Annotated in this window: 47 protein-coding genes, 1 tRNA gene and 2 pseudogenes (1 of these 50 only partly in view); 25 read left to right on the top strand and 25 right to left on the bottom strand. The window is 70.4% G+C overall.

Annotated elements, in window-relative coordinates; all coding sequences use genetic code 11:
• The 3 genes and pseudogenes from QFW77_RS07660 to QFW77_RS07650 form a co-directional block, all read left to right on the top strand.
• A pseudogene (locus tag QFW77_RS07660) lies at nt 1-913 on the top strand (DEAD/DEAH box helicase) (its annotated part extends 1,442 nt beyond the left edge of the window); the annotation flags it as partial.
• Nucleotides 910-1,959, top strand: coding sequence for a ribonuclease H-like domain-containing protein (locus QFW77_RS07655; protein ID WP_280573865.1), 1,050 nt, complete (start codon nt 910-912; stop codon nt 1,957-1,959). The pseudogene QFW77_RS07660 and the gene QFW77_RS07655, both read left to right, overlap by 4 nt.
• Before the next feature lie 29 nt (nt 1,960-1,988).
• Entirely contained in the window at nt 1,989-2,774 is a 786-nt protein-coding gene (locus QFW77_RS07650; RefSeq protein ID WP_280573864.1) for an EAL domain-containing protein, read from the top strand.
• On the opposite strand, the gene QFW77_RS07645 is transcribed toward QFW77_RS07650, so the two are convergent.
• From QFW77_RS07645 to QFW77_RS07620, 6 genes and pseudogenes are all read right to left on the bottom strand, one after another.
• The gene (locus QFW77_RS07645; RefSeq protein ID WP_280574172.1) at nt 2,771-3,124 is read right to left on the bottom strand and encodes a response regulator; all 354 of its coding nucleotides are present in this window, start codon (nt 3,122-3,124) and stop codon (nt 2,771-2,773) included. The genes QFW77_RS07650 and QFW77_RS07645 overlap by 4 nt on opposite strands.
• A gap of 36 nt (nt 3,125-3,160) precedes the next feature.
• A pseudogene (locus QFW77_RS07640) lies at nt 3,161-4,312 on the bottom strand (two-component system sensor histidine kinase NtrB); the annotation flags it as partial.
• 229 nt (nt 4,313-4,541) lie between these two features.
• On the bottom strand, nt 4,542-5,018 hold the full coding sequence (locus QFW77_RS07635) for an Hsp20/alpha crystallin family protein (RefSeq protein WP_280573862.1): 477 nt from the start codon (nt 5,016-5,018) through the stop codon (nt 4,542-4,544).
• 243 nt (nt 5,019-5,261) lie between these two features.
• On the bottom strand, nt 5,262-8,153 hold the full coding sequence (locus QFW77_RS07630; protein ID WP_280573861.1) for a type 2 lanthipeptide synthetase LanM family protein: 2,892 nt from the start codon (nt 8,151-8,153) through the stop codon (nt 5,262-5,264).
• 16 nt (nt 8,154-8,169) lie between these two features.
• A complete protein-coding gene (locus QFW77_RS07625; protein ID WP_280573860.1) occupies nt 8,170-8,370 on the bottom strand; it encodes a DUF6229 family protein in 201 nt (66 codons plus the stop codon).
• Between the two features lie 228 nt (nt 8,371-8,598).
• Entirely contained in the window at nt 8,599-9,066 is a 468-nt protein-coding gene (locus QFW77_RS07620; protein WP_280573859.1) for a GNAT family N-acetyltransferase, read from the bottom strand.
• A gap of 171 nt (nt 9,067-9,237) precedes the next feature.
• Between QFW77_RS07620 and QFW77_RS07615 the strand changes: the two genes are divergently transcribed.
• From QFW77_RS07615 to htpG, 4 genes are all read left to right on the top strand, one after another.
• Nucleotides 9,238-10,551, top strand: coding sequence for a diguanylate cyclase (locus QFW77_RS07615; RefSeq protein WP_425603291.1), 1,314 nt, complete (start codon nt 9,238-9,240; stop codon nt 10,549-10,551).
• Between the two features lie 251 nt (nt 10,552-10,802).
• Complete coding sequence (locus QFW77_RS07610) at nt 10,803-12,290, top strand: amino acid permease (RefSeq protein WP_280573858.1); 1,488 nt, start codon at nt 10,803-10,805, stop codon at nt 12,288-12,290.
• A gap of 183 nt (nt 12,291-12,473) precedes the next feature.
• Nucleotides 12,474-14,495, top strand: coding sequence for an SLC13 family permease (locus tag QFW77_RS07605; protein ID WP_280573857.1), 2,022 nt, complete (start codon nt 12,474-12,476; stop codon nt 14,493-14,495).
• Between the two features lie 85 nt (nt 14,496-14,580).
• Nucleotides 14,581-16,464 carry a molecular chaperone HtpG gene (htpG, locus tag QFW77_RS07600; protein WP_280573856.1) on the top strand — a complete coding sequence of 628 codons (1,884 nt, stop codon included), beginning with the start codon at nt 14,581-14,583 and terminating at the stop codon, nt 16,462-16,464.
• Nucleotides 16,465-16,498: 34 nt separating this feature from the next.
• On the opposite strand, the gene QFW77_RS07595 is transcribed toward htpG, so the two are convergent.
• Both QFW77_RS07595 and QFW77_RS07590 read right to left on the bottom strand, forming a co-directional pair.
• The gene (locus QFW77_RS07595) at nt 16,499-17,293 is read right to left on the bottom strand and encodes an MOSC domain-containing protein (protein ID WP_280573855.1); all 795 of its coding nucleotides are present in this window, start codon (nt 17,291-17,293) and stop codon (nt 16,499-16,501) included.
• A gap of 80 nt (nt 17,294-17,373) precedes the next feature.
• Nucleotides 17,374-18,480: a prephenate dehydrogenase gene (locus tag QFW77_RS07590; protein WP_280573854.1), complete on the bottom strand. Its 1,107-nt coding sequence runs from the start codon at nt 18,478-18,480 to the stop codon at nt 17,374-17,376.
• 179 nt (nt 18,481-18,659) lie between these two features.
• Between QFW77_RS07590 and QFW77_RS07585 the strand changes: the two genes are divergently transcribed.
• Entirely contained in the window at nt 18,660-19,223 is a 564-nt protein-coding gene (locus tag QFW77_RS07585; RefSeq protein WP_331487888.1) for a DNA-3-methyladenine glycosylase, read from the top strand.
• Between the two features lie 145 nt (nt 19,224-19,368).
• Nucleotides 19,369-20,748, top strand: a complete 1,380-nt coding sequence (locus tag QFW77_RS07580; RefSeq protein ID WP_280573853.1) for a DHA2 family efflux MFS transporter permease subunit — start codon at nt 19,369-19,371, stop codon at nt 20,746-20,748.
• Between the two features lie 11 nt (nt 20,749-20,759).
• Here the strand turns inward: QFW77_RS07580 and QFW77_RS07575 are convergent, their stop codons facing one another.
• A complete protein-coding gene (locus tag QFW77_RS07575; RefSeq protein ID WP_280573852.1) occupies nt 20,760-21,506 on the bottom strand; it encodes a TolB family protein in 747 nt (248 codons plus the stop codon).
• Nucleotides 21,507-21,667: 161 nt separating this feature from the next.
• Nucleotides 21,668-22,036, bottom strand: a complete 369-nt coding sequence (locus QFW77_RS07570; protein ID WP_280573851.1) for a RidA family protein — start codon at nt 22,034-22,036, stop codon at nt 21,668-21,670.
• Nucleotides 22,037-22,217: 181 nt separating this feature from the next.
• Here QFW77_RS07570 and QFW77_RS07565 point away from each other — a divergent pair, with 181 nt between their 5' ends.
• The 3 genes from QFW77_RS07565 (at nt 22,218) to QFW77_RS07555 (ending at nt 24,102) form a co-directional block, all read left to right on the top strand.
• Nucleotides 22,218-22,649 (top strand): Lrp/AsnC family transcriptional regulator, encoded by a 432-nt coding sequence (locus QFW77_RS07565; RefSeq protein WP_280573850.1) that lies wholly within the window; start codon nt 22,218-22,220, stop codon nt 22,647-22,649.
• A 270-nt stretch (nt 22,650-22,919) separates the two neighbouring features.
• Nucleotides 22,920-23,297: an RcnB family protein gene (locus QFW77_RS07560; RefSeq protein ID WP_280573848.1), complete on the top strand. Its 378-nt coding sequence runs from the start codon at nt 22,920-22,922 to the stop codon at nt 23,295-23,297.
• Nucleotides 23,298-23,547: 250 nt separating this feature from the next.
• Entirely contained in the window at nt 23,548-24,102 is a 555-nt protein-coding gene (locus QFW77_RS07555) for a hypothetical protein (RefSeq protein ID WP_280573847.1), read from the top strand.
• A 30-nt stretch (nt 24,103-24,132) separates the two neighbouring features.
• Here the strand turns inward: QFW77_RS07555 and QFW77_RS07550 are convergent, their stop codons facing one another.
• Together QFW77_RS07550 and QFW77_RS07545 are read right to left on the bottom strand one after the other, a co-directional pair.
• Nucleotides 24,133-24,642 (bottom strand): nuclear transport factor 2 family protein, encoded by a 510-nt coding sequence (locus tag QFW77_RS07550; protein WP_280573846.1) that lies wholly within the window; start codon nt 24,640-24,642, stop codon nt 24,133-24,135.
• Nucleotides 24,639-25,016 carry a serine hydrolase gene (locus tag QFW77_RS07545; protein WP_280573845.1) on the bottom strand — a complete coding sequence of 126 codons (378 nt, stop codon included), beginning with the start codon at nt 25,014-25,016 and terminating at the stop codon, nt 24,639-24,641. Before QFW77_RS07545 ends, QFW77_RS07550 begins: the two co-directional genes overlap by 4 nt.
• A 375-nt stretch (nt 25,017-25,391) precedes the next feature.
• Between QFW77_RS07545 and QFW77_RS07540 the strand changes: the two genes are divergently transcribed.
• A complete protein-coding gene (locus tag QFW77_RS07540; RefSeq protein WP_280573844.1) occupies nt 25,392-25,922 on the top strand; it encodes an Lrp/AsnC family transcriptional regulator in 531 nt (176 codons plus the stop codon).
• Nucleotides 25,923-25,956: 34 nt separating this feature from the next.
• On the opposite strand, the gene QFW77_RS07535 is transcribed toward QFW77_RS07540, so the two are convergent.
• Nucleotides 25,957-27,393 (bottom strand): MATE family efflux transporter, encoded by a 1,437-nt coding sequence (locus tag QFW77_RS07535; RefSeq protein ID WP_280573843.1) that lies wholly within the window; start codon nt 27,391-27,393, stop codon nt 25,957-25,959.
• 340 nt (nt 27,394-27,733) lie between these two features.
• Here QFW77_RS07535 and QFW77_RS07530 point away from each other — a divergent pair, with 340 nt between their 5' ends.
• Complete coding sequence (locus QFW77_RS07530) at nt 27,734-28,357, top strand: dihydrofolate reductase family protein (protein ID WP_280573842.1); 624 nt, start codon at nt 27,734-27,736, stop codon at nt 28,355-28,357.
• Nucleotides 28,358-28,451: 94 nt separating this feature from the next.
• Nucleotides 28,452-28,856 carry a GFA family protein gene (locus tag QFW77_RS07525; RefSeq protein WP_280573841.1) on the top strand — a complete coding sequence of 135 codons (405 nt, stop codon included), beginning with the start codon at nt 28,452-28,454 and terminating at the stop codon, nt 28,854-28,856.
• Nucleotides 28,857-28,887: 31 nt separating this feature from the next.
• Here the strand turns inward: QFW77_RS07525 and QFW77_RS07520 are convergent, their stop codons facing one another.
• From QFW77_RS07520 to thiS, 7 genes are all read right to left on the bottom strand, one after another.
• Nucleotides 28,888-29,199 (bottom strand): hypothetical protein, encoded by a 312-nt coding sequence (locus QFW77_RS07520; protein ID WP_280573840.1) that lies wholly within the window; start codon nt 29,197-29,199, stop codon nt 28,888-28,890.
• Between the two features lie 49 nt (nt 29,200-29,248).
• Nucleotides 29,249-30,409, bottom strand: a complete 1,161-nt coding sequence (locus QFW77_RS07515; RefSeq protein WP_280573838.1) for an AAA family ATPase — start codon at nt 30,407-30,409, stop codon at nt 29,249-29,251.
• 107 nt (nt 30,410-30,516) lie between these two features.
• Nucleotides 30,517-32,184, bottom strand: a complete 1,668-nt coding sequence (gene hutU / locus QFW77_RS07510; RefSeq protein WP_280573837.1) for a urocanate hydratase — start codon at nt 32,182-32,184, stop codon at nt 30,517-30,519.
• A gap of 107 nt (nt 32,185-32,291) precedes the next feature.
• A complete protein-coding gene (locus QFW77_RS07505) occupies nt 32,292-34,133 on the bottom strand; it encodes an SLC13 family permease (RefSeq protein ID WP_280573836.1) in 1,842 nt (613 codons plus the stop codon).
• A gap of 219 nt (nt 34,134-34,352) precedes the next feature.
• Nucleotides 34,353-35,090, bottom strand: coding sequence for a tRNA (guanosine(46)-N7)-methyltransferase TrmB (gene trmB / locus QFW77_RS07500; RefSeq protein WP_280573835.1), 738 nt, complete (start codon nt 35,088-35,090; stop codon nt 34,353-34,355).
• 85 nt (nt 35,091-35,175) lie between these two features.
• Nucleotides 35,176-35,988 (bottom strand): thiazole synthase, encoded by an 813-nt coding sequence (locus QFW77_RS07495; RefSeq protein WP_280573834.1) that lies wholly within the window; start codon nt 35,986-35,988, stop codon nt 35,176-35,178.
• Nucleotides 35,989-36,196: 208 nt separating this feature from the next.
• Nucleotides 36,197-36,397, bottom strand: a complete 201-nt coding sequence (thiS, locus tag QFW77_RS07490) for a sulfur carrier protein ThiS (RefSeq protein WP_280573833.1) — start codon at nt 36,395-36,397, stop codon at nt 36,197-36,199.
• A gap of 160 nt (nt 36,398-36,557) precedes the next feature.
• Between thiS and QFW77_RS07485 the strand changes: the two genes are divergently transcribed.
• Complete coding sequence (locus QFW77_RS07485; RefSeq protein ID WP_507185094.1) at nt 36,558-38,387, top strand: autotransporter domain-containing protein; 1,830 nt, start codon at nt 36,558-36,560, stop codon at nt 38,385-38,387.
• 290 nt (nt 38,388-38,677) lie between these two features.
• Nucleotides 38,678-38,751 (top strand) — tRNA-Gly (locus QFW77_RS07480).
• Nucleotides 38,752-38,875: 124 nt separating this feature from the next.
• On the opposite strand, the gene QFW77_RS07475 is transcribed toward QFW77_RS07480, so the two are convergent.
• Nucleotides 38,876-40,492, bottom strand: a complete 1,617-nt coding sequence (locus QFW77_RS07475; protein ID WP_280573832.1) for a GMC family oxidoreductase — start codon at nt 40,490-40,492, stop codon at nt 38,876-38,878.
• 31 nt (nt 40,493-40,523) lie between these two features.
• Between QFW77_RS07475 and QFW77_RS07470 the strand changes: the two genes are divergently transcribed.
• On the top strand, nt 40,524-40,865 hold the full coding sequence (locus QFW77_RS07470; protein ID WP_280573831.1) for a hypothetical protein: 342 nt from the start codon (nt 40,524-40,526) through the stop codon (nt 40,863-40,865).
• 36 nt (nt 40,866-40,901) lie between these two features.
• The gene (locus QFW77_RS07465; RefSeq protein WP_280573829.1) at nt 40,902-42,251 is read left to right on the top strand and encodes an NTP/NDP exchange transporter; all 1,350 of its coding nucleotides are present in this window, start codon (nt 40,902-40,904) and stop codon (nt 42,249-42,251) included.
• A 202-nt stretch (nt 42,252-42,453) separates the two neighbouring features.
• Here the strand turns inward: QFW77_RS07465 and QFW77_RS07460 are convergent, their stop codons facing one another.
• Together QFW77_RS07460 and QFW77_RS07455 are read right to left on the bottom strand one after the other, a co-directional pair.
• Nucleotides 42,454-42,813, bottom strand: coding sequence for a hypothetical protein (locus QFW77_RS07460; RefSeq protein WP_280573828.1), 360 nt, complete (start codon nt 42,811-42,813; stop codon nt 42,454-42,456).
• Nucleotides 42,814-42,945: 132 nt separating this feature from the next.
• Nucleotides 42,946-45,420: an acyl-CoA dehydrogenase gene (locus QFW77_RS07455; RefSeq protein ID WP_280573827.1), complete on the bottom strand. Its 2,475-nt coding sequence runs from the start codon at nt 45,418-45,420 to the stop codon at nt 42,946-42,948.
• Nucleotides 45,421-45,593: 173 nt separating this feature from the next.
• On the opposite strand from QFW77_RS07455, the gene QFW77_RS07450 reads away from it, so the two are divergent.
• From QFW77_RS07450 to QFW77_RS07425, 6 genes are all read left to right on the top strand, one after another.
• Complete coding sequence (locus QFW77_RS07450; RefSeq protein WP_280573826.1) at nt 45,594-46,208, top strand: TetR/AcrR family transcriptional regulator; 615 nt, start codon at nt 45,594-45,596, stop codon at nt 46,206-46,208.
• A gap of 154 nt (nt 46,209-46,362) precedes the next feature.
• Nucleotides 46,363-48,153: a phosphoenolpyruvate carboxykinase (GTP) gene (locus QFW77_RS07445; RefSeq protein ID WP_280573825.1), complete on the top strand. Its 1,791-nt coding sequence runs from the start codon at nt 46,363-46,365 to the stop codon at nt 48,151-48,153.
• 221 nt (nt 48,154-48,374) lie between these two features.
• Entirely contained in the window at nt 48,375-49,649 is a 1,275-nt protein-coding gene (locus tag QFW77_RS07440) for an aspartyl/asparaginyl beta-hydroxylase domain-containing protein (protein ID WP_280573824.1), read from the top strand.
• Between the two features lie 34 nt (nt 49,650-49,683).
• The gene (locus QFW77_RS07435) at nt 49,684-50,151 is read left to right on the top strand and encodes a hypothetical protein (RefSeq protein ID WP_280573823.1); all 468 of its coding nucleotides are present in this window, start codon (nt 49,684-49,686) and stop codon (nt 50,149-50,151) included.
• 7 nt (nt 50,152-50,158) lie between these two features.
• Complete coding sequence (locus QFW77_RS07430) at nt 50,159-51,847, top strand: putative 2OG-Fe(II) oxygenase (RefSeq protein ID WP_280573821.1); 1,689 nt, start codon at nt 50,159-50,161, stop codon at nt 51,845-51,847.
• Between the two features lie 203 nt (nt 51,848-52,050).
• Nucleotides 52,051-52,416 (top strand): hypothetical protein, encoded by a 366-nt coding sequence (locus tag QFW77_RS07425; protein ID WP_280573819.1) that lies wholly within the window; start codon nt 52,051-52,053, stop codon nt 52,414-52,416.
• 241 nt (nt 52,417-52,657) lie between these two features.
• On the opposite strand, the gene QFW77_RS07420 is transcribed toward QFW77_RS07425, so the two are convergent.
• Nucleotides 52,658-55,588, bottom strand: coding sequence for a TonB-dependent receptor domain-containing protein (locus QFW77_RS07420; protein WP_280573818.1), 2,931 nt, complete (start codon nt 55,586-55,588; stop codon nt 52,658-52,660).
• A gap of 460 nt (nt 55,589-56,048) precedes the next feature.
• Complete coding sequence (locus tag QFW77_RS07415) at nt 56,049-56,999, bottom strand: IS481 family transposase (protein ID WP_280573816.1); 951 nt, start codon at nt 56,997-56,999, stop codon at nt 56,049-56,051.
• Nucleotides 57,000-57,081 lie beyond the last annotated feature (82 nt).

Raw genomic sequence — 57,081 nt, 5'->3', positions numbered from 1 at the left:
TCCGGCGCAGGCGGTCAACCTGCGCTCGGTGGCCGACGGCAACTTCGTGGTGGTGGATCGGACCGACGGCCGCCAGACCATCCTCGCCGAGGTCGACTACTCCGCCGCCGCGCTGACCCTCTACGAGGGCGCGATCCACATGATCCAGTCCGAGCCGTTCCAGGTCGAGCGCCTGGACTGGGAGGGCCGCAAGGCCTACGTGCGCCGCACCCACGTCGACTACTACACCGACGCGATCGACTACACCCGGCTGAAGGTGCTGGACCAGGCCGAGACGGCGGCAGCGGGCGAGGGCGACGCCAGCCACGGCGAGGTGCACGTGGTGCGGCGCGTGTCCGGGTACAAGAAGATCCGTTTCCATAGCCACGAGAACATCGGCTACGGCCCGGTCGCGCTGCCCGACCAGGAGCTGCACACCACCGCAGCCTGGTGGCAGCTGCCGCAGCGCGTGCTGGATGCCGCGTTCGACAGCCGCCAGCACGCCCTCGACGGATTCCTGGGCGCCGCGCATGCGCTGCATCTGATGGCGCAACTGCTGGTGATGGCCGAGAGTCGCGACCTGCAGAAGGCGGTCGGCAGCGGCGACGGCGCCTGGTTCGCCAGCAGCGACGCGGCCGGGCGCGGCAGCTGGCGCAATGCCGGTGGCGAGGCCGGAGCGCCGGAGCAGGTACGCGGGTTCACGCCGACCCTGTACCTCTACGACAACTATCCCGGCGGGGTGGGCCTGTCGCTGCCGCTGTACGAGCGCCGCGCCGAACTGCACGCGCGCGCCACGGAGCTGGTCCGCGGCTGCGCCTGCAGCGGCGGCTGTCCCGCCTGCGTGGGGCCGGTGCTGGCCGCGCAGGAGGAGGCCGAGGAGGCGCCGAAGCGGCATGCGCTGCGCGTGCTCGAACTGCTGGGCAAGGCGGCATGACCCAGCTGGCAAGGCGCCTGGCCGGGCTGCGGCGTGAGGCGGGTGCCGCGGGAGAATCCGCGGCCCGCGCTCGACCCGTGGCGCCGGACGGGAGGGGTGCCGCGCGCAGCGAGCCGCCGGTTCCGGCGGCCCCGACCGGGGTCGCGGTCGTCGACCGCCTGCCCGATTGCCGGGCGGCTGCGAATGCCGCTGCGCGCGATCCGGGCGCGGTGGATGCGGAACTCGGCGACGCAGCCGGAGGCGCGCGCGATGCCGCGATCGCCAGGCTGCGTCGCCTGCTCGATCTGCAGCCGCGGCCGGCGCCGCGCCCGGCACCGGCGGCCGACCGCGCCCTGAACGGCGAGGAGATCGCCCCCGGCCTGCGCTACGTCGAGACCTGGGCGCCGTGGGAGGCGCACGGGCCGCTGTCGCTGTACGGCATCGGCCAGGGCGAAGTGGCGCGCGAGCACCTGCTCGCATTCGACACCGAGACCACCGGGCTTGCCGGCGGGACCGGCACCCGCGCCTTCATGATCGGCGCCGCCGACTTCCGCGACGGCGGACTGCGCCTGCGCCAGCTGTGCATCGCCACGCTGGCCGCCGAAGCCGAGATGTTGCGCATCTTCGCCGGCTGGCTCGGTCCGGACACGGTATTGCTCAGCTACAACGGCAAGAGCTACGACCGACCGCTGCTCAGCACCCGTTTCCGGCTCGCCCGCCAGCCCGACCCGCTGCCCGGCTGCGGCCACATCGACCTGCTGCACCCGATGCGGCGCCGCTACCGGGGCGTGTGGCCGAACTGCCGGCTGGCGACCGCCGAGCGCGAACTGCTCGGCGTGGTGCGCGAGGACGACCTGCCGGGCGCCGAGGCGCCCGCGGCGTGGCTGGGCTATCTGCGCGGCGGCAGCGCCGCCAAGCTGCGCCGCGTCGGCGCCCACAACGCCCAGGACCTGCGCAGCCTGTGCGCGCTGCTGGAGCGCCTGACGGACCGGGATCCGCCCGCCCCCGGGGCATGGACGGCGCCGCGGGGGGGCGCGCTACAGCCGGGCACCGCACGGCCGCTATAGTCGCCGGGACCAGGCGCAGGCGGACGGCGATGACGGGCAAAGCGGGCTGCAGTGCCTGTCGCGACGGCCGCGACCTGCCGCTCGCGATCACCATGGCGTTCCAGCCGATCGTCGACCTCTCCAACCGGACGGTCTTCGCCCACGAGGCGCTGGTCCGCGGCCGCGGCGGCGAAACCGCCGCACAGGTGCTGGCGCTGATCGATGCGGACCGCCTCTACGCCTTCGACCAGGCCTGCCGGGTGACGGCGATCCGGCAGGCGGCGATGCTCGGCATGCCCACGGTGCTGTCGATCAACTTCATGCCCAACGCCGTCTACCGGCCCGAGCATTGCCTGCGCAGCACGCTGGCGGCGGCCGAGCGCGCGGCCTGGCCGTTGACGCGGATCCTGTTCGAGGTGACCGAGCAGGAGAAGGTGGTCGACGCCGGCCATCTGCTCGAGATCCTCACCACCTACCGGGCGAGGGGGCTGCTGACCGCGATCGACGACTTCGGCGCGGGCCATTCGGGGTTGAATCTGCTCGCGGAGTTCCAGCCCGACCTGGTGAAGCTGGACATGGACCTGGTCCGGGGCATCGATCGGGACCGGCCGCGCAGGGTCATCGTCGACCATGCCGCGCGCATGTGCACCGACCTCGGGATCCGGATCGTCGCCGAGGGGGTGGAGACGGCGGCCGAGCACCGGGCGTTGCTGGACCTCGGGATCGTGCTACAGCAGGGCTATCTGTTCGCCAGGCCGCTCGTGGAAGGGCTGCCGCCGGTGGCTTGGCCGGCCCCGGGCGGCGCTCCGGAACGGGTCGACGCGTCGATCGCCTAGCGCCGCCCTGACCGGCCCGCCGCGGCGCCGAGCTTGGTCGCCAGTTCCGCGACCCGGTACGGCTTGGGAAGATAGTCGCAGTCCTCCGGCAGCTCCTCCAGCCAGCTCTCCGAGTAGCCCGAGGCGAGTACGATCGCCAGCGCGGGACGCAGCTCCCGCGCCTTGCGCGCCAGTTCGATCCCGGTCATGCCGCCCGGCATCACCACGTCGGTGAACAGGATGGCGATCCCGGGGTCGTTGCGCAGACGCTCGAGCGCATCGTGGCCGTTCTCGGCGGTGGTCACCGCGTAGTCCAGGTCGCGCAGCGCCTCGACCACCGTGTCGAGGATGTTGCGGTCGTCGTCGACCATCAGCACCCTCGGCCCGCGCCCTGCCGCCGGGGGTGCGGAATCCGCCAACGCCGGCAGCTCCAGGGCGACCGTGGTCCCCTCGCCGGGGGCGCTCCGGATCCTGAGCGTGCCGCCGGACTGGGTGACTGCGCCATAGACCTGGCTCAGGCCCAGCCCGCTGCCCTTGCCGACCTCCTTGGTGGTGAAGAAGGGGTCGAGCGCCTTGTCGACCACCTCGGCCGTCATGCCGGTCCCGTCGTCGCTCACCGACAGGGTGACCCGTTCGGTCCCGTCGTCCTGTGCCGCCCGCCCCGTGCGGATCGCGATGGTGCCGCCCCTGGGCAGGGCGTCGCGGGCATTGACCACGAGGTTGAGGATCGCCGCCTCGAACTGGGACCTGTCCACCGCGACCTGCGGCAGGCCCGGCTCGAGCTCGAAGCGCATGCCGATCGATGCGTCGCAGGCGCGCCGGAACAGCGTCTCGGAGTCCCGGAGCAGGGCGTTGATGTCCTGTGCGGTGGGGCGGGTCAGCTCGCCGCGCGAGAACGCCAGCAGCTGGCGCGTGAGCAGGGCGCCGCGGTCGGCGGCACGCTGCGCGGTTTCGGCGGCGCGCGCGATCCTGGCCGCGTCGCCGCCGCTGGCGACGATGCGGTCGAGGCTGTTGGTGATGACGGTCAGCAGGTTGTTGAAGTCGTGCGCCAGGCCGTAGGTGAGCTGGCCGATCGCCTCGGCCTTCTGCGACTGCATCAACGCGCGGCGGGCCTCTTCCAGCGCCTCCTCGGCCTTGCGCCGTTCGCTGATGTCGCGGGTCACCTTGGCGTAGCCGATCAGCCTGCCTTGCTCGACGATCGGGTCGATCACCACGCTCGCCCAGAAGCGGGTGCCGTCGCTGCGCAGGCGCCAGCCGTCCCTGACGTAGCGGCCCTCGCGCGCGGCGGTCTCCAGGGCGCGCGCGGGTTCGTTCGCCGCGACGTCCTCGGGGGTGTAGAAGATCGAGAAGTGACGGCCGAGCACCTCGGCGGCGGTGTAGCCCTTGATCCGTTCGCCGCCGGGATTCCAGCTGGCGATGCGCCCGCCCGGGTCGAGCAGGTAGATCGCGTAGTCGGTGACGCCCTGGATGAGCATCCTGAACTGGCGCCCGTCGTCGATGAGGCCGTCTGCCCCGTCGTCGCGCGGGTGCGCTGCCTGCGGGCCGGCGTGCTGGCTCATGGAAGAATCGCCCCCCGTTCCGATCTCCGCCGCATCCTACCCGAGCCGGCAACGCGCCGCCGCCCCGGGGGGCAGCTACCAGGCGCGTACGCGCGTCGTCGTCGGCACGGCCCCTTCCGCGGGACGCCGGAAACGGTCCAGGGCCACACCGAAGCCGGACCGGCGGACGCCGCGCTGGTCGATGCCGCGACGGGCCGCCCGCCCGGCGGGCGGCCCGTCGCGGCCGCGCTCAGGAGTTGAGCACCGGGCCGACCTGGATGCGGCGCGGCGTGGTCTCCGGACGCTTCGGGATCACGATCTGCAGCACCCCGTTGTGGCCGGAGGCGCTGATGCCGTCGGGATCGGCGCTGTCGGGCAGGGCGAAGCGTCGGTGGAAGCTGCCGTGGCGACGCTCGATGCGCGAGAACCGTCCCGATTCGAACTTGTCCTCGACGCGGCGCTCGCCCTTGATCGTCAGCACGCCGTTGTCCATCTGGACCTCGATCTCCTGGGGATCGACGCCAGGCAGGTCGGCATAGAGCAGGAAGCGATCCGACTCCTCGCGGATGTCGACGCGCGGTACCCACTGGCTGGTGACCACCGAGGATTCGTCGGTGGAATCGCCATGGAGCAGGCTTCCCTCGAAGAAGCGGTCGAACAGCTGGCGGATCGGGTCATGGGCCCGCTCCTGCGCGGGCCACCGGGATTGGCGAACCATCTCGTTCATGGCTTGGTCTCCTGGTTGTGCTCGGACGGCATCCGTCCGCGCGGCCGGATAGGCCCGACGGTGCCGGTTTCAAGGCCCGGGAGTGGTCGGCATCGATGAATCGAACCGTCGTTCAGCCGCCGTTCGCGACGGCGGATTCCGTGCTGTCTTGCGTCCGGACCGTCGCGCAGCGCGGCAGGGGAGCATTGCCGCCACGAAACGGATGGATGGCCTTGCCGGTGTCTCCACGAGAGCGCCGTGGCTTCAGTACCTGCCCGGGAGCAGCACCGAAGGCAGCCGGCAATCGGGGTGCGCGCGCAGCAGTTGGTAGGCGATTCCCCCCACGCCCGGCAGCAGGCCGGGGATGAACGCGTCGCGGGCGATGCCGCAGGAGGCGCCGTGCATGTCCAGGCTGTCCAGGATCCGGTCCAGCAGCTCGCCAATGCTGCAGCCTTTGGGGAGCGCATCGGCGGCCTCGGCGCGACGCAGGAGCTCCCAGGCGCCGAGATCGCCGTGGCAGAGGCAGTGGTTCCAGCCCAGTCCCCGGCGCCAGGTCGCTTCCGCGGCGCGCCGCAGGATCCGCACGGTTTCCTGCTGCGCGCACGCCGGGTCCAGATCCAGCCGCGCCAGGCCGATGCCCACCGCCCCGTGGCACCAGGCGGCGGCGGTCTTCTGCCCGCCGGGAAGGTTGCGCAGGTCGCGCCATGCGCCCTCGCCGGTATCGAACAAGGCGTCTTCGAACGCGAATGCGGCGGCGGCGGTACGGCGGTGGCGGGCATCGCCGCTGCGCATCGCCAGCCGCTCCAGCGCCCAGCCGATGCCGGTGACACCGTGGGCGAAGCCCCCGATTCCGTCCGGCCAGCGCTCCTGCCGCCAGCACGCGCGCCCCTCGTGCACGTCGGCCTGATCGCATAGCCGGTCGCCGATCCTTGCCGCCGCGTCGGCGTATCGCGGCTGGCCGCTCGCATCCGCCAGCTCGAGCAGCGGAACGATCGCCCCGGCGGCACCGGACAGGATGTCGAGTTCGTTGTCCGCGGCCGCCGCGTGCGGCAGGTGTCCGGCCAGCGCTTCGGCGCGCTCGATGCCTTCCCCCCCATCCATGCCCCAGTCGGCCAGCAGCAGCCAGGTCCAGATCTGCGAGCCCAGCCCGGTGAACCCGCCCGGGGCCGGTGGGCGGACCTTCGCTCCGTCCGCACTCGCCCCGTTCCGTTCGAGCGCATGCTGGAAAAGCCCCAGGCTGTGCAGGGTCGCCGAGAGGAGCGCGTCCAGCCCGGCAACGGGGTCCGCGCGCCCGGCGGCGGTCTCGCGCAGGTACGCGGCCGCCAGCAGCGCGACGCCCGACAGGCCCGTGTACAGATCGGGCGGCAGCGGCTGGACCGCCCAACCCGCCGGCCCGAGCACCGGGGCGATCCAGGTCACGCTGCCGTCGTCGCCATGGATGGCGCTGCCCACCAGGTTGGAGACGATCCGCGCGGCGTGGCGCCTGCGCCGCGCTTCCGGATCGCCTCCCGAGCCTTTCGCGGGAAGCAGCGACACGTCGTTCGGCATCCAGCCGTCGTTGATATAGGCGCTGACCAGCGAAGCCCTGATGAGGTTGCGGTCGAGCGCGCGATCGAAGCCGTGCCAGCGCCGGTGCGCATCGCCGATCGGGTCGGCCAGGGAGCGCCACCCGGTGCCGCCGGGACCTTCGATGGCGCCGGGCGCCGCCAGCGCGGTGAAAAAGGGGATGTCGCCGATCAGCAGGTCCTCGATCTCGGCATCGATCACCTCCGCCTCGGCCGGTGCGAAGCCGGCGTTGGCTGCCATCCTGCGAAGCAGCGTCGCCGCCCGTTCCCGCGCCGGCGCCGGCTTGTGCAGGGACACCGGGTGCCAGAGCATCCTGCCGATCTCGGCATAGACCTCGGAGGCTCTCGGGACGATGCGGATGGGACACCCGGCGAACGCCTCCATTCGCTCGCGCAGTTCGCCGGCCCGGTCACGGGCGACGAGCACCTCGGACATGGCATCGAAACCCGCCAGCACTTCGGGCCAGTGATCGGCGAGGGCGGGCGCCGGGCTGGGGTGATTGCGCGCGACCGGCATGGCCCGCATCGACATGCCGATCCGCGCCTCGTCCGTGCCCACGCCGAGAATGTCGGGTTGCGGCACTTCCGGTTGCTGGCCGCCGAGCATGCCGACCGCCGAGGTGTCGACGCCGCGCCAGCCCAGCCCGATGCCGCGTCCCGGGAGCAGCCCCATGCCGAGCACCGTGCCGGACAGCAGCGCCGCCGCGCGGTCCAGGGCGTCGCCGTACCCGAACTGCGCCGGCGCGGCGACCGGCGTGAACAGCGTTTCGCAGTCGACGATGACGGCGCTGCCGCCGCACGCGATCAGGTTCTCGGCGTGGAGATCGCTCCCCCCGAGCAGCCGCATGATCGCCAGCCAGTGGCCGATACCGCGATAGAAGTCGCGCAGTTCGCGGGCGTCGGCGGCATGGCGATGCTCGATGAACTCGCCCCAGCCGTACCCACCGCGGTCCAGCGCGGCCGGAACCGCGATGGTCGTTCCCGGCAGGTGCGGGCGGAGCGCCGCAACGAACCCGCGCAGGGCGTTGTCGACGGCCAGCGAGCGGGGCTTGTAGACGACCCGGCCCGCGGCGCATTCGGCGATCGCCACCGTGCGCCCCCGGCGATGGCTGTCGCCTGCGCCGAAGCCCAGTGCCGCCAGTTCGCCCGCGTCGCCACCGGTCAGGCCCCCGAGGTCGCGGCGGTCGGAGGCCCAGTGCCGCGCGAATTCGAGCGCTGCCGCGCAGCGGTTGGCGACGATGGCCTCGATCCGCCCCCGCAGTGTGGGATAGTGGACGGAGAGACCTTCCCAGAACGAAGGCCGGGCCGAGATCTCCAGGAACGCGCGCCATCGTGCTCGCGGATCCTCGCCGGCGAGGCGGCCATCGACGCGCGCGGCGTTGAGTTCGAGCACCAGCAGGCGGCTGAGCTTCGCATGCAGTACGAACGACAGCGAGGTTTCGGTTGCCGAAAGGATCACCTCGCGCTCGGCTGGCGAGAGTCCGGCTACGGAAACAAGCCGGGCTGCCAGTTCTCCCAGGGAGGGAGCGATCAGACAGCCCAGGGAAGCGGAAAAATTGTCGGCATCCAATCCCGTTGCCGCGGACGCCATCAGCGGGGTGTTCGCTTCAGCAGCACTGCCGGGTCTGGGAACCCGTGCATGCGGTGCCGCAGCCGCAGAGGGTGAAGAACGTCGCCCGCTGCTTCTCCGAGACGATATCGGCCTCGGCGTATTCCCCCGATATGAACAACGGCCCGGCGGGATTGCCGGCATCCGCGTCGTTGCGCCATTGGGCTACCACGCCCGGCTCGTGCATTGCACCATTCATAGCTCCTCTCCTTCCGTTGTTTGAGGAAACACCATGTACCGGGCGCACATGTCCGGACGACGCGATGACGGTGAAGATGCCACGGACGATCGGCCATGCCTCCGGTACGCGCCGATCTAGTCACAGGCCGGAGGGCGATTCAAGAACGGCCATCACGTTCCACGATGGCGGCCGACCGGCGCGCGACGGGAGGAGGGCGGCCGGCGGCGCCCGGCCGGCCGGACGCCCCTAGAGCGTCCGGCTCATGAAGACGCTGTGGGGATCCTGGCGGTAGTCGCCGAACGGTGCGCACGGGCCGAAGCCGTGGCGCGCGTACAGCGCCCGGGCCGGGGCGAACGCCGCCATCGAGCCGGTCTCCAGGCTGAGTCGGCGGTAGCCGCGGCGCCGCGCCTCCTCCAGCACGTGCGCGAGCAGGGCGGCCGCCACGCCCTTGCGCAGGTGCCGGGCGGAGGTGCGCATCGACTTGAGCTCGGCGCGCAGCGGGTCGAGTTCCTTGAGCGCGATGCAGCCGGCGAGCTCGTCGCCGAACCACCCGCTCCAGAAGGTGACGCCCGGCGCACGCAGCCGGGCCAGGTCCAGCGCGTGGATGCTCTCGGGCGGCGAGTGGCGTGCCATGTCGTCCAGGTGCTCCTGCAGCAGGCCGGCGATCTCCGGTCCGCTCAGCGGGTCGAGGCGGATCTGCAGTTCGGCTGTCATGGCGCGGCGCTGTCCCGAAGGTCCCGGCGGGGCGGAGCGCGAAGCCTGCGACGCGGCGCGCGTGCCGGTCAAGCCCGCCGCGTCGCGTCGCCGGGCGGATCCGCCCAGCGACTACAGATTCCCGGTCGACGGTCGATATCCGGCTGGCAACCTGGCTATCGTGGGGTTCCATTGCATCCGATCATCCGCAGCGTCGCGGCGGGCGGTTCCCGGTCCGGAGCGCGTACCAGCGCGATCCTGCTGGTGGACAACTCGCGCTCGTTCGCGGCGATGGTGGCCACCGCGGTGGGCGAACGGTTGGGGCTGCCGGTCACCGTGGTGGCTTCTCTGGCCGAGGCGCGGGAGGCGCTGGCCGAGCCGGGCCGGTACTTCCTGGCGCTCACGGGGCTGGTGCTGGCCGATGCCGAGCCTGGCGCGATCCTCGACTTCTTCGCCGGCGCAGGGGTGCCGACCGTGGTGGTCTCGGGGAACTACGACCACGCCATCCGCGAGGAGATCCTGTCGCGTCCGGTGGTCGACTGCGTGCTCAAGAACACGCCCGGCAACATCGACTACCTGGTGTGGCTGGCCCAGCGGCTGGAGCGCAACCGCCGGATCGGCGCGCTGGTGGTCGACGACTCGCCATCGGCGCGCGCGCTGGCCGCATCGCTGCTGCGCATGTACGGTTTCCGCGTGGCCGAGGCGGGTACCGCCGAGGAGGCGCTGGCGGCGATCGCGGCGGATTCCTCGGTGCGGCTGCTGATCACCGATTACGAATTGCCGGGCATCGACGGGCTCGAACTGATCCGGCGACTGCGCGCGACCCGTGCCCGCGACCGCCTGTCGATCGTCGGCATCTCCGGCTCCGGATCGCCCTCGCTGCTGGCGCAGTTCCTAAAGCACGGCGCCAACGATTTCCTGCACAAGCCCTATTCGCGCGAGGAGTTCTTCTGCCGGGTGTCGCAGAACGTCGACAACCTCGATCTCATCGGCACCCTGCAGGACCTGGCGACGCGCGACTTCCTGACCGGCCTGCCCAACCGCCGCCACTTCTTCGACCGCGGCGTGCAGCTGTTCGAGGACGAGCGCTCCGAGTTGGCCGCCGGCATGATCGACATCGATCACTTCAAGCACATCAACGACAGCTACGGCCACGACGCCGGCGACGTCGCCATCAGGGCGGTGGCCGACGCCGTGGCCCGGCACGCCCGCGAGCAGGACCTGCCGTCGCGGTTCGGGGGCGAGGAGTTCGCGGTGCTGGCCCCGGGCCTGTCCGGAGATGCCGCGCGCGCCTACTTCGAGCGCCTGCGCGCGGACGTCGCGGCCATGGTGATCCCGCTGGACGGCGGCCGCAGCATCCGCCTGACGGTCAGCGTCGGGGTCTGCACCAGCGGCCGCGACCTTTCGACCATGCTCGCCGAGGCCGATCGGCGCCTGTATCTGGCCAAGGCCGGCGGCCGCAACCGCGTCGAGCCCGGCGCCGGCGTCCGGACAGCGGCTGCCTGAGTGGTCCCCCGGGTCGCCGCAGGCGGCCCGTGCAGGACCGCGAGGCACGCCCGCCGATCCGCATCTGCGGCCCTGCCGTCACCCTCGATGTGCCCGAGCGCCCGCCTCCCGACCCCTACCCGCCGCCAAGCCGGAGAGGGTGCTGGTGGGCCGCGCGGGGCTCTGGCAATCTAGCGCGGCCGCGGCCCCCTGCCGAGGGCAGTTGCACTTTCCGCCGGACATCCGGCGTGCCGACCACCGAGGATGCCCGCGTGCTGAAAGATCTACTGATCGTCAAGCCGGTCGCCCCGGCGCCGCACGTCGATGCCGGCGAACCGGTGGAAGGCAGCCTCGCCGGAGAGGCGGGGCTGCGCCGGGTGCTCGGTGCCCGGCATCTGGTGCTGCTGGGCGTCGGTGCGATCATCGGTGCAGGCATCTTCGTGATGACCGGGCAGGCCGCCGCGCACCATGCCGGCCCCGCCATCATCCTCAGTTTCGTGCTGGCCGGTACCGCCTGCGCCTTCGCGGGGCTGTGCTATGCCGAGTTCGCCGCGATGATCCCGGTTTCCGGCAGTGCCTACAGCTATACCTATGCGACGCTCGGCGAGGCGCTCGCCTGGTTCGTCGGCTGGAGCCTGGTGCTCGAGTACCTGTTCGCGGCTTCGGCGGTCGCGGTCGGGTGGTCGGCCTACACCACCAGCCTGATGGAATCGGTGGCGCGCATGCTGGGCAGCGAATGGACCTTCCCGGCGCTGTTCGCCTCGGCGCCGCTGAGCTATGCCAACGGCGAGTTCGCCGCGACCGGCGCGCTGTTCAATCTGCCGGCGGTGCTGGTGGTCGGCGCGGTCGGCGTGCTGTGCTATGTCGGCATCCGCCAGTCGGCCACCGCCAACGCGGCGATCGTGGCGGTCAAGGTGGTGGTGATCCTCGCCCTGATCGGCTTCGGCGCGCAGTACGTGGATCCGGAGAACTGGGTGCCGTTCATCCCCCCGAACGAGGGCGGGGACCGTTTCGGTTGGTCCGGCGTGCTGCGCGCCGCCTCGATCGTGTTCTTCGCCTACATCGGTTTCGACGCCGTTTCCACCGCTGCCCAGGAGGCGAAGAACCCGCAGCGCGACATGCCGATCGGGATCCTCGGCTCGCTGGTGGTCTGCACGCTGCTCTACATCGTCGTGGCGGCCGTGTTGACCGGCATGCTGCCCTACACCGAGCTCGGCACGGCCAAGCCGGTCGCCACCGCGCTGGAGGCCTATCCGGCGCTGGGCTGGCTCAAGTTCGCGATCGAGATCGGGGCCGTCGCGGGGCTCACCTCGGTGATCCTGGTGATGCTGATGGGCCAGCCGCGGATCTTCTACGCCATGGCGCACGATGGCCTGCTGCCGAAGTTCTTCGGCGCCTCGCATCCGCGCTTCCACACGCCCCATCGCGCCACCGTGGTGGTGGCGGTGGTGGCCGCACTGCTGGCCGCGTTCTTTCCGCTCGGCATGCTCGGCGACCTGGTCTCGATGGGGACGCTGCTGGCGTTCGCCACGGTCTGCGCCGGCGTGCTGGTCCTGCGGCGCACGCGGCCCGACCTGCCGCGCCCCTTCCGGGTGCCACTGGCGCCGGTGGTGTGCGTGCTCGGCACCGCGTCGTGTCTGGCGCTGGTCGGTTTCATGGGCTGGTACAACTGGGCGCTCCTCGGCGCCTGGACCCTGGTCGGCTTCGCGATCTACTTCGGCTACGGCTACCGGCACAGCAAGCTGCGCCGCGCCCGTTGAGCTGGCCGGGCGTCCCGGTCGGGGACGTCGCCGGGACGGGAGCGCGGATCCTGCGGGCCGCAGCGCCGGCGTCGCTGGCGGCCGCTCCGCGGCCACGCGGCTGCGGCCAACGGCCTCGGCGCCGCCATCGCGGCGTGGTGACGCGACTGCGCTAGGCTCAGCGGTCCTCCCGCGGATGCCGCCATGCACTTCGAACAGATCCTGATCCTCGCGATCCTGGCCGCCACGGTCGGGCTGTTCCTGTGGGGGCGCTGGCGCCACGACATGGTCGCGGCCGCTGCGTTGCTGGCCTGCGTGGTGGGCGGGCTGGTGCCGGCCGGCCAGGCCTTCGCCGGGTTCGGCCATCCGGCGGTGGTCACCGTGGCCTGCGTGCTGGTGCTCAGCCGCGGGCTGCAGACCTCGGGCGCGGTCGATGCGCTGGCGCGCGCGGTGCTGCCGGGCTCGTCCGGGCCGATGGCCGCGATCGCGGCGCTCACCGCCCTGGGCGCGCTGCTGTCGGCGTTCATGAACAACGTTGGCGCGCTGGCGTTGCTGATGCCGGTGGCGGTGCAGATCTCGCGCAAACAGGCGCTGGCGCCGGGCCAGGTGCTGATGCCGCTGGCGTTCGGCTCGATCCTCGGCGGCATGACCACCATGATCGGCACGCCGCCCAACCTGATCGTCGCCGGGTTCCGCGATAGTTCCGGCGCCGGGGCGTTCTCGATGTTCGACTTCACCCCGGTCGGCGCCGCCGTGGCGGTCGCAGGTGTGCTGCTGATCGTGCTCGGCGGCTGGAAGCTGGTCCCGGCGCGTCGGAATGCCGCCGCCGAGGGGTTCGACACCGGTGCCTATCTCACCGAGGCGCGGGTGCCGGAGGGCGCCAAGGCGGTCGGCAAGACCGTGCGCGAGATCGAGGCGGTGCTCGAGGAGCACGATGCCCAGGTGGTGGGCATGGTGCAGGGCGAGTTCCGGGTCCACGCGCCCAACCCACTGCGTCGGGTCAGCGCGGGCGACATCCTGGTGCTCGAGGCCGAGGCGGACTCGCTGGCCAATGCCCTGTCCAGCCTGGGACTGCGGCTGGAGGAAGCCGTCCGCGACAAGGACCGCAAGGACGAGGCGGAAGAGGACGGGGCGGCGGAGGAGGGCGCCTCGGGCGACGGGGCGGCGGAAGACGCGCCGGGGGAAGAGGGCACGGCGACGCCCGCGAGTTCGCGCGAGGACCGCGAGCGCGCGGACAGGCCGCCGCCCGCGTCCGCGTCCCGGCAGGCGGCAGACGCCGACGCCGGCGAACCGGGCAACGGCGGCGAAGACGGCACGGCACCGGAGAAGAAGGCGAAGCAGGACGAGGAACGCCCGCGGGCGGGATCGGTGATGCTGCAGGAGATCGCGGTGCTCCCCGGTTCGGCCCTGGCGGGGCGGTCCGCAAGCGACCTGGCGCTGCGCACCCACTACAGCATCAACCTGCTGGCGATCTCGCGCGAGGGCCGGCGTTCGATGACCCGGCTGCGTTCGCAGCTGTTCCGCGAGGGCGACCTGCTGCTGCTGCAGGGCACGCCGGAGTCGATCGGCGAACTGGCCACGGCCTTCGGCGGGGTTCCGCTGGCCGAACGCGCGCTGCGCATCCCCGACCGGCGCAAGGCGATCACCGCATCGGCGATCCTGGCGCTGGCGATCGGCGCCGCGGCCTTCGGCCTGGTGCCAGCAGCGGTGGCGTTCGCGTCCGGGGTGCTGGCGTCCATGGTGCTGCGCACGGTGCCGCCGCGGGAGGTCTACAACGCGATCGACTGGCCGGTCGTGGTGCTGCTGGCGGCGCTGATCCCGGTTGCCGGCGCCATGGAGTCCACCGGCACCGCCGGCCTGATCGCCAGCTTCCTGTTCGACACCGTGGCCCAGGGGCATGCCGTGGTCGGCCTGGCGCTGATCCTGGTGGTGACGATGACCTTGTCGGACCTGATGAACAACGCCGCCACCGCCGCGGTGATGTGCCCGATCGCGCTGGGCGCGGCCACCGCGCTCGGGGTCAGCGCGGATCCGTTCCTGATGGCGGTGGCGGTGGGCGCATCGTGCGCCTTCCTGACCCCGATCGGGCACCAGAACAACACCCTGATCCTGGGCCCCGGCGGCTTCCGCTTCGGCGACTACTGGCGGCTCGGCCTGCCGGTCCAGCTGCTGGTGATCGCGGTCAGCATCCCGATGCTGCTGCTGGTGTGGCCGCTGCGGGGTTGATCGCGACCGGTCCGGCCGCAAGCGGGTTGAATTCGCCGCCTCCGCACCCATTCTCGGGGCCTGACGCCAGCCCGGAACAGTCGCCATGACCCAAGCCACCACCGAGACCCGCAGCTTCGAAGCCGAGGTCGCCCAGGTCCTGCACCTGGTCACCCACTCGCTGTACTCGCACAAGGAGATCTTCCTGCGCGAGCTGATCTCCAACGCCTCCGACGCCTGCGACAAGCTCCGTTTCGAGGCCATTGCGGAGCCGGCACTGCTGGCCGGCGACGGCGAACTGCGCATCGAGGTGAGCTGGGAACGGGAGGCGCGCACCGTGTCGGTTCGCGACAACGGCATCGGCATGGGCCGCGACGAGGTGGTGGCCAACATCGGCACCATCGCCAGCTCCGGCACGCGCCGGTTCCTCGAAGCCCTGAGCGGCGAGCAGAAGGCCGACGCGCGCCTGATCGGCCAGTTCGGCGTGGGCTTCTACTCCGGGTTCGTGGTCGCCGACCGCGTCACCGTGCTCAGCCGCCGCGCCGGCGCGGCGGCCGGGGAGGGCGTGAAATGGGAGAGCGACGGCCAGGGCCAGTACACCCTGGAGACGGTGGAACTGCCCGAACGCGGCACCACCGTGATCCTGCACCTCAAGCCCGACGAGGACGAGTTCCTCGCCGGCTGGAAGCTGCGCTCGCTGGTGCAGCGCTATTCCGACCACGTGGCCTTCCCGATCCGGATGCCGAAGGAAACCGCGGACGGAGCGGACGGCGCCGCCGGCGCCTGGGACACCGTCAATTCGGCCTCGGCGCTGTGGACCAAGCCCCGCAACGAGATCGCGGACGAGGACTACCAGGCCTTCTACAAGGCGCTGGGCCACGATTTCAACGATGCCCTGGCCTGGACCCACAACCGCGTCGAGGGCAGCCAGAGTTTCACCACCCTGCTGTACCTGCCGGCGCAGCCGCCGTTCGACCTGATGATGGGCGGGCGCGACGAGCGCAAGGGCCTGAAGCTGTACATCAAGCGGGTGTTCGTGATGGACGCCGCCGAGGAGCTGCTGCCGGGCTACCTGCGCTTCGTGCGCGGCGTGGTCGACGCCGACGATCTGCCGCTCAACGTCAGCCGCGAACTGTTGCAGCAGAACCGCCAGCTCGATCGCATCCGCGGCGCTTGCGTCAAGCGCGTGCTGGACCTCGTCGAGAAGCTGGCCCGCGAGGAGCCCGAGAAGTTCGCCGCGTTCCACAAGGCCTTCGGCAACACCCTCAAGGAGGGCATCGCCGAGGATGCCGGCAACCGCGAGCGCATCGCGAAGCTGCTTCGCTTCGCCTCGACGAAGGGCGAGGGAGCCGGGCAGTCGGTTTCATTGGACGACTACATCGGGCGGATGGCGGTGGGCCAGGACACCATCTGGTACGTCACCGCCGACAGCCACGCCGCCGCCGCGGGCAGCCCGCAGCTGGAGGCGTTCCGGGCCAGGGGCATCGAAGTGCTGCTGATGTCAGACCGCATCGACGAGTGGATGCTCGGCTCGCTGCGGGAATACGCGGGCAAGAAGCTGCAGCACGTCGCCAAGGGCGAGCTGCCGCTGGACGAAAGCGAACGCGAGAAGCAGGAGGAGGCCACGAAGGCCGCGGAACCGCTGCTGCGGAAGCTCAAGGGCCTGCTCGGCGACCGGGTCGCGGAGGTGAAGGTGTCCGCGCGCCTGACCGATTCGCCCTCCTGCCTGGCGCTGGCCGACCACGACATGGCGCCGCACTTCGTGCGCCTGCTGCGCGAGGCCGGCCAGGACCTCCCGGAAAGCAGGCCGACCCTGGAGATCAACCCCGGGCACGCGCTGGTCCAGCGACTGGAAGCCGAGACCGACGAGGCGAAGTCGCGGGACCTGGCCGGGCTGCTGCTGGAGCAGGCCGAGATCGCCGCAGGCGCGTCCCTGGCCGATCCTGCGGCGTTCGTGCAGCGGATCAACCGCGTGCTTCTCGCCAGCTAGCGCACCGGAGCCGGGCCATCCCCCGGCGCCGCGCTCACGCGACGACTACCACCGGGTCCTTCGTCCGCAGGGTCCCGGTGCCGCGCGGGATCAGCAACTGGCCGAACGAGACGCCGCCGTCGCCGCGCCGGTAATCCAGCAGGGTCCGCAGCGGCTCGCCGTCGGGATCGCGCTCGCCGCGCTCGGGGTCCACGGTGGTGAACACGCAGCGGATGCAGGGCTTGGCGACGTCGAACTCGATCGCTCCCACGCGGATGCGGCTCCAGCCGTCCTCGGCATGGGCCGGGGCATCGTCCACCACCAGGTTCGGCCTGAACCGCAGCAGCGAGACCGGGCGCGACAGCCGCGCGTTGAGTCCGTCCAGCGCGGCGCGCGTGACCAGCAGCAACGGCATCGAGTCGGCGAAGCTGACCTCGTCGCCGGCGCGGGCGCGATCGTGCCGCAGCGGTCGTGCGGCGCCGGCATCCATGTGCACCAGTCGCGCGGGCTGTTCCAGGAAGGCGCTGAGCCATTGGTCGGCAGCGGCACCCGCCGCGCGGGCGGTGACGGCGTCCTTCCACACGGTCACCCGGACCCGCTCGCCCATTGCCGCCGAGGGGAGCGGCAGGGCCGGCATGCCGGGGGCGTGCAGCACGATGCCGTCCGCGTCCGGCCGCGCGCGCAGCAGGGTCAGGCGCGGCAGCTTGCGGCCGGTGAGGAACCGGCCGTCGCCGTCCACCGCCATCCAGCGGCGGTCGTGGCGCAGGCCGCGCGGTTCGACCTCGGCGCTGCCGGCATCGAACGCGGCGCAGGATTTGACCGGGTACAGATGGATGCCGGACAGGTGCATGGGCGCTCTGGAGGGGTCGGGGTGCAGCAGGGTAACCCGCCGGTGAGGACGGCGTGTGTCCCGCTGCGGGCGCGTGGCGACTACAGCAGCCGGCCGATCCCCTCGTGCTCGATCCGCCTGCCGGCCTCCAGCAGCAGCTCCGGCGCGAGCGCCGCGGCGAAGCCGATGCGGAAATGGACCTCGCCCTCCGGCGTGCGCGCCGAGTGGATCGACGACAGGCTGATGCCCAGCCGCTCGAACACGTGCAGCAGCCGCCGCAGTGCGCCCGGTTCGTCCCGCGGCAGGTGCACGCTGAGCGTCCGGGTCTCCGCCAGGTCCGCCAGCAGCCAGGCCAAGCGCTCGAAGCCATGGTTGCCCTCGCGCAGCGCACCGGCGCCGAACGCCTCGCGGTTGTCCAGCAGAAAATGCCGCCGGAAACCGCTGCGCCCCTCGTCGCCGCCGCGGCGCACCGCGTCGCGCAGCCGCGCCAGCTCGCCGGCCAGCGCGTCGAGCACGCCGGGCACGTGCGGGTTCTCGAACTGGATGTCCTCGTAGATCGCCGGATTGAGCGAGAGGATGCGCGCCATCACCGCCGCGTCCAGCTCGAACGACGCCGAACGGTACGGCATCAGCCCTTCCAGGCTCCCGAGCCCGGCGGCATGCTGCCGCAACACCCCGGCCTGGGCCAGGTGGGTGGCGTGCACCATCGCCTGCACCAGCGCCATCACCCGGTCGTGGCGGTCGGGATCGCTGTGCACGCATTGCGCCTCGAGCGCGTCCAGCAGCTCGCGCAGCCAGCCGCGCCAGCGCGCGAGCCTCGCCTCGCAGACCACCAGCACCCGCCCCTTGAGGGTCGGGCCCTTCGGTGGCGCGGTCATCGGGTGCAGCCCCGCGACCTCCGCGCGCGAGCGCAGCATCGCCGCCACGGGCGCGGCCTTGATCGAGGTGAGGTCGAGCCACAGCTGCCGGTGCTCGCGCCCGCCGGCGATGCGCGCGTATTCGTCGATCGTGGCGGCGGTGTGGCGGATCGGCACGGAGAACACCAGCACGTCGCTGCGCTCCAGCAGCGCCGCCGGGTCCAGGCCGGCGGGATCGGCCGGGTCCGCGCCCAGCACCTCCAGCCCCATCCGCGTGGCGAGGAACTCGCGCAGCCAGCGGCCGTACGCGCCGTGGCTGCCGACGATGCCGATCACGGGCGGGGCGGGCATGGCGTGGCTCGGGGGACGTGGAGATCCATTGTAGGCAGGGAACCCCGGGGCGCAGCGCCGGCTGGCCGTTCACTCCACGCGCGCGCCGCACCGGTAAAGTTTGGCCATGCGCCAGCCTCGGCCCAGCGAAGCTCTTCCGTTCCGCCAACGACGGCGGCACCGCACGGTGCCCTGCGGCCTTGATCGCTGAGTCCGGGCGCGCGCTGCCGCGTGCCTTCTTCGATCGCGACGTGCTGGAGGTCGCCCCGGATCTGGTGCACCGGGTCTTCGCGGTGGCCGACGGCCGGGCCGGCCGCATCGTCGAGGTCGAGGCCTATCGCGGGGCCGACGACCCGGCCGCGCATTCCTTCCGCGGCAGGACCGCGCGCAACGCCACCATGTTCGGCCCGCCCGGGCATCTCTACGTGTACCTCAGCTACGGGTTGCACTGGTGCTGCAACGCGACCTGCGGCAACGGCACGGGGGTGCTGATCCGCGCGGTGCGGCCGCTTGCCGGGATCGGGAAGATGCGGGAGGCGCGTGGGCGCCCCAGGCGCGAAGCCGACCTGGCCAACGGCCCCGGCAAGGTGGGGCAGGCCTTCGGCATCGACCGGGGCCACGACGGCGAGGACCTGGTGGCCGGCGAGCGCGTGGCGATCCTGGACGACGGCCACCACGACGCGCGGCCGCTCCTGGTGACCCCACGGATCGGGATCAGCAAGGCCGCCGATTTTCCCTGGCGCTGGGTGGCCGCGCCGCACTGACGCTCCGGGCGATCCGGCGATTCGCCACTGGATCGCCGAACGGAGCCGCCCACCCGGATCGTCCCCGCGGCATGGGCACGCCACCGCGCTGCCGGACCGGGACGGGTCCCGGCTGGCTGCGGCGGGATCGGCGACAATGCGCGCCATGCCGCCGTCCGCACCGCCACCCATCCCCGGACGCGTCTGGGCGCTCGCGGCGGTCACCGGCGCCGGCGCCTTCATGGCGATGCTCGATTCCACCGTCGCCAACCTGGCGCTCGATGCCATCGGCCGCGATTTCGACGCCACCCTGCCGCATATCCAGTGGGTGGTCACCGGCTACCTTGTGGCGCTGGCGATGTCGCTGCCGGCGCAGGGGTTCCTCGCCGCCCGCTTCGGCGCCGGGCGCCTGTGGTACGCCAGCACGGTGGCGTTCGCACTCGCCTCGATCCTGTGCGCGCTGGCGCCGGGCCCGGCCTGGCTGGTCGGGGGGCGCGTGCTGCAGGGTCTGGCCGGCGGGCTGATGGTGCCGGCCGGCCAGACCGTCATCGCACAGGCGGTGGACCGGCGCCAGCTGGGGCGGTTGATGGGCGTGCTCGGATTGGTGGTCGCGCTGGGGCCGGCGCTCGGGCCGGCGCTGGGGGGCGCGCTGCTCGAGGTCGGCTCTTGGCGCTGGCTGTTCTGGATCAACGTGCCGGTGGCGGCGGTGGCGCTGGCGCTGGCGCCCGGGCGGGTCCCGCCCGGCGCCGCGGGCACCGACAGGCGGCTCGACGTGGCGGGGCTGCTGCTGGCGGGGCTCGGGCTGCCGCTGCTGCTGCTCGGCGCGGTGGAGGCGGGCGCGTCGGGGCCGGACCCCGCTGCGCTGCTGGGCGGAAGTGCCGGGTTGGCGTTGCTCGGTGCCTTCGCCTGGCGCAGCCTGCGCCGCCCGCGGCCGCTGATCGATCTCGGCCTGCTGCGCGGACCGGTCTTCGCCCGCGCCACCCTCGTTGCCGGGCTCACCGGCGCCAACATGTACGCCGGCCTGCTGCTGCTGCCGCTGTACATGCTCGCTTCGGGGCTGGACGTCGGCGCCGTCGGCCTGTTGTTGCTGGCGATGGGCCTGGGCAGCGCGCTCGCGCTGCCTGTGGCCGGCACGCTGGTCGATCGCCACGGCGCCGGCCCGGTGGTGCTGGCCGGCGCCGGGCTGCTGGTGGCGTCCACGCTCGCGCTGTTCCTGCCGGTCGGCGGCGATTGGCGCTGGCTCGCGCTGGTGCTCGGGCTGCGCGGCGTGGGCCTGGCCTGGGCGCAGATGCCGGCGATGACGGCCGCCTATGGCGCCACCGCGACGCCGCGCATGGGCGATGCCACCACGCTGGTCAACGTGGTCCAGCGGGCGGGTGGTGCGCTGGGTGCGACCGCGGTGGTGGTGGCGATGGCGCGGGGAGGCGAGGGCGGACTGGGCTGGGCGCTGGGGGTGCTGGCCGTGCTGTCGGCGCTGCCGCTGCTGCCGGGCAGCGGGATCGCCCCGCGCAGGCAGGCGGGCACCTCGCAGGCCCCGGGGGTCTGACCCGGATGGCGCTACCGGCTGGCCCGGCCCGGACCCGGGTCGCAGGTCGGAGGCCAGCGCGGATCGGGATCGGGGCGGAGGTCGGCCAGGAACCATTCGCCGGAATCGGCGCCGTCCGCCTGCGCGAACAGCAGGCGGTCTCCGGTGGGCGACAGCAGCGGGCCCACCTGGAAGACATCGTCGCGTGCCGGGACCCGGCCGGACTCCACCCAGCCGTCGCCACGGCGCGCGTAGAGATACAGGTGCGAGCGGTCGCCGCGGTCGGCCACCACCGCCAGCGCGCTGCCGTCGCGCGACATGTCGGCTTCGTATTCGTTCGCCGGGGTGCTCACCGGCGGCCCGGCGTTGTCGACCCGCCAACCGCCGCCCGGCTGCGGCGTGGCCAGGTAGATGTCGCCGTGGCCATGGCCGCCCGGGCGGCTGGACCCGAACAGCAGGCGGCCGTCGGCCAGCTCCCGCGGCAGCAGCTCGGAGGCCGGCGAGTTCACCGGCTCAGGCAAGCGCCGCGGCGCGCTCCATGCGCCGCCCGCATCCCGCTCGACCAGCCAGATGTCGAAATCGTCGGCGCTACCGGGCGGGCGTGCCGAGACGAAGTAGAGCCGCCGCCCGTCGGGCGACAGCGACGGGTCCGCCTCGGCGCTGCCGGCGGCGGCGAACGGCGGGGCGTCCGGCGGCGTCCAGCGCCCGGCGATGCAGCGCGAACGCAGCAGCCGGTAGTTGCGGAACTCGCGGTCGGCGCGGAAATGCCACAGTTCCATGCCATCCTCGGAGAAAAACGGCGACGACTCGTATCCCGCCGTCGACACCGGCGCCGGCGTCCAGCGCACCGGTGGCGCAGGTTGCCAGGCCCCGTCGGTGCCCCCCGACGCACCCGCGAGGAGCGCGGCCGCCATCGCGGCCGTCGCGATCCGGACCGCGCTCATGCTGCCGCCACCGCTTCGATCTCCAGCAGCCACGTGGCGTCGTAGATGCCGGCGATCACGATGGTCAGCGCTGGCGAGCGCTCGCCCAGCACCTGCTGGCGCAACCCGGCACTCTGCGCGATCAGGTCGCGGCTCGCCAGGAAGATGGTCGCCTTGACCAGGTTGTCGAAGCCCATCCCCGCGGCGGCGAGCTGCGCCTCGACGTTGGCCCAGGCCAGACGGTACTGCTCGGGGTAGCCGCTGGGGACCGTGCCCGACGCATCGGCCGGCACCTGGCCGCTGACGAACAGCAGCCGCGAGAAGCCCGATATCTCGCACGCCTGGGCGTAGGCGTTGCCGGTGGGTTGCTGCGGTCGGATGCGCATGGGGGATGGTCCTGTGGTGGAAACAAGCGTGGTGGTGGCGGCCGCGGCCGCGACGAAATGGCAGAATCGGCGGCGGTGCATGAGTCGGGCGAGGGTGAACTAGGCGGCATGCTGACACTCCGCCATCGCCGCCGGTGCCGTCATTTTTCCGGAGCGCCCCGACAAAAGGACGGATGCCGACTTGGATGACATCGACCGCCGCCTGCTCGTCCTGCTGCGCGAGGACGCCAGCCGGCCGCTGAAGACCCTCGCCGCTGCGGTGTCGCTGTCGCGCAGCAGCGTGCGCGACCGGATCGCGCGGATGGAGGCGGACGGCACCATCCGCCGCTACACGATCGAGCTCGCGCCGCCGGCGGGCGCGCTGCACGCGATCCTGCTGGTACGGCTGCAGCGGACTCCCGATCCGGCGGTGGTGGCGGCGATAACCGCCGCCGCCGAGGTCGAGCGCTGCTATTCGCTGGCGGGCGAGATCGACCTGCTGGTGGAGCTGGCCGGACCGGACGCCAGCGCCGTCAACCGCGCCCGCGACCGCATCGCGGTGCTGTCGGGCGTCGCCAGCGTGGTCACCGCGCTGGTGCTCAATCGCGACAAGGCGCCGGGCGCCGCGAGCTGAACCGTGGCGGCTCGGTCGACGCTCCACCCTCCGGGACACGCGCAGGTCGTCGATCTACGGCGTGGCGGGCAAGGCGACGCACCGCCCACCAAGAGACGCGTGTCGTCATGCATCCCCGGCCCATCCAGAAGCGAGGTGGTGGTGGTGGGCTGCAGCGCGGGCCTTGGGGGCTGAACCGTTGCGCGGGGTTCAGCCCCGCGTTCCGGGCCATTCACGGCACCGGCCGTAGGCTCGGCCCCCTCGATCCACCGAAACTCGAAGGAGCCGCCGATGAACCACCACATCCTCGCCGCATCGCTCGCCGCACTCGCGCTCGCGTCGTCGCCGGCGCTGGCCGACAGGGACAAGAGCCGCGACCGCGGCGGTCACGGTGGTCCGCCAGTCCATGCCCAGGCTCATGGCGACAACCCGCCGAAGGCGCACGGCCGCCACGACAACGGCCGCCACCTCGGCTGGCAGAAGCAGGCCTGGAGACGCGGCGAGCGGTTTCCACTCGAGCACCTGGAACCGGCGCACTACATCGACGACTACCACGCCTATCGGCTGGACAGTCCGCCGCGGGGCCATCGCTGGGTCCGTCCGGACGCCGACCGCTACCTGCTGGTGGAGACCGCGACCGGGCTGATCGTGGAGGCGCTCGGCGACTGAGCGGCGCCCGGGGCTCGCTCCACTGCGCGTCGCGATCGGCGCACGGAAGGCCCCGGAGATCGGGGCCTTCCGCGTGCTGGGGGCGGACGCGGCCGGGGTGGCCGATCCGATCTTGATCGGCGACGATCGAATTCCGATCGCCACCGGGGTCCGGTCGCTTGCCACCTCGCGCGTCCCTCGCCGCAACCACTCCGACGCGCCGCCCGCGCCCTTCGCGGCGCGTCGGGCGCCGCGATGGCCGGAGCGTGGCATGAAGCCCGGCCGGATCGCCGGCGCAGCGGCTCGGCCCGGGCGCCGACGCAAGACGGCCGCGGTATCCGGTCCGGGAGTCGGCAAGGGCGCACTGGGACGTTTCGTCTATCCGTTCTTCATGTTCCACATGCTGGCGTTCGGGCTGGTCGGCTTTTTCGGAGCCTACGCACACGACGGGCCCGGCCTGGGGTTCGTCTACGCCCACGGCGGCATCGCCATCGCCGTCTACATGGCGTTCTATCTGGTGCTGTTCGGGCTCGACCAGGTCAAGTGGATGCTGATCAACGCGGGCCTGGGCATGCTCGGGATCTACGCCCAGATCGGCTGGATCCTCGCCCGCTTCGGCAGGCGCATCGACGACTACGCCTGGTACGTGCATGTGGTGCCGTTCCTGTACTACATCCTCTACACGTTCCTGCTGCGGCAGTTCCTGCTCGACGTCACCGGCTCGCGGAACGACGCGCGGCGCCGCGCGTGGGTGGAGTCGGGATATGTGCTCGTCTCGCTGCTGTTGTACGCCACACTGCTCTGGCGCACCGGGGCGGGGCGGTGATTCGGCCGGGCAGCACCGGTTCGCCGCCGCCTACGGGCTTCGGTGATCGAAGCTGAGCGCGCGCACGATCTTCCAGCCCGCACTCCCGTCCTCCCATACGTGCACGAATCTCGCGATCTCGATCAGACGCTCCCCGCCGTCCTGCTCGGTGACATAGAAGCGGTGCGAACCTTCCTGGATCGCGCCATGGCCGGGCACCGGGTGCACCTGCAGACTGCCCTCCACCAGTTCGCGGCGAAGTTTCGGGCGGCCGCTGGTGCAGCGTTCCCGGGCCATGCGTTCCATGCCGCCGCGGCCTTTCGTGAAGCCGCCCTTGTCGTGGTAGAACTCGAGGTCCTCGTCCACCATCGCCAAGTGCCGGTCGACGTCGCAAGCGTTGAACGCCGCGAAGAACTCCGCGTCCAGCGCGTTGATGCGGCGGGCCAGGGCCTGGTCCCGCGCCGCGGTTCCGTCGTCAGCCCAGAGCGGAGCCGGGGGCGACAGCACCGCCGCGATGGTCAATCCCAGGCGAAGGATCGCTGGATATGGACTGTTTTTCATCGTCTTTCCGGGGTCGGTTGGGTCGGGTGTTCGGGGTTGGCGGCAAGGGATGCCGAAGGTCGATCCGGCGCGCCGAGCGCGACCGCCGCCAGCCGATGCGCGATCGGGTCCACGCCGTCCGAGCCGCGCCCGGTGGCGTTGCGTACCACGGCGACGGTGATGTCGTCCTCGGGAAGGTAGATCAGCATCGAAACGAAGCCCAGGATGCCGCCGCTGTGCGCGTACATCCTCCGACCCTCGATGGTCGATGCGCGGATCCCGAAGCCATAGCGATGCCCCGCCTCTGCGGCGGCCCCTTCGGGAGTGACCATCCGCCGATAGCTCTCGGCCGACAGCACCCGGCCGCCGTGCAGCGCACGATTCCAGCGCCACATGGAGCCGCCTCCTCGGCCACCGGCGGGGACGCGTCGGCAGCCGCGCGCATGCAGTGGGGACACCGAGCCTGCCGCGGCCAGCGCCAGCAGGGCTCCGAGGGCGGCGCGGATCGCGAGGGAAGCCGCGGCGGGCAGGGATAGGCAGCTCATGCAGTGTTCCTGGCGACGCCTGGCGGAGGATCCGGCCAGCGACTGCGCCATGGTAGTGGCGGCGTGGCGTCGCCTTGCGGCGATGCGCCGGCCCCCGGCGCCGCTTCGCGGCGATTCGCGCAGCCGCACGGAGCCTTGTCCGGCACCACGGGGTATGCCATCTGGCCCGTGAGCCGCCGGTCCGCGCGTGCCAGGATCATGGCGGTTCCGCACGGACGGCCGCCCATGCCTGCAGCGAATGCCCGCTTCTGCCCGCCACCCGCCATGCCACACCGTGCCGCGGCGCCGGCCGGCGCACGCAAGGCGGCAACACACCTCGTGGACGCCTTCGATCGCAGGATCCTAGAACTCTACCGTCAGAATACCCGTCTGGCTGCCGATGCCATCGGCGAAGCCGTCGGCCTCTCGGCGACGGCGGTGCAGCGCCGGCTCAAGCGCATGCGCGAGCACGGCGTGATCCGCGCCGAAGTCGCGCTGGTATCGCCTGCGGCGCTCGGGTTGGATACGACCTGCATCGTCGGCGTCGACCTGGAACGCGAAGGGCCCGAGGCGCTCGACCGGTTCCGGGCGAGGATGGCGCGCTGCCGCCAGGTCACGCAGTGCTACTACGTCACCGGGGCGAGCGATTTCGTGCTGATCGTGCAGGTCGAGAACATGAACGCCTTCGTCGATTTCACCCGGGAGTGGTTGACCCCCGACGAGAACGTGCTCGCCTTCACCACGCAGGTGGTCATGGACCGGGCGCCGGCCGGATAGCGGCAGGCGCCCTCCACGCGTCCGGCATCGCGCCTCACACCTGCATGGTCTTCCACTTTCCGCGCGAGAACAGCCACAGGGTGAACAGGCCCACCGTGGTTTCGGACACGAACACCGCCCAGAACACGCCCGAATGCTGCCAGTCGAGGCTGATCGCCAGCCAGTACGACAGCGGGATCTGGATCAGCCAGAAGAACACCAGGTTGATCTTGGTGGGCGTGACCGTGTCGCCGGCGCCATTGAACGCCTGCACCGCCACCATCCACCAGCCGTAGACGAAGTACGAGTACGACAGGATCCGCAGCCAGCTGCCGCCGATCTCGATCACGGTGGGGTCGTCGCTGAAAAGCGCGATCAGCTGGTCGTGGAACAGGAAGAACACCACCGACACCGCGACGGTGAAGACCATGTTGTACCAGCCGATCCGCCACACCGAGGCCTCGGCGCGCTCCGGCTGGCCGGCGCCGAGGTTCTGCCCGACCAGGGTGGCCGCCGCGTTCGACATGCCCCAGGCCGGCATCAGTGTGAACATCATGATCCGGATCGCGATCGTCGCCCCGGCCACCGCCTCGCTGCCGATGCTGGCCAGGATCCGCATCAGGAAGATCCACGAGGTCATCGCCACGATCATCTGGCCGATCCCGCCCAGCGAGGTGCGCACGATGTGCATCAGCACCGCGCCGCGCCACACCAGCTGGGCCGCGGTCACCCGGATGTGCTTGCCGCCGCGGAACAGGATCCACAGCTGCATCAGCACCCCCGCGCCGCGGCCGATGTTGGTGGCGATGGCCGCGCCCTCTATGCCCATCGCCGGGATCGGGCCGAAGCCGAAGATCAGGATCGGATCCAGCACGATGTTCAGGCCGTTCGCCACCCACAGCACCCGCATGGCGATGGCGGCGTCGCCGGCGCCTCGGTAGATCGCATTGATCACGAACAGCAGCATGATCACGGCATTGCCGCCGAGCATCCACTGCATGTAGCGATAGCCGTGCTGCAGGGTCCATGCGTCTGCCCCCATCAGCCGCAGCAGGTCCTGGGCGTAGAGAATGCCGCCCAGCGCGAAGGGCAGCGACACCAGCATCGCGAGCAGGATCGCCTGCACCGCGGTGATCGCGGCCTCGTCGGGCTTGTGCTCGCCGATGCGCCGGGCGACCAGGGCGGTGACCGCCATCGCCAGGCCCATTGCGATCGAGTAGAGCAGGAACAGGTAGCTCTCGGTCAGGCCGACCGTGGCCACCGCCGACGAGCCCAGCTTGCTGACGAAGTAGATGTCGACCACCGCGAACGTCGACTCGAGCACGAGCTCCAGCACCATCGGCACCGCGAGCAGGAACACCGCCTTGCGCATCGGGATCTTGGTGTAATCGGCGCCGGTGCCGCGCACCGCGTCGCGCAGCGCCGCCCAGACCGAGCTCTTCGGCGGAGGCGGGGCTGCGGCTTCGGCGGTCTGGGTCGGTTCGGTGCTCATGGAGGCGACTCGCTGGGGAGGGGAGGGCCGGGCGGACCTGCCGCCGTGGCGGCATCGAGGCGACGGACCGGGAGCCCCGGAATCGACACCGCGTGTCGCGATCGGCGCCACGGGCCGTGCGGACCGTGCCCGCACGGCACGAAGCCGGCGAAACTACCAGCCGCGCTGCCACGGTGCCAGGCCGGAAGTCACCCGAAGATGTGCGCCGGCCGGCGACTCGTTCCTGTGCCGCTCCAGCCGGCACGCTGGTCGATGTCGAATCGTGCCCCTCCGGGCCGTCGACACCACGGATCCTGGCAAGAGCCCGGATCGACACCAATCCACACCCTGGAGCAGACCAATGCGTAAACTCATCGTTGCCGCCTTCACCAGCCTCGACGGCGTCATGCAGGCCCCGGGCGGGCCCGAAGAGGACACCGACGGCGGCTTCGCCCACGGCGGCTGGCTCGTGCCCCATGTCGACGAGGTGTTCGGCGCGGCGATGGGCGAGCTGTTCTCCCGCCCGTTCGAGCTGCTGCTCGGCCGCCGGACCTACGATATCTTCGCCGCGCACTGGCCGCGGGTGCCCGCCGACTCCGGGGATGCGGGCATGGCCGAACTGTTGAGCGGGGTCGTCAAGCACGTCGCCACGCATCGCCCGGACACGCTCGCCTGGCAGAACAGCCGGGGACTGGGCGAAGACGTCGTCGCGACCGTGCGCGAGCTGAAGCGCCAGGATGGTCCGGACCTCCTCACCCAGGGCAGCAGCCAGCTGGTTCATCGGTTGCTCGCCACCGACCTGGTCGACGAACTGCGCCTGCTGGTGTTTCCGGTGTTGCTCGGCGAGGGCAAGCGGTTGTTCCCGGACGAGGGCGAGGCTGCCGCGTTCCGCCTGGTGGAGTCCGTCGCCTCCCCGAACGGCATCCTCATCTCCCGCTACCTGCGCGCGGGCGAGGTGCGGACCGGGTCGTTCGCGCTGGAGTGATTCTGGGTGGGCCGGCGCGGGCGCCCGGCGCTGGCGCCGGAAGCCGCAATGGCGGTAGAGTCGATCGTCGGAGCGGCCGGAGGAAGGATCGGCGATGACGAGGACGGGCGGGTGCAAGTGCGGCACGGTGCGTTACACGATCCGCCTCGAACCGGTGACCACGCGGCTGTGCTGGTGCCGGGATTGCCAGTACTGGGCCGCCGGCAACGCGGCGGTCAACATCGTGGTGCCGCGCGCGGCGCTGACGGTGGAAGGGGTGCCGAGCGCGTGGGACAGCGTGGCCGACAGCGGCAGCCACATGCGCCGATCGTTCTGCGGCACCTGCGGAACGCAGCTGTTCAGTGAGGCGCGGGAGAACGCCGAGCACATGGTGGTGCGCGTCGGCACGCTGGACGATGCCGGCGGCATCCGGCCGGAAAGCGTGATCTGGACGGCCTCGGCGCCACCGTGGGCATTGATCGATCCCGCGTTGAAGGCGTTTCCGGGCCAGCCGACCTGAGCGGCGCTTGCGCCGGCAGCGCCTGCCGGCGCTAGGGAAGCTTGAACCTGCGCATGGCGCGTAGCGGCCACAACGAGGTGAATTCCGCGCCTCCCACTAGGCGGTAGGCGGCGGAAACGCCATGCGTCACCCCGAGCCGTTCCAGAACGGCCTTCGCGCGACGGAACGAGTGCCGGGGGTCGGCCGTGAGCATGAAGAGGTTGATCTCCTTGGGGCCGACGTCGTGCCCTTCCTGCTCGGCGGTGTCGCCGAGCGCCTGGTTCAGTTCCTGCTCGATGGTGGCAAGAAACGCCTCGTCCGGCAGCGAGGGACGCCAGAACTTGATGACCAGCTGGTAGTCCATGCCCCGATTGTAGGCCGGTATCGCGACGCTTGCGCCAGGGAGCCCGGACCTACCGGTCCGGCCAGTGCCAGGCCGGAGCGTCCAGGATGCCCTGGCCCTCGATCGTGGTCTGGCTGTCGCGCTTGACCAGCCGGACCGAATTGCAGCCGGGCGTCTGCTCCAGCGCGGCGATCAGCCGGCTGGCGTGCGACACCACCCACACCTGGGTGCGCTGCGACGCCTGGGCGATCAGGCGCGCCAGCGCCGCCAGCAGGTCGGGGTGCAGGCTGGTCTCCGGTTCGTTGAGCACCATCAGCGGCGGCGGCCGCGGGGTGAGCAGGGCGGCGATCCACAGCAGGTAGCGCAGGGTGCCGTCGGAGAGTTCCGCGGCCGACAGCGGCCGCAGCAGGCCGTGCTGGCCGAACTGGAGCGAGAAGCGTCCGCCCTCGACGAGGACTTCGACGCGGGCGCCGGGGAACGCGTCGGCCACGGCGGCATCCAGCGCCGCCGGATCGCCGATCTCGCGGATCGTCGCCCAGGCCGCGGCGAGGTCGTGGCCGTCGTGGCTGAGCACCGGGGTGCGCGTGCCCAGTTGCGGCAGCCGCGCCGGTGCGTCGGCATCGGCGCGGAAGTGGTCGTAGAAGCGCCAGCCGCGGATCGTCTCGCGCAACTGCAGCACCTCCGGAGCGTTGCGCGGATCGGAAAGCTGGGCGAACAGGCTCTCGAACGCGCCAAGGTGTTCGCCGGCGACCCGCCAGCCCCTGCCGTCCCGCACCCGCGCCAGTGGGCCGCGGCGGTCGACCAGCAGATTGCCCTGGCGCAGGAACGGGCCGCTCCAGATCGCTTCGCGCTTCACTTCCGGGTCGCGCGAGAACAGCGACTGCGAGGGGGTCGGCAGTCCCAGGTCGATGGCATAGCCGAAGTCGTCGCCGGCGAAACCCAGCTTGAGCGAGACCGGTTTCCGGCGCAGGCTTCCCTCGACCGGCGCCTCCCCCCGCCGCATGGGGCCGCTGAGCGTTTCGGGCCCGGCCCACAGCGTGGACCCCAGGCCGCCTTCGCGCGCGAGCGCCGGGACCACGCCGCCCTGGGCGGTCTCGGCAAGCAGGCGCAGCGCGCGATACAGGCTGGACTTGCCGCTGCCGTTGGCGCCGGTGACCAGGTTCAGCCGCGCCATCGGCACGACGAGCTCGTGCAGCGAGCGGTAGTGGGCGACGGCGAGCGTGGCGAGCATGGGGGTCCTCTTCGGAGTCCAGGGCGGATCGGATGCCGTGCCGGAAGGCGCGTGCTGCCTGCCCCTCTCCGGGCATGCATCCGCCGCAACGCGCAGCAGTGAAGCGGCTACGCCATCGGCAGTTTCAATCCCTGCTCCCGCGCGCAGTCCTTCGCGATCCCGTAACCGGCATCCGCGTGCCGCATCACTCCACTGCCCGGGTCGTTCCACAACACCCTGGCGATGCGCCGGTCGGCCTCGGCGCTGCCGTCGCAGACGACCACCATGCCCGAGTGCTGGCTGTAGCCCATGCCCACGCCGCCGCCGTGGTGCAGCGAGACCCAGGTGGCGCCGCCGGCGACGTTGAGCATGGCGTTGAGCAACGGCCAGTCGCTGACCGCGTCGCTGCCGTCCTGCATGGCTTCGGTCTCGCGGTTCGGGCTGGCGACGCTGCCGCTGTCGAGATGGTCGCGGCCGATCACCACCGGCGCCTTGAGTTCGCCATTGCGGACCATCTCGTTGAAGGCCAGGCCCAGCCTGTGGCGCTGGCCCAGACCCACCCAGCAGATGCGCGCCGGCAGGCCCTGGAAGGCGATGCGCTCGCGCGCCATGTCGAGCCAGTTGTGCAGGTGCGCGTCGTCGGGGATCAGTTCCTTGACCTTGGCATCGGTCCTGTAGATGTCCTCCGGGTCGCCCGACAGCGCCACCCAGCGGAACGGGCCGATGCCGCGGCAGAACAGCGGGCGCACGTAGGCCGGCACGAAGCCCGGGAAATCGAAGGCGTCGGCGCAACCCTCGTCCCGGGCCATCTGGCGGATGTTGTTGCCGTAGTCGAAGGTCGGCACGCCCTGCCGGTGGAACGCGAGCATCGCCTCGACGTGGAGGCGCATGGAGCGCTTGGCCTCGTCGCGCACCCGCTGCGGGTCGGACTGCTGCGCGGCGAGCCACTGCTCCACGGTCCAGCCGGCCGGCAGGTAGCCGTGCACCGGATCGTGGGCGCTGGTCTGGTCGGTGACGGCGTCGGGGCGCACGCCGCGGCGGACCAGCTCCGGCAGCACCTCGGCGGCGTTGCCGAGCAGCGCGATCGATCTGACCCGGCCCGACCTGGTGTACTCGTCGACCAGGGCGAGAGCCTCGTCGAGGTCGGCGGCCTGTTCGTCCACGTAGCGGGTCTTGATGCGGAAGTCGATGCGGCTCTGCTGGCATTCGACGGTGAGGCTGCAGGCGCCGGCCAGGCTCGCGGCCAGTGGCTGCGCGCCGCCCATGCCGCCCAGGCCTGCGGTGAGGATCCACTTGCCGGCCAGTTCGCCGCCATGGTGCTGGCGGCCCATCTCGACGAAGGTTTCGTAGGTGCCCTGGACGATGCCCTGGCTGCCGATGTAGATCCAGCTGCCGGCGGTCATCTGCCCGTACATCATCAGGCCCTTGCGGTCGAGCTCGTGGAAGTGCTCCCAGTTGGCCCAGGCCGGTACCAGGTTGGAATTGGCGATCAGGACCCGCGGCGCATCGGGATGGGTGGGGAACACGCCGACCGGCTTGCCCGACTGCACCAGCAGGGTCTCGTCGTCGCCCAGGGTCCGCAGCGTCTCCAGGATCGCGTCGAAGCAGGCCCAGTCGCGCGCGGCGCGGCCGATACCGCCGTAGACCACCAGGTCCTCCGGGCGCTCGGCCACGTCCGGGTCCAGGTTGTTCTGGAGCATCCGGAACGGCGCCTCGGTCAGCCAGGACCGGCAGCTGAGGCCGGTGCCGCGCGGGGCGCGGATGGTGCGGGAGGGGTTGTGGCGGGGATCGGACATCGGTGCCTCGGGTGCGGGAGCAGGGAGACGTGCGCGCCGCCACCGGCGGCGCGGATGCGGCGATTATCGCATCGGGCGCGCCGGCACCGGCACCGCGGGACCGGAACTCAGAACAGCAGGTTGACCATCGCCACCACCACGAGGGTGTAGATCAGCGACAGCGGCAGGCCGACGCGCCACAGCTCGGCGGGCTTGTAGCCGGCCGGGCCGGTGATCATCGACAGGACCGGGTTGGACTGGGTCATGAAGTTGTTGGAGGCCGAGAGCGCCACGATCAGGGCGAAGGCGGTGGGGTCGCCGCCGGCGGCCAGGGCCAGGTTGATCGCCAGCGGCACCACCACGATGGTGGCGCCGACGTGGCTGATCACCAGCGAGAACGCGGTGGTCAGGAACGCCACGGCGATTTCGATCACCCACACCGGCAAGCCCCTGGGCAGCTGCTCGATGCTGTGCCCCGCGACCCAGGCGGCGGCGCCACTGGAGTCCATCGCCCAGCCAAGCGGGATCAGGCAGGCCATCAGGAACACCGTCTTCCAGTTGATGGCGCCGTAGGCCTCGTCCATCTTCAGCACCCCGAACACCAGCATCCCGACCACGCCGGTCATCAGCGCGATCGAGGTGGGAATGCGCGAGGACAGGGCGATCAGGATGGTCACCGCGAAGATCGCCATCGCGATCTTGAACTTGTGCGGGCGCTGTTCGCCCTTGGGATAGTCGGTGACCACCACCAGGTCGCGCCTGGCGGTTTCTCCCAGCGCCTGCCAGAAGCTGTGCAACACCAGCATGTCTCCGGCGCGCAGCGCCTCGTCGCGCACCTGCTCGCGGATCACCTCCTCGTCCTTGCCGCGGTTGATCGCCAGCAGGCGGATGCCCTGCTGGCGCCGCAGCTGCAGCTCGTTGGCGGTCTTGCCGATGAACTTGGAGGTCGGCGGCACCACCGCCTCGGAGATGCCTGCGCGGGCGGGATTGAACAGATCGCCGAAGGTGCGCAGCCGCGTGCTCAGGCGCAGGAACTGGTTCTGCGCGAAGTCGCCCACCTGCCGGCGGGTACCCATCGCGCCGATCACGCTGCCCACCCAGATGCGCGAATCGGCGGCGGGCGCCAGCTTGGCCTCGCCGTCGGCCTTCAGCGCCAGCAGCACCGGGGCGTTGTGCAGGGTCTCGGCCTCGCCGAAGGTCATCCCCACCAGCGGGCTGTCGGCGGTGACGGTGAGCTCGAACACGTCGCCGTCGATGCCGTAGGCGCGGGCGAAGTAGCTCTGGGTGCGCGCCGGGGTGACGTTGCTGTCGTCGCCGTCGCGCAGCTGGCGGTTGCCGAGGAAGTGGAAGTACGCCAGCACCATCGCCAGCAGCGCCAGGCCGATCGGCAGCGGCGCGAACATGTTCAGCGGCTCCAGCGTGGCCACGCCCGAGGGCAGGTTGGCGTTGGCCGCCACCAGCAGGTCGTTGAGCAGGATCAGCGGCGAACTGCCGACCATGGTGAGGGTGCCGCCGACCACGATCGAGGTGCCGATCGGCAGGAGCAGCCGCGACAGCGGAATGCCGGTACGCGAGGCCAGCCGCGAGGCCACCGGCAGGTATAGCGCCATCACCGAGGGGTTCTGCATGAACGACGAGTTGAGCCCGGCCACGGCGGAGGTGAGCAGGAACAGGCGCTGCTCCACGCCATGGGCGCGCCGCAGCAGCCATCCGGCCAGCCGGTTGAGCGCGCCGGTGCGGTCCAGCCCCATGCCCAGGATCATCGTGGCGATCACGCTGATCACCGCGTTGGAGGAGAAGCCGTTGAACACGTCCTCCGACGCCACCTGGCCGGTCAGGCCCAGCACCACCAGCACCACCAGCGCCACCAGGTCGGCACGCACGCGCTGGAACACGAACAGCAGCATCGTCAGGCTCACCAGGGCCAGGACGACCTTCATGTCCGTGGTGAGCGTGAGTGCGGTGTCCATGGGGCCGGGATTCGTGATTGGTGATTCGTGATTGGGAAAAGCGGGCTGCAGGCGTCCGAGCGTCAGCTGGTGGCCCCCGGATCGTCATCCGGCAGGCCAGGATCCGTTTCGCGAAGCCCGGAAATCCGGGCGGATGGCCAGCCTTCGCCTGTCGTGGAGCGCTTTCGGCCCGACGGGTGCTTCGAGCAGATTCCGCTGTTTCGAATCACCAATCACGAATCACCGATCCGCGACCCGGTCGTAGAGCAGGTCCCAGACCCCGTGGCCGAGGCGCTGGCCGCGGCTCTCGAAGTGGGTCTGCGGACGCCAGGGCGGCCGCGGCACGTGGCCGCGCGGGCCGGCGCTGTTCCGGAATCCGTCGGTGGCGTCGAGCACGTCCCACATCTGCTCGGCATAGTCCTGCCAATCGGTGGCGAGGTGCAAGCGCCCGCCGACGGCCAGCTTGCGCACCAGCAGCTCGGCGAACGCCGGCTGGATCAGGCGGCGCTTGTTGTGGCGCTTCTTGTGCCAGGGGTCGGGAAAGTAGATGCGGATCTCGTCGAGCGAACCCTCGGCGATCTCACCCTCGAGCACCTCCACGGCATCGTGGTGGTAGATGCGCACGTGGTCGCTGCCGTCCGCGGCCAGGGCGTTCAGCAGCCGGCCGACGCCCGGGGCATGCACCTCGATGCCGATGTAGTCGCGGTCGGAGTCCTGGGCCGCCGCATAGCGCAGCGCCTCGCCGTTGCCGAAGCCGATTTCGAGCACGCGCGGCGCGCAGCGGCCGAAGGCGGCGTCGAAGTCTCGCGGCCCGGCCCGCTCGGCGGCCGGGCGGTAGTCGAGGCCGAAGCGCGGCCAGAGCTGGGCGAACGCGCGCTGCTGCGCTTCGCTGAAGCGTCCCTGGCGCAGGACGAAGCTGCGCACCCGGCGCCGGCCCGGTTCGACCGTGAACGGCTTGTCGCGCCCGGACTCGCTCACGCTGCCGCCCGCCGGGCCGCGGGGTGGGGGAGCGACGGAAGTCGCGACGCGCTCGCGAAGAACGGCGGCGAGGCGGTCGCCTGCATCAGCCGATCAGGCCGTCGACCGGGCTGGAGGCGCTGGCGTAGCGCTTGCGGGGAATGCGGCCCGCGAGGAAGGCCTCGCGGCCGGCCTCGACCGCCAGGGCCATCGCCCGCGCCATCCGCACCGGATCCCTGGCCCCGGCGATCGCGGTGTTCATCAGCACCCCGTCGCAGCCAAGCTCCATGGCGATCGCGGCGTCCGAAGCGGTGCCCACCCCGGCATCGACGATGATCGGTACGCCGGCGTTCTCGACGATTTCGAGCAGGTTGTAGCGGTTCTGGATCCCCAGGCCGGAGCCGATCGGCGCCGCCAGCGGCATCACCGCCACGCAGCCGATCTGCTCCAGGCGCCGCGCCAGGATCGGGTCGTCGCTGGTGTAGACCATCACCTCGAACCCGTCGGCGACGAGCTGTTCTGCGGCCTTCAGCGTCTGCACCACGTCGGGAAACAGCGTCTTCTCGTCGCCCAGCACCTCGAGCTTGGTCAGGTTGTGGCCATCGAGCAGCTCGCGCGCCAGCCGGCAGGTGCGTACCGCGTCCTCGGCGGTGTAGCAGCCGGCGGTGTTGGGCAGGATCGTGTAGCGGTCCGGCGGCAGCACATCCAGCAGGCTGGGTTCGCCGGAGTTCTGGCCGACCGCGTTGTTGAAGAACGGGGTGCGGCGGATCGCCACGGTGACGATCTCGGCGCCCGCCGCCGCGGTCGCCCGTGCGGTCTCGTCCAGGTCCCTGAACTTGCCGGTGCCGGTGAGCAGCCGCGAACGATAGCTCTTTCCGGCGACGACCAGCGGATCGTCGGAGGGAGTGAAAGCGGTCATGCCCGGATTATGGCGCTTCGCACGCTTCTCCGGTAGGGCGTGCGCGCGAGCGACGGCGATGGGGACGCCAGGGGCTCGGTGTGGACGCGACGCCGATGGCGGCCGGCGACTGCTGGTCGGCGATCCGGTCCACGTCCATTGTCAAGGGTCGGCGTCGCGACCCTCCGGCGGGCAGCCGCGACCGGACCTGCTGCCGGTCCTGTCCGCGTCAGCCGCCGCCGAGCGCGTGCACGATCTCGACGCGGTCGCCGGCCTGCAGCGGGTGCGCTTCGTGCCGACCGCGCGGCACGATCTCGCCATTGACCTCGACCGCCACACGCCGGCCACCCAGCCCCTGGGCCTGCAGAAGTTCGGCGATGGTGCAGGGGCCCGGCAGGGCGAGTGGGTCGCCGTTGAGGATGATGTCCATGCGCCCATTGTCGCCGCTGCGGCGCGCGGATGCATGCCGCGAAGGGGGCCATGACGCGGTGCGGCTTGAGCGCCCGTCGCGATCATGGAACGATGCGCCACCATCCGCCGCCGTATGTCATGCGCGGGCGGCCCCCGTCCGCACGATTCTGGAGGAATCAATGCCCCTGTCCCGACTCGCTCCCGCCGCCCTGGCCGTCGCGCTGGCCGCCGCCGCGGCGCCGGCCGCTGCCGACGATTCACGCTTCTCGCGCACCATCTTCTTCGGCGACAGCCTCACCGATGCCGGCTTCTTCCGGCCGTTGCTGCCGCCAGAGGCGCAGGCGGTGGCCGGGCAGTTCACCACCAACCCCGGCTGGGTCTGGGCGCAGTTCGTGGCCGATCACTACGGCACCGACGCCTCCGCCAACGGCAATGGCCAGGACGGCGACAACTACGCGGTCGGCGGCGCCTGGGTGGTCGGCGACCGCACCGGGGCCCTGGGGCCGACGCCCTCGGTGACCTCGCAGGTCGGCCGCTACCTGGCGTCGACCGGCGGCAGCGCCGATCCCGATGCCCTGTACACGATCTGGGCCGGTGCCAACGACATCTTCGCGATCGCCGCGGGCGCGCCGGTGGAGGAGACCCTGGGAACCGCGGTGACCGGCCAGATCGGCCTGGTCGGCGCGCTGCAGCAGGCCGGGGCGCGCTACATCCTGGTGCCGACCCTGCCGGACGTGGGCATCACCCCGGCGGCGCGCGCCCAGGGCCCGGCGGCGCAGGCGCAGCTGACGGCGCTGGCCACCGCCTACAACGACGCGCTGTTCGGCGGCATCGCCGGCGCCGGGCTGCGGGTGATCCCGCTGGACACCTTCAGCTTCCTGCAGGAGGTCGTCGCCGAGCCGGGCCTGTACGGCTTCGCCAACGTCACCGGCACCGCCTGCGAGCCGCAGATCGTCTCGCAGTCGCTGACCTGCAACCCGTCCTCCTATACCAACCCCGACGCGCCGAAGACCTACCTGTTCGCCGACGGCGTGCACCCTACCGACGCCGGCCACGCGGTGATGGCGGACCTGGCGCTCTCTGTGTTGGAGGCACCGGTGCAGATCGCGGCGCTGCCGCAGTCCGCGGCGGTGGTCGGGCGCGCCCGCGCCGACCGGGTGGCCTGGCACCTGGACGGCCGCCCGCAGGGCGACGGCGCCAACTGGTGGGTCGACCTGCGCGGCGACTACCAGCGCTATCACGACGCCGACGCCTACGACGGACTAGCCCCGGCGCTGACCGGCGGCGTCGACTGGACCCGCGGCAACCTGGTATTCGGCGCGTTCGGCGGCTACGGCGTCACCCGCCAGGACTGGGGCCTTCGCCGCGGCGAGTTCGAGCATTCGGACATCACCCTGGGCGGCTTCGCCGGCTGGTACGGCGACGGCGGCGGCTGGGTCAACGGCCAGCTGAGCTGGACGCAGCTGGACATCGACAGCGACCGCGACGTCTGGCTGGGCCCGGCGTTGCGCACCCATCGCGGTTCGGCCGACGGCGAGAACCTCACCGTCGCGCTCAACGGCGGCTGGGAATTCCGCCACGGCAACCTGCGCCACGGGCCGGTGCTGGGGCTGGTCTCGCAGCAGATCGACATCGACGGCTTTGCCGAGAGCGATCCGGAGCTGTCGACCTCGCTGGCATATCCGGACCAGACCTTCGACTCGCTGGTCGGCAGCGTGGGCTGGCAGCTGGCGGTGGCCGAGGGCCATCTGCGCCCGTACGCGCGGCTGACCTGGGACCGCGAGTTCGAGGACGCGCCGGACGAGGTCTTCGCCCGCTCGCAGTCGATCGCCGGCAGCGACTGGTACGCGGTGCCCGGCATGGTCTACGACGACAGCTACGCCACCGTGGCGCTGGGCGCGCGCACCACGCTGCTGGGCCTGGATGCCGGTTTCGGCCTGAGCACCACGCTCTCCCACGCCGACAGCAGCAACTCCACCGTGCACGTCACCTTCGGCAAGGGTTTCTGACGGGTCGGGACGCATGGCCCTTCCGCGCCGGCGGCGGCGCGGAAGGCCGGTGCATGCCGGCCATGCCGAGATCGACGGCTTGGCGAATCCCGTGGGAGCGGCCCGTGGCCGCGAGGGCCGCGGGTGAGTTCGCCGGGTTGGCGGCGGTCACGGGCGCGACCGGCAGCGCCGGCCTTCGCGTGCATGGCACGCTCCTACGGGTCCCCACCAGGCCGGTGTCTCGACCGGGCTTCGGCCCGGTGCGGCGGATTGCCAAGCCCGGCCCGACCGTCCTAGACTTCCCTTCCCGCGCGGGTGTAGCTCAATGGTAGAGCTGTAGCTTCCCAAGCTACTGACGAGGGTTCGATTCCCTTCACCCGCTCCAGTCCGATCGCGCCGGCCCGAGCACCCCGACCAGGGTCCCGCGAACGCAAGTCGCCGCCCGCCACCGTGCGGGCGCCTGCTTTTCCGGGGCGGTGCGCCGCGGACCATGCCCGGGCGGCGTCGCGTCAGGCGCGGCTGGCCTGCCCGCGGATCAGGTCCGCGGCGCGCTCGGCGATCATGATCACCGGGGCGTTGGTGTTGCCGCCGGGCAGGGTGGGCATCACCGAGGCGTCGACCACGCGCAGTCCCTCGACCCCGCGCACGCGCAGCTCCGGGTCGACCACGGCGTTCTCGTCCACGCCCATGCGGCAGCTGCCGGCCGGGTGGTAGACGCTTTCGGCCTTGGCGCGGATGAAGCCGGCCAGGCCCGCATCGTCGAGATCCTCGCGAGCCGGATGGATCGGCGCACCGCGATACGGCGCGAACGCGGGCTGCTGCATGATCTCGCGCGACAGCCGCGCGCATTCCACCATCATCTTCAGGTCGAAGCCCTCGGCGTCGCCCAGGTAGTCCGGCTCGATCAGCGGCTTGTCGCTGGCGCGCGCGCCGGCCAGGCGCACCCGGCCGCGGCTGCGCGGGCGCAGGAAGCAGGCGTGCAGGGTGTAGCCGTCGCCGGGCAGGCGGTTGCGGCCGTGGTCGTCGAGCATCGCCGGCACGAAATGCAGCTGGATGTCGGCGCGCTCGTCCGGCGCCAGTGGCGAGCGGGCGAAGCCGCCCGCCTCGGCGATGTTGCTGGTGCCGGGGCCGGTACGGCCGCGCAGGTAATAGCCCCAGGCGATGCGCGCATCGCTGAGCCGGTCGTAGCTGATGCGGCTGCTGGCGTGGTAGAGCGTGCAGATGTCGAGATGGTCCTGGAGGTTCGCGCCGACCCCCGGCAGGTGCAGTTCCACGCCGATGCCGTGCGCACGCAGTTCGCGCTCCGGGCCGATGCCCGAGAGCATCAGCAATTGCGGCGAGTTCACCGCGCCGCCGCACAGCAGCACCTCGCGCGTCGCCGGCTGGTGGAAAGCGCGGCCGCGTGCCGAGTAGACCACGCCGCTGGCGCGGCCGCGCTCGAAGGTGATGCGGCTGGCCATCGCGCCGGTCTCGACGATCAGGTTGGGACGTTCGCGCGCCGGTCGCAGATAGGCGACCGCCGCCGAACAGCGTGCGCCGTCCTTCTGGGTGACCTGGTAGAGGCCGGCCCCGAGCTGGACGGGTCCGTTGAAGTCCGGGTTGCGCGGCAGTCCCGCCTGCTGCGCGGCCTCGACGAAGACCTGCGAGAGCGGGTTGACGTGGCGCAGGTCGGACACCGCGAGCGGCCCGTCGCCGCCGTGCAGTGCATCGGCGCCGCGGGCGTTGCCCTCCGAGCGCAGGAAATACGGCAATACCGCCTTCCAGTCCCATCCCCTGGCGCCCTGCTCGGCCCAGCCGTCGTAGTCGGTTGGCACCCCGCGGATGTAGCACATCGCGTTGATCGAGCTGGATCCGCCCAGCACCCGACCGCGCGGCCACCACAGCCGCCGCCCGCCGAGCTGCGGCTGCGGCACGGTGTCGTAGTCCCAGTTCACGCCCTTCTGGTTGACCAGCTTCGCCAGCCCGGCCGGCATGTGGATGAAGGGATGCCAGTCGCGCGGCCCGGCCTCGAGCAGCAGGACCCGAACGGCCGGGTCCTCGCTCAGCCGGTTGGCGAGCACGCAACCAGCCGAGCCTGCGCCGATGATGATGTAGTCGAACGCGGACGCGGCGGAACGGGCTGGCATCGCGGCAAGCTAAGCGGGAGAGCTAGAGCATATGCTCTGCCATCGCGTGCCGGCGCTGAACTGTGCGGATCCGCCCGGCACCGGCGGCGACCGCGCCGGCGCAGGGGCGCCGGTGTCCAGCGCGGCGGTGGTCGGCGTCATCCTGAACCTGTCGCTGTGGTTCGCGATCCACGTGCTCTTCGCCGAGGTGGGGCGCTGGGAGGGCTGGGGCCTCGACCTGCCGATGCCGGTGTTGTCCTCGCTGGACATCGCGGCGCTGGCGCTGGGCGCCTTGGCGATGCTGGCACTGCTGCGCTTCGGCATCGGCCTGCCGCGGACGCCGGCCATCTGCGCGCTGCTCGGCCTGCTGGCGCAGGCGGCGGGCATCGGCTAACGTGCCGCGGACGCCAACGGCCGCCGAAGCGCACGCATGAACCGCGAAGTTCCGCCGCAGCGCATCGCGCGCTTCCGCGCCGCGCTCGCCGCCTCGCCGGCGCTGTGGTGGGCGCTGCTGTACTTCTTCTCGCTGCTGTGCGGTTACTACGTCCTGCGCCCGGTGCGCGACGCCATGGGCGCATCGCGCGATCCGGCGACGGTGTTCCCGCGCTGGCTGCTGGAACTGGCGGATGCGCGCGGGGTGGCGCTGGGCGACTACACCCTGCAGCTGCTCTTCACCTGCACCTTCGTGGCGATGCTGGCGCTGCAGCCGGTGTACGGCGCCCTGGTGGCGCGGTTCCCGCGGCGCGTGTTCCTGCCGGTGGTGTACCTGGCGTTCATCGCCTGCCTGCTCGGATTCTGGTGGGCGTTCGACAGCGGGGCCTCCGGCCGCGGCGCGGTGTTCTTCGTGTTCATCGCGGTATTCAACCTGTTCGCGGTCACCGTGTTCTGGAGCTTCATGGCGGACGTGTTCGACAACGACCAGGCCAAGCAGGTGTACGGCTACATCGGCGCCGGCGGCACCCTCGGCGCGCTGGCGGGACCGGGACTGACCCGGCTGCTGGTCGAGCCGCTCGGGGTGGCCAATCTGCTGCTGGTGTCTGCCGGGTTCATGGGGCTGTGCCTGTTGTGCATCGTCGCGCTGCGGCCCTGGGCGGTGCTGCGCGAGCGCACCCATCGCGAGGCCAGCGGCGAGCGGGCGATGGGCGGTTCGGTCTGGGCCGGGCTGCGCCTGGCATGGCGGGATCCGCTGCTGCGCGCGCTGTCGATGCTGATGTTCTTCGGCGTCGGCGTGGGCACGCTGATCTACAACGAGCAGGCCGCGATCGTGCGCCAGTACTATCCGGGCGCCGAGGCCGCCACGCGCTACTACTCGACCATCGACTGGGCGGTCAACGGGCTGACCATCGTGGTGCAGGTGCTGCTCACCCGCTGGCTGTTGCGCCGCTATGGCGTGGCGCCGCTGCTGCTGCTGCCCGCGTTCGCGATCCTGGCGGGGTTCTCGCTGCTGGCCGCTTCGCCGCTGCCGCTGCTGGTGGCGGTGGTGCAGGTGGTCACCCGCGCCAGCGAGTTCTCGCTCGCCAAGCCGGCCCGCGAGACGCTCTACACGCGGATGGAACGCGAGGCGCGCTACAAGGCCAAGGCGGCGATCGACACCGCGGTGTACCGCGGTGGCGATATCACCTTCGTGTGGGTCCACAAGCTCCTCGCCGGCTTCGGTTCGAGCATGGTGTTCCTGGCGGGGCTGGGCGTCGCCGCCGGGCTCGCCTATGGCGCATGGCGGGTGGTGCGCGAACAGCGACGGCTGCCGGAGCATCCCGGCGAGGTGCGCGGCCCCCCGTAGCCGCCCCGGCGGGCTCGGCGCCGACGCGTTTCGTAGGAGCGCGCCATGCGCGCGAGGGCCGGCGCGGTTGAACATGCGCGGAGTCGCTGCCGACCCGGCCGGAGCCACCCGCGGCCTTCGCGGCCATTCCGTCGACCGACAGGAGACGCCTGCATGCGTCGTGGCGGCGGGTCGACGGCGCCTGCTGCCCTGGCGGCGCCGCTCAGCCGAACAGCGGCAGCGCGAACAGCGCCGCGCCGAGCACGAACAGCGCGGTCAGCGCGTGCACCATCGGATGGTTCACGCGCAGGAACACGAATTGTTCGATCGTGCGCCCCACCCAGAACAGCGCCATGAATGCCAGCAGCCCACGTCCGAGCGGAGTTCCCGCGATTTCCGCCGGGAACAGGAAGCAGAGCGCGGCGATACCGGCGAACACGTAGATCAACCGGAGATTGAGGATCTGGGTGATCGCCCGGGTGGGAAGAGCGAGCTTGCGCAGTTCATGCTTCCAGCCGAACAGTTTCCAGAACGCGGCATGGAAGAGCGCGAAGCCTGCGCTATGCAGGCCGGCCAGCAGCACGAGCCGCTCGGCAGGCGTGTTCACTCCGGCTTCCCGGCGGTCCAGCCGGTCAGGGCCGGGCCGCCGCGCGGGGCCCGCGGCGCGCTTCGCATCCCAGGCTGCAGGAACCGGCCCCGGTCACGGCGCATCCGCTCAGGCCGCCTCGCGCGAGGCCTTGCCCTGCCCGCGCTCGTAGTGGGTCGCCGCCACCAGCTCGTGCGGATCGAAATCGTCCACGCTGATGGTGTCGAGGGTGAGCTCGCGCAGCTCCTCGAGCAATCCCCGTTCGTCGGCGGTGATCCAGCCCTCGCGCACGCCCTCGTCGAGCTGGGTGGCGAAGTCGAGCGACTCGATGTCGCTGTTCTTCAGCGCCTTGAGGAACTTGCGCTCCACCGGTTCGGCCTGGATCGCCTTGGCCAGATAGCTGTTGATGCGGCCGGCGGGGTTGTTGGCGCAGGGCGTGGTGAACACGCCCTCGGCGAGACGGTCGCGGGCGTCGTTCGGGTTCATCAGCAGTGCGGCGACCCGGTGCCCGAGGCGATCGCTGGGCGCCACCGCGCGCCGGCCCCAGGGGAACACCAGGCCCCACAGCAGCCAGCCCACCGGCCGGATCGGGAAGTTGCGCAGCGCGCCGGAGAACGCCATCTCGATCTTGTGCACGCAATCGTGGAAGGCCCAGGCCAGCAGCGGCTGGTCGCCGGCGGGCCGGCCCTGGTCCTCGTAGCGCTTGAGCATGCTGCTGGCGATGTAGAGCTGGCTGAGCACGTCGCCCAGGCGCCCGGACAGCGATTCCTTGAACTTCAGCTTGCCGCCGAGCAGCAGCATCGAGGTATCGGCCATCAGCGCCAGGGCCGCCGAGTAGCGGTTGAGCTTGCGGTAGTACCGGCGGGTATAGGCGTCGCCGGGGGCCGTGCCGAAGCGTGCGCCGGTCAGGCCGAACCACAGGCTGCGCACCGCGTTGGAGATGGCGAAGCCGATGTGGCCGAACAGGTTGCGGTCGAACTCGACCAGGCGCTCGCGCTCGTCCTCGAGCTGCGCGGCCTTCATCTCCTTGAGCACCCACGGATGGCAGAGGATCGCGCCCTGGCCGAAGATCATCAGGCTGCGGGTCATGATGTTGGCGCCTTCGACCGTGATCATGATCGGCACCGCCTGCCAGTTGCGGCCGGCGTAGTTGCGCGGGCCGAGGATAATGCCCTTGCCGCCGTGCACGTCCATCACGTCGCGCGAGACCTCGCGCGCCATCTCGGTGCAGTGGTACTTGGCGATGGTGGACGGCACCGCCGGGTTTTCCCCCCGCGCCACCGCCGCGGCGGTGGCCTGGGCCAGCGCGCTGATCGCGAACGCCCGGCCGCCGATCCGCGCCAGTGCCTCCTCGACGCCCTCGAAGCGGCCCACCGACAGACCGAACTGCTTGCGGATGCGTGCGTAGGCGCCGGTGACGATCGCGCCCATCTTGGCGCCGCCGCTGCCGGAGGAGGGCAGGGTGATGGAACGCCCGATCGACAGGCACTCCACCAGCATCTGCCAGCCCTTGCCGGCATACGCTTCGCCGCCGATCAGCTGGCTGAGCGGGATGAAGACGTCCTTGCCGCGGATCGGACCGTTCTGGAACGTGCTGTTGAGCGGGAAGTGGCGGCGGCCGATCTCCACGCCGGGGGTTTCGCGCGGCACCAGCGCCAGGGTGATGCCGATGTCCTTCTTCTCGCCCAGGATGCCGTCCGGGTCGTACATGCGGAACGCCAGCCCGATCAGCGTGGCCACCGGCGCCAGCGTGATGTAGCGCTTGTCGAAGGTCAGCCGCACGCCGACCACCCGCGCGCCGTTCCACTCACCCATGGTGACGATGCCGTAGTCCGGGATCGAGGTGGCGTCGGAGCCGGCGAACGGCCCGGTCAGGGCGAAGCAGGGGACCTCGCGGCCGTCGGCCAGGCGCGGCAGGTAGTGGTCCTTCTGTTCCTGGGTGCCGTAGTGGATCAGCAGTTCGCCCGGGCCGAGCGAGTTGGGCACGCCGACGGTGGAGCTGACCACGCTGGAGATCGAGGCCAGCTTCTGGATCACCTTGTGGTTGGCGAGCGCGGAGAAGCCCAGCCCGCCGTATTCCTTGGGCACGATCATGCCGAAGAAGCGGTTCTTCTTGATGAACTCCCACATGGCCGGCGGCAGGTCGGCGTCGACGTGGGTGATTTCCCAGTCGTTGGTCATCCGGCACAGCTGCTCGGTGGGGCCGTCGACGAACGCCTGTTCCTCGGCGGTCAGCTCGGCCTTCGGCTGGTCCAGCAGCACCTGCCAGTCGGGCCGGCCGGAGAACAGCTCGCCCTCGAAGCCGACGGTACCGGCCTCCAGCGCGGTGCGCTCGGTTTCCGACAGCGGCGGCAGGATCTTCAGGTAGAAGCCCAGCAGCGGCCGGGTGATCAGCGGGCGGCGGATGGCCGGGATCAGCAGCGGCACCGCGATCAGAGCGGCGATGGCGGCGGCGATCGCGGTGGCCACCGGGTGCGCGCCGAGCAGCCAGCAGGCCAGCAGCGCGGTGAAGGCGAGCGCCGCCCAGACCGCCAGCCGCAGCCGGTGGTAGGCGGCGAACGCGCCAACGAGCAGGAAGACGATGAACGGGATCGCGACACTCATGGGGAGCTCCGGGAGGGCGAGGCCTGGCGGGGAATGGCCGCACGCGGTGCGGCCTTGAACCATACGTTGGAGTATGGTGAGCCGGGCGGGCCCTGTCAATGATCGTGCCCGGCGCGTGGCGCGGGCATGACGATCCTTTTCCCGACCCCGGCGTATGGATACACTTGCTCCCCATGACTTCCGCCGCCGCCCCGGCTTCGGGCAAGCCGAAAGCCGCCAGACCGCCGGAGCGCAGCGGCCGCCTCAGTGCCGACGACTGGGCCCAGGCGGCGCTCGACCTGATCGCCGAGCAGGGCGTGGCCGCGGTCGCGGTCGAGCCCCTGGCGCGCCGCCTGGGGGTGACCAAGGGCAGCTTCTACTGGCATTTCCCCTCGCGCGACGCGCTGCTGCAGGCGGCGCTGGAGCGCTGGGAGAACGTCGAGCAGGAAGCCGTGTTCGGCGCCCTCGAGAAGATTTCGGACCCGCAGGAGCGCCTGCGCGCGCTGATCCAGATGGTCGCCCACGAGATCAAGTCGCATGCGATCTACAGCGCCATGCTGCAGGCGCTGGACCATCCGATCGTGCAGCCGGTGATCGGCCGCGTTTCCGAGCGCCGGCTGGAATACCTCACCGCCTCGTTCAGGCAGGTCGGGCTGGGTCGCAGCGAGGCGCAGCACCGTGCGCGCCTGGCCTATACCGCCTATGTCGGCTTCCTGCAGCTGTCGCTGCAGCTGCCGCAGTCTCGGCTCGACCACGACACCTTCGATGAATACATCGAGCACGTCATGGCGACGCTGATCCCGCGCTGAGCCGCCGAACCGGCGCGGTGGTGCGACCCGCGTCGCAACGCGGCGGTCCGCGCCGGGGCGACGCCCGCAGCGCCGCCACCAATGGTGCAGGTGCAGCAAGACAAGCCGGCCGCAGCCCCTAGAATGTCCCGGGACATCGAGCCCCGGAGCCTCCATGAACGCAGTCACCCCGTTGCACCAGGACGCTCCCGCGACCGGGACGCGCCTGCGGGCGCTGCAGGACTGGGTGGACGAAGTCGCTGCGCTGACCCGTCCCGATGCGATCCACTGGTGCGACGGCAGCCAAAGCGAGTACGCCGCGCTGCTGGCGGGCATGCAGGCCGACGGCACCCTGCTGCCGCTCAACCCGAGCACCCACCCCGGCTGCTGGCTGCATCGCTCCGACCCCGACGACGTCGCGCGGGTGGAGCACCTGACCTTCGTGTGCACGCGCGAGCGCGACGACGCCGGCCCCAACAACCACTGGCTGGCGCCCGCCGAGGCGCACGCCAAGATCGATGCGCTGTTCGAAGGCTGCATGCGTGGCCGCACCATGTATGTGGTGCCGTACTGCATGGGCCCGGTCGACTCGCCGTTCGCGCGCTGCGGGGTGGAAATCACCGACTCGCCCTACGTGGCGGCCAACATGCGGATCATGACCCGCATGGGAGCCGCGGCGCTGGCGCGGATCGAGCGGGAAGGGCTGCAGGCGGGCGGCGCCGGGGCCGATCCCACGTTCGTGAAGGGGCTGCATTCGCTCGGCGAACTGGACCCGGGGCGCCGCTTCATCATGCATTTCCCGGAAGAGCTGAGCATCAAGTCCTACGGCTCGGGCTACGGCGGCAACGCCCTGCTCGGCAAGAAGTGCCACGCCTTGCGCATCGCCTCCTGGCAGGCGCGGCAGGAAGGCTGGCTGGCAGAGCACATGCTGATTGTCGGCGTCGAGAACCCGCGCGGCGAGACCCACTACATCGCGGCGGCGTTCCCCAGCGCCTGCGGCAAGACCAACCTGGCGATGCTGATCCCGCCCGAGGGTTATCGCGAGGCGGGCTGGAAGGTGTGGACGGTCGGCGACGACATCGCCTGGATGCATCCCGGCGAAGACGGCCGGCTGTGGGCGATCAATCCGGAGGCCGGTTTCTTCGGGGTCGCTCCGGGCACCTCCGCGAAATCGAATCCCAACGCGCTGGCGACGATCGCGCGCGATACCATCTTCACCAACGTCGCGGTCACCGACGACAACCAGCCGTGGTGGGAAGGCTTGGACGATCGCGTGCCGGCGCTGGACTGGCGTGGCCGCCGCTACGATCCGGCCAACGGCCCGGCCGCGCACCCGAACGCGCGCTTCACCGTCTCGGCGAAGCAGTGCCCGTCGTACTCGCCTCGCGCGGAGGATCCGCGCGGCGTGCCGATCTCGGCGATCGTGTTCGGCGGCCGCCGCGCCACCCTCGTGCCGCTGGTGTTCGAGGCGCGCGACTGGACCCACGGCGTGCTGGTCGGCGCGGCGATGGCCTCGGAGACCACCGCGGCCGCGGCCGGGCAGGTGGGCGTGGTGCGCCGGGACCCGATGGCGATGAAGCCGTTCTGCGGCTACCACTTCGGCGACTACTTCGCCCACTGGCTGTCGTTCGACCGGTCCGGCGCCAGACTGCCCAGGGTCTTCCACGTCAACTGGTTCCGCAAGGACGCCGACGGCAAGTTCCTGTGGCCGGGCTTCGGCGAGAACCTGCGGGTGCTGGAATGGATCATCGGCCGGGTGGAGGGCCGGGCCGGCGCGATCGAGACGCCGATCGGCAGGGTGCCGAATGTGCGGGATCTCGACTTCAGTGGAGCGTGCGTGTCTGCGGCGGCGATGGAAGCCCTCTTCGCCGTCGACAGCGATGGTTGGCAACGGGAGTATGAGGAAATCGGCGGGTTCTTCGACAGCTTGGGCGACCGGGTTCCGCCCGAGCTGCGGATGCGATAAAGGAAGCTCGGCCGGAGTTCTCCCTCGAACATCTCCAACAGCTCGGTCACGAATGCCGGAGTCGAGGGCGCAACGCCGGTTCCGCTAGATCAGCAATGCCCCGTGAGGGTCTCCTGGCGTGGTCCCTTGGACCGCACAAAGCCATTGGCGCGCTGGCCCATGAATATGGGGGCCGATAGAATAGCCCCACGCCGGTCCGGCGAATATGCGGATACAGGTTCGTGAACAGGCAGTTGCCGTCTTTGGTGGACGCCGCGGGGGACGCCGCAGCCGGTGGGCGCTGGCAGGAGGCCGAAAGGCTGTGGGGCCAGGTGCACGCACTGGATCCGGGCAACGTGCAGGCACTCTTCAGCCTGGGCGTGCACGCCTTCCAGCGCGGCGACTCGCAGGCCGCGCTGGAGTTCCTCCAGCAGGCACGCGCGCAGGCGCCGCGGGACCCGATGGTCCTGCTGACCATCGGTCGGGTCCATCGCGAAGCCGGGCGGCCCGAGCAGGAGTGGGGCGCGATCGTCGCCGCGCTCGAGATCGATCCCTACTTCCTGCCGGCGCTGCTGGGAAAGGGCGAGTTCTTCGAGCAACAGCGTAAATCCAGGATGGCGGCGGATGCCTTCCGCAACGCGCTCAAGGTCGCGCCGGCCGAGCCCGAATGGCCGTCTGCGCTGCGGCGGCGGCTAGCGCACGCGCGCGAGGCGGTGGAGCGCGACACCCAGGAACTCGTCGAGTACCTGGGGGGGCGGGTGGACGGGAAGGGGGCCACGGCGAACCAGTCACCGGCGGGACGCTGGGACGAGGCGATATCGATCCTGGCGGGGCGCACCCAGCCCTACCATTCGCACTGCAACCAACTGCACGTGCCGCGGCTGCCGGCGCTCACGTTCTATGACGACGCATTGTTTCCGTGGATGGCCGAACTCGAATCGCGCACTGATGCGATCAAGACCGAGTTGCAGGAGATGATCGTCAGCCGCGGCGAGGAGTTCGTCCCGTACATCCAGTACGCACCGGGCGATCCGGTCAATCAGTGGGACAAGCTCAATCACTCGCGCAACTGGAGCGGCTTCCACCTGTACGCCCACGGCAAGCCGGTGCACGAGCATCTGTCGCATTGCCCGCGCACGGCAGAAGCGCTGGCGCTCGTGGATTCGGTGGACATTCCCGGCTTGTGCCCGAACGCAATGTTCTCCGCACTGGCGCCCGGCGCGCACATTCCGCCGCACACTGGCGAGACGAACGCGCGACTGGTGGCGCACCTGCCGCTGGTGGTGCCGGAGAAGTGCAGTTATCGGGTCGGCTTCGACTGGCGGCAGTGGCGCGAGGGCAAGTGTTGGGTGTTCGACGACACGATCGAGCACGAGGCCCGCAACGACAGCGATCAGGTGCGCGTGATCCTGATGTTCGACGTGTGGAATCCGTTGCTCAGCCCGGCTGAGCGGGACATGGCGACGGCGCTGGCTGGTGCGATACGCGAATGGCGCAGCGCAAGCGACTCGCTTTGATCCCGAAGGCTATCCTAGCTGCCCCGCCCACTGGATGATGATGATGCGCTATCTCGTGCTTTCGCTTCTTGTGTTGTTCGCGCAGCCACTGGCTGCGCAACAGACTACTCATGCCTGCACCGGCGTGGTCGAACCCGCCGCACGGTTGGCCTGCTACGATCACGCGTTCCCGCCGCCGCCGGATGTACTCCAGGCGGCAACGGACAAGGCGCAGGCCGATTTCGGCCTGGACCAGCCGCGAGATCCGTTGCTCAATCCGGGGCAGACGATGGAACAAGCCGACCCGGAAAGAATCGAAAGCCGCGTGGCCAAGGTCGATCACGGTCGCGATGGGCAGCGCGTCCTCACGCTAGAGAACGGACAGGTCTGGGCGCAAACCGAGTCGCGCAGCAGCGGCCACGTGCAGCCCGGCGATGTCGTGCAGGTACGCAAGGCCGTATTCGGCGGTTATCGCCTGGTAATGCCGAACGGCGTGGTCGTGCGCGTGCGTCGCACGCGGTGAGCGCAAGGTGTCGGCGCTCCGCGGCCAGCCCTTGGATGCAGCGCAGGCAGAGCGCTTCAGGCGGGCTCTGGGGATGTTGCGATCCGGGCAGCGTGAGCAGGCTCAGTCCATTGCCCAAACCCTGACCGAACAGGCGCCGCAGGCAGCGGATGCGTGGCAGTTGTTGGGCATGTGCCTGGCAGGCAATGACCGCCAGGAGCAAGCCAATGCGGCGTTTGAACACGCATTGGCCTTGCTGCCGGGCAATGCCGTGATCTCGCGCAATTACGGCGTGTCCCTCGCCCGGCACGGTAAAGCGTTGCGGGTACAAGGCCAATTGGAAGCGGCCGAGCCGGTGTTGCGCAAGGCGCTTGCGTTGTTGCCGGAGCAGGCGTCTGCATGGACCGACCTGGGGGTGGTGCTGCGTTTGTTGGGGCGCGCCGGCGAGGCGTTGGCCGCGTTCCGGCGGGCCGAAGGAATACTGCATCAACGCAGCGCCGACCGGCCCGATCTGCAGGACGCCATTAATGGCGCGTTGATCGACGTAGGCCGTCCAGCGGAAGCATTGGCGGGGGCGCGCAAGCTCGTCGCGGTGCACCCGGGGCACCCGCCAGCTCACGAAACATTGAGCCATCTGCTGTGGGAGAACGGCGCGGAACTCGCGCCGGAAGAAGATCCACTGAGCGAGTTTCGCGAGGCGGCGCGGGCTCAGCCGGAGAACCGTGCGCTGCAACTAGCCTTCGCGCGAACGCTGTTGATGACGAAGCACGCGGACGAGGCCCTGGCGGTGCTGCAGCCATTGCGCAAGCGCGAGCCGGGCAACGCATTGCTGAACTGGTTTGCCGCGGAGGCGCTGGACGCACTGCAGCGGCACGAACAAGCCGCGCCGTTGTACGCCGCGGCGGCACGTGGTGAACTGGGCGTGCTACCGGAGTTCCTGAATGCGCGTGCGCGTCACGCGTTTCGTGCACGAGACTTCGAGCTGGCCAGGAATTGCGCAGAGAAATCGGTCGCGATCGATCCGTGCAACCAGGAAGGCTGGACCCATCTAGGCACGGCATGGCGGCTGGCAGGGGATGAGCGCGAGCATTGGCTGTGCGACTACCAAGGACTGGTGGGCTATGCCGAAGTCGTGCCGCCAGCGGGTTTCGATGACTTGTCCGCGTTCCTGCAAGCATTGGCTGCCACGCTGGAAACCATGCATAACGCGAGCCGGGAACCGGCGAACCAAAGCGTTCGTGGCGGCACGCAGACGGCCGGGCAGCTTTTCGGACGCGGTGGTGCCGTCATACGGTCGGCGGAGGAGGTTTTGCGCGAGACAGTCGAGAACTGGCTGGCCGGCCTGCCGGACGATGCAACGCATCCGTTCCTCTCGCGCAGGCAACGCAGTGTGCGGTTCGTCGGATCTTGGTCGGTGAAACTGCGATCCTCTGGGCGGCATTCCAACCATTTCCACGCCAAGGGTTGGGCGAGCTCCGCCTTCTATGTCGCGCTGCCCGGCGACGTGCTTGCGTCGGACATTTCATCTCGCGCCGGATGGCTCCAATTCGGGCAGCCGCTGGAGGAACTTGATCTCGACCTAGCGCCTCGTCGGGTCATCCAGCCAAAGCCCGGTCACCTGGCCCTGTTCCCATCGTACATGTGGCACGGCACTGTCCCGTTCCACTCCCCGGAACCACGATTGACCATCGCCTTCGATATGCAACCAAAGAGCTAGGTGCGACCATCGATGCCGCGCGCTTCCCGCCTCTGCAGGGCAGGCGGGGAGCAGGTCGGCGGCTGGACGAGGCTTGGTCCTGGTGCCCAGCGCTCACCGGACTTCGGCTCATCCGCGAAGGCCGGGCTTTAGTGGCATATTGGGCAATAATCCCACCCTCCTGCTGCCTCTCGCTGCAGGATCCCAGCCTGAAGGATGCTGCCATGCCAGTCGATTCCGCTTATTCCATCTATCTGTCGCCCGCCCGCTCGGCCAATAAGCCAGGTCGAGGGCGTCACCCCCACCTGCTGCTCGCTATGGTGACCGTCGGGCTGCTGGCGGTCGGGCAGTCGGCCGCGCAGGAAGGGTCCGAGCCGGCAGTCGCGCCCGAAGCCGCGCAAGCGCCGTTGCCGGCCACGCCGGACAGAGGCGGCAAGGTATGCCACTACGAGGAGGTCACCGGTAGCCGGATGAGGAAAAGGATCTGTTACACGCCAGAACAAAGAGAGGCCCGTGAGAGGGCGGCGAGGGACATGGTGCGTGAAATGGATAGCAAGGGGATTCAATACACTGACGGCAGTGGCGGTTAAGGGCAGGCTCTCCGTCGGAGCCCGACGGACACGGCTCGGGTATCGAGAAGACAGTCCGTCCCAGCCGATCAGGCGCTGAAGCTGGAAGAACTGCTGGCCGCCAACGTTGCCTTGTTGGCCGCCACGTGACGCCTACTTCTTCCTGAAGATCAGGGCCCTTCCTCGGAGTTGGGTGAAGAACAAAAAAAGCGGCGGGCCGTGGCCCGCCGCTTTCTTTTACTTGCGACGCTTGTCGCCTGGATCAGAACTTCAGCGAGATGCTGCCGAAGATGTAACGGCCCACCTGATCGTAGCCGCCCAGCGCGTTGGCGTTGGCGGACAGGCCGCTGTCTCCCGAGAACGGCGGCTCCTTGTCGAGCACGTTGTTCACGCCCAGCGAGATCACAGCCTGGCCAAAGGACGCGCTTCCGTTCAGGTCGAGGTAGTTGTAGGACGACACGCCACCATCGAGCCAGATGACACGATCGTCGCTCACGAGCGGGCTGCCGTCCACGTCCTCGTAGTCCATTCCGCCGACGTGGCGCCAGCGCAGGCCCGCGGTGTAGCGATCCCACGCGTAGCGCACCGAGGCGACATGCCGCCACTTCGGCGTCTGGCAGAGGCGGGTTTCGTTGACCAAGCCCTTGCAGTCGTAACCGGTGCTCGGTTCGCTGGCCAGCGTCTGGGTGAAGTCCTTCAGGACGTAGTTGCCCACCAGGTTGGTGGTCAACCGGCCCGGCCCCAGGTCGAACGAATAGTTCGCCGCCAGGTCAAGACCCGTGCGTTCGAAAACGCCGATGTTGTCCGGCAGGTTGTTGATATGACCGGTCGCGGGATCCGAAGCCAGGCCCACCCACAGGTCGTACTGACCAGCGCGTGCGTCGCGGTGGATCCGGTCGCAGTACAGTTGCTGTTCCATGCACAGGATCTGGATGGTGTTGTAGCCGATGCCGCCGATCGCACCCTCGATCTCGATGCTGTACCAGTCCAGGGACAGGTCCAGGTTCTCGATCGGCTCGACGGCAAAGCCGATGGTGTAGGTATCGGCCTCTTCCGGCGCCAGGTTGGGATTGCCGCCGGTCACGTTGAAGTACTGGTTGGCCGGGTTGGCCGGCACGTTGCCGTAGGCTTCGAGCGGAACGCCAGTCAGTGCGCACTCGGCCGCAGTGTAGGACGGGTCCGGGCCGGCGCAGAGGTCGGTGCCGCCGGCGTTCAGAGCGATGCGCTGCGTGTAGTAGAGGTCGTTCAGCCCCGGGGCACGCACGGCGCGGTTGTAGCCGCCACGCACCAGCAGTTTGTTGTCCAAGAACACGCTGCTCAGGCCCAACTTGTAGGTGTCGTAGTTGCCCGAGGTTTCGTCGTCCGAATAGCGATAGCCCAGTGAGGCATCGAGACGATTGAATGCACCGTCGCCCACGTAAAACGGCACCGCGGCCTCGAAGAAGAACTCGTCCACGGTGTTGGAGGCGTCTACCGGCAGGCTGGCGGCGCCGGCGCCGGCGAAGTTGCCCGCGGCGGAGTCGGAGTCGTATTCGCTGAAGTAGGAGTAGTCGCTGCGCTGCATGCCGACGGCCAGGCCGATTTCCTCGCCATCAGCGGCCGGAAATCCCCAGCCGAGGTAGCCGTTGGCTTCCGCGGTGAGTGCGCGGTAGCTGGTCTTGAAGCTGCTGAAGCTGGTGCCGGCCATCGCCTGTGCAGCTTCCGGATCGATGTCGTCGGTCCAGATGTCGTACGGCTGGCAGCCTTGGAACGTCCCATAGACCGGGTCGTTGCAGCCCAGTGCGGCGGCGGCGATCCTGCTGATCAGGAAGTCGTTCTTGCCGATTTCGATGGACTTGGTCTTGCCGGACACCAGCGACACATCGTACGCCCAGGAGGAGTCGAAGAGGTTGCCCCTCACGCCCGCGGTGATGCGGTGGGTGTTGTCGTCCCACATGCTGATGCGCGGGCCGCCTTCCACGTTGCGCTTCCACATGGTGATGCGGGCCATGTCGGTGTCGACGCCGGCGTCGGCGCACAGGGTGCCGATCCGCGGATTGGTACAGTCCACGTTGATCGGCACGCCGAAAGCGCCCGATTCCGCGATCTGGATGTCGGAGCTGCGTTCGAGGAACATCGCCTCGATATACGGCTCGAAGTACTCGCTGATCTCATAGCTGCCCATGAAGCCGCCGGTAACGCGCTTGTCCGGACGCTGGTAGAAGTTGATCGGCGCGTAGTTGTACACATAAAAGCCGTTCTCGTACCCGCTGCCGTTGTAGACGTAGTCCGCATCGGTGCCCTGCGGCCAGGGAATGACGCCACCAGCCCCGTCGTCGAGGGTAGGGTCCCAGCGGTTGACCGTGAAGCGACCGGGGTTGGCCGTGCCGGAACCGCCGCACTGGGGAGCGTCGTACCACACCGAGCAGTGGGAATAGTCGCGCTGGCCGTGATAGAGGGCGTCGTTTTCGCGCCAGGTCAGCCAACCCACCGCGTGACCCCGTTTGTCGGCGAAGCTGCCGCCGATCACGATGTCGGCGCTGCGGCTGATGCCGTCGAAGCCGGAATTGCCGCTCGGGGCCTCGTAGCCCGCCTCTTCGTTGAGGCCCTGCCAATACTCGTTGTCGTTGTCGTGCTGGTAAGCCGAATAGCCGAGGTTGAGGCTGACGCCCTCGAACTTGTCGTCCAGCACGAAGTTGACCACGCCGGCCACGGCGTCCGCGCCGTAGATCGCCGAGGCGCCGCCGGAAAGGATGTCGACGCGCCGGATCATTGCCGCGGGGACGATGGAGGGGTCGACGACTTCATTGCGGCTGGCCGGCAGGCGACGGCCATTGACCAAGGTCAGCGTGCGTTCCGGGCCCAGGCCGCGCATCGAAATGGTCGCGTGGCCGAAGGCGCCGTTGTTCTCGAAGTTGTCGAAACTCAGGTCGACCTGCGGGTACTGGTTGACCAGGTCTTCGACGGTAGTGGCGCCGAAGGTCGTGAACTCTTCCGCGCTGATTTCCGTGATGGGGCTGGATGCGGTGAAAGTCTGGTTCTTGATGCGCGAGCCGGTGACCGTGATCGCGTCGAGTTCGGTCGCCGCATTTGTTTCCGCCTGTTCCTGCTCCTGATCCTGCGCCATCGCCAGGCCCGTGCCTGCGACGGAGGTCGCGCCGACCACGAGCGCGAATACGATCGCGTCGCGGAGCTTGCTCGTCTTCAGTGTCATCGCTCTCTCTCTCCGAATGGTTTGAGGTCTTCCCCTGGAACCCGCCGGTGGCGTCAAGGCAGACGCCAAAATCGGCAAGCAGCCCGATAGTAGCTTCGGGCTGCCGAAACTTAAAGCCTCGTTAACCGCGCTGTCACATGGGCGGAACTTTCGCGTGGGAGACAATTCTCACAATTTTGTGAGACGGAGCCGGCGCCTCCACCTCGACGCCCGCCGGAAGCTTCATTCGGGGATGGTTCTATGAATGCGGGCGCCTGCCGCGTGCTCGTGCCAGATGCGGTGATCTCCCGTGGACCGGGGCGCGAATCCGGGGCCGTGTGTTATCGGCGGCAGCCACATGGCAGCTCTGTACGGCAATGGGCAATCAGGCCGTTTCCGCGCTCGAAGAGCGGGTACTAAGCGGTAGGCGTCTGCCGCTCAGATGACATCACACTGTTGCCGCACTGCGTCGAGTCGACGACTAGCTGTGTAAACCCAGGACGTTGTTCAGTGGACGCTGGAGGCGACTGATAGGCGGCCGGTAGCCGAGGCTGGCATGTGGTCGATGCCAGTTGTACTGATGGAGCCAGTGAGGCAGGGCCTGGCGCCGCTGGTCTGAGCTGTCATAGGAGCGAGCGTAAGCCCACTCGCGCAATGTGGTCTGGACCAGTCGTTCGGCCTTGCCGTTGGTACGGGGCGTGTAGGGGCGCGTGCGCAGGTGGCGCAGGCCCAGTCGGCGCAGGAGCCGGCGGAACAGCCGGGACTTGTAACAGGCGCCGTTGTCGGTCATGACCCGGGCGAAGGTGATGCCAAGGCCGCGGTAGTACCGTAGCGCTTGCAGCAGCGCCCGGCACGCACTGGTGCCACGTTCGTCGTTCTCGACGGTACCGAAGGCGATCCGGGAGTGGTCGTCGATGGCAAGGTGGACGAACTCCCAACCGGCGCCATCCGAAGTGCCCTGGCGAGCGCCGGTGACGCGATGTCCGGGGCGCCAGAACCGGCCCAGCTTCTTGATGTCCAGATGCAACAGATCACCCACCTGTGGGTACTCGTAGCGGTGGTCCGGGCGCGCTGGCGCCAGCTCGGCCAGTCGATGCAGACCGGCACGACGCATCAGCCGCGCGATCGTGCTCCGGCCGACGGGCAGTGCCAGCGAGATCTGGCGATAGGTCCGCCGCTGGCGACGCAGGGCGACTACCTGCTCGACGACCGGCGCCGGCGTGGCACTGGGGCAGCGAAGCGGGCGCGACGAACGGTCCTGGAGCCCTCCCGGGCCTTCCTCGCGGAAGCGGCGCAACCACTTGTAGGCCGTTCGAGTGCTCACACCCGCAGCGTGGGCGGCTTCTTCGACCCGAAGACCGTGCTCGATCACCCGTTCCACAAGCAGGGCTCGACCGCGAGGCGTAAGACGGGCATGTTTATGCAGGTTCATCCGGGGCTCCTGGGGTGCTGAATGGGTCGCACCTCCAGTGTTCCGGGATCACCCCGGATGAACAACCTACTGAGAGATCACA

The sequence above is a fragment of the Luteimonas endophytica genome (assembly GCF_029887875.1).
GTDB lineage: Bacteria > Pseudomonadota > Gammaproteobacteria > Xanthomonadales > Xanthomonadaceae > Luteimonas > Luteimonas endophytica.
Note: the sequence above shows the minus strand (reverse complement) of the source record. Positions and strands in the feature narration are given on the sequence as shown.

Coding starts and splice junctions, on each gene's coding strand:
- QFW77_RS07550 (WP_280573846.1), bottom strand. CDS start 24,642: ATGAAAAACAGTCCATATCCAGCGATCCTTCGCCTGGGATTGACCATC.
- hutU (WP_280573837.1), bottom strand. CDS start 32,184: ATGTCCGATCCCCGCCACAACCCCTCCCGCACCATCCGCGCCCCGCGC.
- QFW77_RS07455 (WP_280573827.1), bottom strand. CDS start 45,420: ATGAGTGTCGCGATCCCGTTCATCGTCTTCCTGCTCGTTGGCGCGTTC.
- QFW77_RS07515 (WP_280573838.1), bottom strand. CDS start 30,409: ATGCTCGCCACGCTCGCCGTCGCCCACTACCGCTCGCTGCACGAGCTC.
- QFW77_RS07575 (WP_280573852.1), bottom strand. CDS start 21,506: ATGGAACTGTGGCATTTCCGCGCCGACCGCGAGTTCCGCAACTACCGG.
- QFW77_RS07625 (WP_280573860.1), bottom strand. CDS start 8,370: ATGAATGGTGCAATGCACGAGCCGGGCGTGGTAGCCCAATGGCGCAAC.
- QFW77_RS07580 (WP_280573853.1), top strand. CDS start 19,369: ATGCCGCCGTCCGCACCGCCACCCATCCCCGGACGCGTCTGGGCGCTC.
- QFW77_RS07570 (WP_280573851.1), bottom strand. CDS start 22,036: ATGCGCATCCGACCGCAGCAACCCACCGGCAACGCCTACGCCCAGGCG.
- QFW77_RS07530 (WP_280573842.1), top strand. CDS start 27,734: ATGCGTAAACTCATCGTTGCCGCCTTCACCAGCCTCGACGGCGTCATG.
- QFW77_RS07645 (WP_280574172.1), bottom strand. CDS start 3,124: ATGGTCGACGACGACCGCAACATCCTCGACACGGTGGTCGAGGCGCTG.
- QFW77_RS07435 (WP_280573823.1), top strand. CDS start 49,684: ATGATGATGATGCGCTATCTCGTGCTTTCGCTTCTTGTGTTGTTCGCG.
- QFW77_RS07650 (WP_280573864.1), top strand. CDS start 1,989: ATGACGGGCAAAGCGGGCTGCAGTGCCTGTCGCGACGGCCGCGACCTG.
- QFW77_RS07450 (WP_280573826.1), top strand. CDS start 45,594: ATGACTTCCGCCGCCGCCCCGGCTTCGGGCAAGCCGAAAGCCGCCAGA.
- QFW77_RS07555 (WP_280573847.1), top strand. CDS start 23,548: ATGAAGCCCGGCCGGATCGCCGGCGCAGCGGCTCGGCCCGGGCGCCGA.
- QFW77_RS07520 (WP_280573840.1), bottom strand. CDS start 29,199: ATGGACTACCAGCTGGTCATCAAGTTCTGGCGTCCCTCGCTGCCGGAC.
- QFW77_RS07470 (WP_280573831.1), top strand. CDS start 40,524: ATGCTCTGCCATCGCGTGCCGGCGCTGAACTGTGCGGATCCGCCCGGC.
- QFW77_RS07495 (WP_280573834.1), bottom strand. CDS start 35,988: ATGACCGCTTTCACTCCCTCCGACGATCCGCTGGTCGTCGCCGGAAAG.
- QFW77_RS07605 (WP_280573857.1), top strand. CDS start 12,474: ATGCACTTCGAACAGATCCTGATCCTCGCGATCCTGGCCGCCACGGTC.
- QFW77_RS07630 (WP_280573861.1), bottom strand. CDS start 8,153: ATGGCGTCCGCGGCAACGGGATTGGATGCCGACAATTTTTCCGCTTCC.
- QFW77_RS07485 (WP_507185094.1), top strand. CDS start 36,558: ATGCCCCTGTCCCGACTCGCTCCCGCCGCCCTGGCCGTCGCGCTGGCC.
- QFW77_RS07590 (WP_280573854.1), bottom strand. CDS start 18,480: ATGCCCGCCCCGCCCGTGATCGGCATCGTCGGCAGCCACGGCGCGTAC.
- QFW77_RS07505 (WP_280573836.1), bottom strand. CDS start 34,133: ATGGACACCGCACTCACGCTCACCACGGACATGAAGGTCGTCCTGGCC.
- QFW77_RS07595 (WP_280573855.1), bottom strand. CDS start 17,293: ATGCACCTGTCCGGCATCCATCTGTACCCGGTCAAATCCTGCGCCGCG.
- QFW77_RS07475 (WP_280573832.1), bottom strand. CDS start 40,492: ATGCCAGCCCGTTCCGCCGCGTCCGCGTTCGACTACATCATCATCGGC.
- QFW77_RS07635 (WP_280573862.1), bottom strand. CDS start 5,018: ATGAACGAGATGGTTCGCCAATCCCGGTGGCCCGCGCAGGAGCGGGCC.
- QFW77_RS07465 (WP_280573829.1), top strand. CDS start 40,902: ATGAACCGCGAAGTTCCGCCGCAGCGCATCGCGCGCTTCCGCGCCGCG.
- QFW77_RS07540 (WP_280573844.1), top strand. CDS start 25,392: ATGCCTGCAGCGAATGCCCGCTTCTGCCCGCCACCCGCCATGCCACAC.
- htpG (WP_280573856.1), top strand. CDS start 14,581: ATGACCCAAGCCACCACCGAGACCCGCAGCTTCGAAGCCGAGGTCGCC.
- QFW77_RS07620 (WP_280573859.1), bottom strand. CDS start 9,066: ATGACAGCCGAACTGCAGATCCGCCTCGACCCGCTGAGCGGACCGGAG.
- QFW77_RS07445 (WP_280573825.1), top strand. CDS start 46,363: ATGAACGCAGTCACCCCGTTGCACCAGGACGCTCCCGCGACCGGGACG.
- QFW77_RS07420 (WP_280573818.1), bottom strand. CDS start 55,588: ATGACACTGAAGACGAGCAAGCTCCGCGACGCGATCGTATTCGCGCTC.
- QFW77_RS07655 (WP_280573865.1), top strand. CDS start 910: ATGACCCAGCTGGCAAGGCGCCTGGCCGGGCTGCGGCGTGAGGCGGGT.
- QFW77_RS07560 (WP_280573848.1), top strand. CDS start 22,920: ATGAACCACCACATCCTCGCCGCATCGCTCGCCGCACTCGCGCTCGCG.
- QFW77_RS07425 (WP_280573819.1), top strand. CDS start 52,051: ATGCCAGTCGATTCCGCTTATTCCATCTATCTGTCGCCCGCCCGCTCG.
- thiS (WP_280573833.1), bottom strand. CDS start 36,397: ATGGACATCATCCTCAACGGCGACCCACTCGCCCTGCCGGGCCCCTGC.
- QFW77_RS07535 (WP_280573843.1), bottom strand. CDS start 27,393: ATGAGCACCGAACCGACCCAGACCGCCGAAGCCGCAGCCCCGCCTCCG.
- QFW77_RS07415 (WP_280573816.1), bottom strand. CDS start 56,999: ATGAACCTGCATAAACATGCCCGTCTTACGCCTCGCGGTCGAGCCCTG.
- QFW77_RS07525 (WP_280573841.1), top strand. CDS start 28,452: ATGACGAGGACGGGCGGGTGCAAGTGCGGCACGGTGCGTTACACGATC.
- QFW77_RS07545 (WP_280573845.1), bottom strand. CDS start 25,016: ATGTGGCGCTGGAATCGTGCGCTGCACGGCGGCCGGGTGCTGTCGGCC.